The following is a 56,822-nucleotide window of genomic DNA, read 5'->3' on the forward strand; positions in this document are numbered from 1 at the left end:
CTCATGGACCGGCTCGTCGACGACACGAAGGCGAGGATGGCCGCCGACGCGCAGCTCCTCGAGCGCCTGCAACATGTCCGGGCGACGGGTCCCTCGGACTGGTCGTCGGTGCTGGGCGTGATCGGTCTGCTCCGTGCGGTCCAGTCCGAGGATGCGGCCCTTCGTCAGCAGGCCGCACTGCTCGCCGGGGAGGTGGGCGTGTCCGGGGATTCGCTGGCCGACGCGCTGCTGGCCGAGACCGATCCCAACGTCGCCGGCGCGATGCGCTGGGCCCTCGCGCAGCGGCCGGGCGGCATCGAGCGTCTCGCCACCAGCGCGTCGGACCCCGACCCGTCGATCCGACGCCGAGCGGTCACCGCCCTCGCCGCCATCGACGAGACCCCGGAGGTCGCCACGGTGTTGCGCGGCCTGCTCGACGACCCCGACACCGTGGTCCGACGCATCGCCGCCCTGACCCTCGGGCGTCGCGGCGTCGCCGCTGCGGTCGATGCACTGGTCGAGCTCATCGCAGCCGGCGACCGGGACGTCGAGGCCGCCGAGATCCTCGCCGGCCACGAGGCACATCGAGAACGGATCGTCGACCTGCTCGTCGACCGCCTGGGCGCCGACCCGGACGCGGCCGTCCGATCGAGGCTGGTGCAGGCGCTCGCCGAAATCCCCGGTACCGCATCGACTTCGGCGCTACAGGTGTACATCCATGATGCCGACGACATGGTCGCCCGGACAGCGGTCGTGATTCTGGACCAGCGGCCGGTGGACTGAGCGCCAGGTTTCATGAGCCGCAAACCCACTCCATTTCCGTAAACCCACGACCGACCGAATCGGCCGGACCGGAATTGGGTCCGGTCGCGCGCGGTCGGTAGTCTGTTGGGCACTATGGCACCCGATCTGACCAGCCCTGATCCGTCCGGCGCGTCTTACGGCGGCGGACGCCCGTACTACATCACCACCGCGATCGCCTACCCCAACGGCGCTCCGCACATCGGGCACGCCTACGAGTACATCTCCGCCGACGCGCTCGCACGGTTCAAGCGGCTCGACGGGTTCGACGTCCGGTTCCTGACCGGTACCGACGTCCACGGGCAGAAGATGCAGCAGACCGCCGCTGCGGAGGGCATCCCCACCGCGGAACTGGCCAAGCGGAACTCCGACCGATTCCAGGCCCTGCAGGAACGCCTCGGGTCCAGCTTCGAGCGCTTCATCCGCACCTCCGACGAGGACCACAAGCGGGCGTCGGAGGAACTGTGGAAGCGGATGAGCGACCGCGGCGACATCTACCTGGACAAGTACTCGGGCTGGTACGACGTCCGGGACGAGACCTTCTACGCCGAGGCGGACACCCGGGTCGACGAGTCCGGCGACCGCGTCGCGACCGACACCGGACACGTGCTCACCTGGACCGAGGAGGAGACCTACTTCTTCCGGCTCTCGGCATACCAGGACAAACTGTTGGAGCTCTACGAGTCCCAGCCGGACTTCGTCGGCCCCGACGTCCGGCGCAACGAGGTCATCAGTTTCGTCAAGGGCGGTCTCACCGATCTGTCGGTGTCGCGCACGACCTTCGATTGGGGCGTCCCGGTGCCCGGCCATCCCGAACACGTCATGTACGTGTGGGTCGACGCCCTGACCAACTACCTCACGGGCGTCGGATTCGTCGACGACCCGGACGCATTCGCACGCTTCTGGCCGGCCGACCTGCACATCATCGGCAAGGACATCATCCGGTTCCACTGTGTCTACTGGCCCGCGTTCCTGATGAGCGCCGGCGTCGAACTGCCGAAGCGGGTGTTCGCGCACGGATTCCTGTTCAACAAGGGCGAGAAGATGAGCAAGTCGGTCGGCAACGTCGTCGACCCGGAGAACCTCATCGACGAGTTCGGGCTCGACCCGGTGCGGTTCTTCTTCCTCCGCGAGGTGTCCTACGGACAGGATGGTTCGTACTCCGCCGAGGCGATCGTGTCGCGCATCAACGCCGACCTCGCCAACGAGTTCGGCAACCTGACCCAGCGCACCTTGTCGATGATCGGCAAGTACTTCGACGGCACCCTGCCGGCACCGGGCGAACTCACCGACGTCGACACCGCGCTCCTCGCCCGTGCCGACTCCCTGCTCGACGCCGTGCGAGCCCACATCGACAACCAGGCCATCCACCTGGCGCTGGAGACCTTGTGGGCGACGCTGGCCGAGACCAACCGGTACATCTCGGCACAGGAACCGTGGAAGCTGGCCAAGACCGATCTCGAGCGCACCGGCACGGTTCTCTACGTCTGCGGTGAGGTCGTGCGCATCGTCGCACTCCTGAGCCAGCCGGTCATGCCGGAGTCATCCAACAAGATCCTCGATCTGCTCGTCGCCGACGTCGATCGTCAGTTCACCGCGGTCGCGAGCCGGCTGGTACCCGGAACCGTGCTGCCGAAGCCGACTCCGGTGTTCCCGCGATACGAGAATTGACCTCGCACACTCCGTATGGTCGCGTCGAACGGGATGGGATCCGCGTTGCCCGGCCCGGTCGCGGCAGCGCCTGCGCTCGACGTGCTCCGCGCCCTGCACGCCGAGACCGCCGCCCGTCGCCTGCCGCCACCGGCCGCGCTGATCGGTGACTGGTACGACGCCGACGCGGTCATCGCACCGTCGGTCGCACTGACGCCCGGCTGCCTCCCACCCGACGATCCCGACCGGTTCTGGTTCGGCTACCTCGGGTTCCCGGTGCGGCCGGACGAGGCGTCGTTGCCGGCGAACGCCGGCGGGCACACCGACGGCGTGCTCGTGCTCCGCGACGGCCGATGGGAGTCCGTCGGGACCGGCATCCCCGACTGGGCGATGGCGACCGTCCGTGCCGCCGGCGACCGTTCCTCGGCCCGGCCGAGCGCCACCACCCCATCGTCGGCGACGGAATGGCATGCCCCCGAGCGGGTTCCGCACCTCGCCGCCATCGCGAGATGCCTCGACGCGATCCGGGACGGCGAGGTCTACCAGGCCTGTGTGTGCACCCGTTTCACCGGAACGCTCGGCGGCGACCCCGTCGACTTCTTCACCGAACTCGCGGGCGCCACCGCACCGGCGAAAGCCGCTTTCCTACAAGGTGACTGGGGAACAGTGGCGAGCCTGTCGCCGGAGACGTTCCTGCGCCGGACCGGCAACATCATCACGTCGTCGCCGATCAAGGGCACCCTGCCCGCGCACGCCGACCCCGACGCGTTGGCGGCGTCGGCCAAGGACATCGCCGAGAACATCATGATCGTCGACCTGGCCCGCAATGATCTGGGACGGATCGCGGTGACCGGCAGCGTGCGGGTACCCGAGCTCCTGTCGGTCGTGCCCGCCCCGGGCGTCTGGCACCTCGTCTCGCGCGTGGAGGCCATCGTGGCACCGGGCACGGGCAACGAGGCCGTTCTCGCGGCGACGTTCCCGCCGGCGTCGGTCACCGGCACCCCGAAGCTGCGGGCGATGGAGTTGCTCGACGACTGGGAGGCAGATGCTCGCGGCGTGTACTGCGGGGCCATCGGCATGGCCGGACCCGACCGCGCCCTCGATCTCAACGTCGCCATCCGGACCGTGGAGATCGCACCCGACGGGGCCCTCGCGCTCGGTGTCGGCGGTGGGATCACCATCGATTCCGACCCGGCTCGGGAATGGCAGGAGTGCCTCGACAAGGCCGCGAGCATCGTGGGGTCGCGCGGATCGGCATGATCGAGTGCCGCTTTGGGTACGATTCCGCCATGACTGTGCCCATCCGGTCGTCCACCGATCTCGCGGTGCTCGATCGTGATCTGCGCCGTGACCACGATGCCTTCATGTCCGGCGGCACCCCACGTGCCGAGGTCCCGGGGGATGTCGTCGAATCATGGGGCCGTGTCCGGTCGGGTCGACACCGGTCCACCGTCGACACGCACAATCCGGGCCACATCTCCGACGACGAACTCGAGACGCGCCGGGCCACGCACCCGCTGCGGGACGCGGTGCAGCCGCTGCAGCGTCTGTTCGCCCAGTCCGCGGACGACGCGTCGATGACCCTGGGCGTGTTCGACGCGGACGGCGTGCTGCTGTGGCGGGGAGGTTCGGCGTCGGTTCTCCCGGAGGCCGATCGACTCGACCTCGTCGAGGGCAGCCGCTGGGACGAGAACTCCACCGCGACCACGGCCGTGGGCCTCGCGGTCCATCTCCAGCGCCCGACCCGGCTGTTCGGCGCCGAGCACTACTACAGTTCGCTGCACGGACTGTTCTGCACCGCGGTGCCGGTGCACGACCACCGCACCGGGGACATGATCGCCATCGCCGGCCTGGCGGGCCCGGCCATGGAGATGCAGCCGGCAGCATCGGCATTCACCTCCGCGCTGGCCGCACTCGGCGAACACGAGATCACCCTCGCCCACCAGCGAGAGCTCGCCGAACTCCGGTTCACCGGCCAGGCGCAGTTGGCCGGCCTGCACGGACCGGGACTGCTCATCGACGACGACGGGTGGGTGGCCGAAGGACGCGGCTGCACCCCGCCCGTGCGCGTCGCGGTGCCGACGGACGACATGCGTCAGTTCGTGCCGGGACTGGGGATCTGTGTGGTCGAACGTCTGGGCCGCGGATGGCTGGTGCGTCCGGCGGGTCCGTCCGGCCCGGTCCTGGCCGAGCTCTCCCTCGACGGTGAGCCGACGGTCACGGTGACCGGCGACGGTGAACCGTGGCGCACCGTCCTGACCCGTCGCCACGCCCAGATCCTGCTGTTGCTCGCCGACGCCGGCGAGCAGGGCCTCACCTCACAGCGGTTGAGCCAGCTGCTCTTCGGCGACGACGGCCACACGGTGAGCGTGCGCGCCGAACTGTCGCGGCTGCGCCGGGTGGTCGGCGCGCTCGTCTCGAGCCGCCCCTACCGCCTCGCGCCGCGGGTGGAGTTGCGCGTCAGCCCGGATCAGCTCGACGTCTTTCGAGCACCTGCTGGTAGACGTCGCGTCGAGAGGCAGCGGAACCCTGCGTGACCGCGGCGCAGGCGTCTTTGAGGCGCATGCCGCCGGCCACGAGTTCCTCGGCTCGATCGGCGAGGTCGTCGATGTCGGGTTCGGCCGCGACCGCACCCGCGATCACGACGGTGATCTCGCCGCGGACGCCCCCACTCGCCCATTCCGCGAGTTCGGCGAGTCCGCCGCGCCGGACCTCCTCGTAGGTCTTGGTCATCTCACGACACACCGCCGCGCGACGGTCCGGACCGAGGATCTCGACCGCGGCCGCCAGCGTGTCGGCGAGCCGGTGCGGTGATTCGAAGAAGACCGCGGTCCGGGGCTGGGACACCAGTTCACGCAGCCACGCGGCCCGTGCGCCGGGCTTGCGGGGAGCGAACCCCTCGAAACAGAACCGCTCGGAGGGCAGGGCCGACACCGCGAGGGCCGTCGTCACCGCCGACGGCCCGGGCAGTGCCGTGACCGGTAGTCCCGCGTCCGCGCATGCCACGACGACGCGGTACCCGGGATCGCTGACCGACGGCATCCCGGCGTCGGTGATGAGCAGTACGGTCTGCCCCTCGGCGATCGCGCTGACGAGACCCGGCGTCCGAGCGGCCTCGACCTGGTCGTAATAGCTGACCAACCGTCCGCCGATCTCGACATCGAGCGCCGCGGCCAGCGCACGGGCGCGACGGGTGTCCTCGGCGGCGACGATGTCCGCGGTCCGCAGCGCCGCACGCAGACGCGGCGAGGCGTCGTCGACCTGTCCCATCGGGGTGGCCGCCAACACCAGCCGGCCGCGCGCGTCCGATGAGTGACCGGGACCGGGATCGGCGCCCCCGGTGGCGTCAGGAGACACGGTCGTATCGTCGTCGAGCTGGGGCGAGTCGGACTGGGCGGCGTTCATCGACAGCCAGCTTACGAGGGACCACTAGGATCGATCGGGTGCCACCTCGCCTGGGCCCGGACGTGCCCGCACCGCTCTTCGGTGCCCCCGACCGCGGGCGTGGACTCCTGGTCGGCGTGGTCATCGCATTGCTGGCCACCATCACCCGCTTCTGGGCCCTGACCCACCCCACCGACAAGGGCACACCGGTCTTCGACGAGAAGCACTACGTCCCGCAGGGCTGGCAGGTGCTGACCGGCGGCAACTGGATCGAGGACAACCCGGCGTACGGCCTCGTCGTGCATCCGCCGGTCGGCAAGTGGATGCTGGCCGCCTCGGAGGCGGTCTTCGGTTACGGCCCGCTCGGATGGCGCGTCGCACCGGCCATTTCGGGCGTCCTCATCGTCGTGTTGATCTACTGTGCGGTTCGTCGGCTGACGCGTTCGACGCTCGTCGGAGCGATCGCGGGTGTGTTCGCGATCTGCGACGGCGTGCTGTTCGTGCAGTCGCGGATGGGCATGCTCGACATCTTCCAGACGCTGTTCATCGTGGCCGGCTTCGCCGCGCTCGTCGCCGACCGCGACCAGGTCCGGGCGCGTATGGACCGCGTGTACCGCGAGGGCCGCATCGCCGACAGTCCCTTCGGGCCGCGCCTCGGCTTCCGGTGGTACCGGTTCGTCGCCGGCGTGATGCTGGGGCTCAACTGCGGCACCAAGTGGTCGGGCATCTACTACGTCATCTTCTTCACCGCACTGGCGATCGGCTTCGACGTCGCCGCCCGCCGGGCGTACCACGTGCAGCGCCCCTGGGTGGGCACCCTGGTGCGCGACGTCGTGCCGAGCGGCGCGAGCCTCGCGGTGATGCCGGTCGTCATCTACTTCCTGACCTACCTGCCCTGGTTCAACAGCGAGACGGCCGTCTACCGCTATCAGGTGGGCAACACGATCGGCTCCGACGGACCGTTCGCCTGGGTCCCGGGCGCCTGGCGATCGCTGTGGTACTACGAGTCGGGAATCCTCGAATTCCATTCGGGGCTGACCAATTCGGCGGGCAACCAGCATCCGTGGGAGTCCAAGCCGTGGACGTGGCCGATGAGCCTGCGCCCCATGCTCTACGCGCTCGAGAACGGTCCCGACCAGTGCGGCGCGGGCGAGTGCGTGCGCGCGCAGATGCTGATCGGGTCACCGGCTCTCTGGTGGCTGGCCTTGCCGATGCTGCTGTGGGGACTGTGGTCGTGGATCGTGCGGCGTGACTGGCGGTACGCGGCGGTCCTGGTCGGCTACCTCGCCGGGATCCTGCCGTGGTTCCTCGCCCTGGATCGGCAGATGTACTTCTTCTATGCGACCGTGCTGGCGCCGTTCCTGGTGATGGGCCTCGCGCTGTGCTGCGGCGACCTGCTGCGTTCGGCTGCGGCGACTGCCCGCGCTCGGCCCGAGCGTCGGGCCCTCGCGATCATGGTGGTGGCGATCTACGTGGGTCTGGTCGTCACCAACTTCGTGTGGTTGTGGCCGATCCTCACCGCTTCCCCGATCTCGCCCGGCCTGTGGCGGCAGCAGATCTGGCTGCCGAGCTGGGGCTGAGTAACCGTGACGCGGCCTGGTCCCCTACCGGGAGACGGACACCGGCCGGCCGTTCTCGCCGCGGTATTTCCGGTGGTACTCGGCGTACAGGTCGGCGTTCTTCACACGATCGACGGCGTTGACGAGCTCGGGGTCCAGTCCGTGCTGGACCAGTCGGTAGCGACGGTAGACCCGGTTCAGGGCGATGGAGAAGAACAGGTACGACAGCAGGATCGGCATCGTCATGGTGATCCGCACTCCCCACGGGGCGGGGACGAACAACATCGGCAGCAGGAGCAGGATGCACGGTATCGACCACCGGGCGACCATCCGCACGGACGCACCGGGACCGGCAAGGTCGTTGCCGACCCACTCCGTCATCGAGGCGGGCAGTCGCCCGCCGTACCAGTAGGCAACCTGGCGACCCCAGGTCGGACGGGCGGATTCGGGACTTCGGTTCATGGCGCACAACTCCCGATCTCGGTGCCGTGCGACCACCGTAGCATTTGTCCTAGGACAAAAGAACGTGATCTTGATCAGCAGGGAGGTCGTGGTGAGCGTCGTGATCACCGGGCAGACGGTGCAGGCCATCGTCCAGAGCGTGCGAGACGCCATCGTCTCCGGCCGTCTGCGACCGGGCGACTCATTGCCGCCGATCCGTGAACTCGCAGCCGAGTTGGGAGTCAACCGCAACACCGTGGCCGCTGCGTACCGGCAGCTCGTCTCGGTGGGCGCCGCCGACACCCGCGGCCGGGGCGGAACGGTGGTCGCCGACCGGCTCCACCCCGGCAGTGAACTCGCCGCTCCCGCGGACACCATCGACCTCGCCGATGGCAATCCCGATCCCGATCCCGATCTCCTGCCCGACCTGCGCGCCGCGATCGCCGCGGCCCCCTACCGACCGACGATGTACGGAACCGCCGCGGTGGCGCCGGCACTGCGGGAGGCGGCGTCGGTGCTGTTCGGGGAGCACCCGCAACGGGGGGAACTCATCGCGACCCACGGAGCCGTCGACGCGATGGAGCGGCTGCTGAACACCCACCTCGTCCGCGGCGACTGCGTCGCAGTGGAGAATCCGTGCTTCCTCGCCAGCGTCGGCACGATCCGCGTCAACGGGTACCGCGCGCTCCCCATGGAGCTCGACGAGCACGGCATGCGCCCCGATCATCTGGCGCGGGCGCTCGGTGCGGGCGCCCGAGCGGTCATCGTCACCTGCCGCGGTCACAACCCCGGCGGGATCGCCCTCTCCGCGGCTCGTGCCGATGAACTACGCACGGTTCTCGAGCGATACCCGGAGGTGCTCGTCATCGAGGACGACCACTTCTCACTCCTGTCGGTTCGCGACTATCAGCGGGTGATCCCGGACAACAGCCGACACTGGGCGGTCGTCCGGTCCGTCGCGAAATTCCTGGGTCCGGATCTGCGGGTCGCGCTCGTCGATGCCGACCCGACCACGGCCGCCGCGCTCGACGCCCGGCTGCGTTCCGGCCGCCCCTGGGTCAGCCACCTGCTGCAGACCACCGCGGCGCACCTGCTCACCGATCCGGCGACGACCGAGCTCATCGCCACCGCACGCCTCGAATACGCCCGTCGCACACGACTTCTCATCGACGTGCTCGATGCCCGGGGGGTGGCGTCGACCATGGGACCGCCCGACGGGATCAACGTGTGGGTCGATCTTCCGCCCGAGGTGCCCGCGGAGCGGGTCGGCGTCGAACTGGCGCGCCTGGGGTGGGCCGTGCAACCCGGGACGGTATTCGCCGTCGACGGGGCCGAGCAGCGAAATGGTCTGCGCGTCACCACCTCCCGGCTCGACCGGGCGACCGCGAAGACCTTCGGCACAGCACTCGCCGGGGCGGTCGGACAGGGCTGAGGACCCACCGGCCCGACGACGACTCACCCACCGGGATCGGTTGCCGACCCCGGTGGGGGTTGTCACACCGCCGGTCCGGTCAACCGGTCGGTGCCGTGAGTGCCCTTGTCCCGAGGCTCGTCGTCCGGCCCCGGGTCGACCGTCGGCTCGGCGGGCGCCGATCCGTTTGCCTGGTCGACGTAGTCGGGGTCGATCTTCTCGAGGTGTCGTATCGCGTCGGCATCGATCGCCTCGAGCTCCCCGGTCGCGATGGCGTTGGCCTGTTCCCGGACATGCTCGTCGACCTGAGCGGTCAGCACGTGGCGGGAGACGATCAGCGGATCGTGTCGGAGGTCGAGATAGAGCGACAGACACATGCCGATCATCACCACGACGAACGGCAACGCGGCGATGATCGCCATCGTCTTGATGCCGTCGAGGGCGTCGTCGCCGCTGATGGCCAGCAGCAGCGCAGCCACGACACCGGTCAGCACACCCCAGAACACGGTGAGGGGACGCGACGGGTGTTCGACGCCGCGCTGCGAGAGAGTGCCCATCACGAGGGACGCGGAGTCGGCGCCGGAGACGAAGAAGATGCCGACCAGGATCATCACCAGCGCCGAGGCCACCCCGGTCCACGGCAGGTGGGCGAGCACGTCGAACAGCGTGCTCTCACTGGCCGCGGTGGCCGGATCGAACGCCAGGGTGCCCTCGATGTCCTGATGGATCGCGGTACCGCCGAAGACGCAGAACCAGACCAGCGAGACCGTGGTGGGTACCACCATCACACCGATCACGAACTCGCGGATGGTGCGGCCGCGGCTGATCTTCGCGAGGAACAGACCCACGAACGGGGTCCAGGACACCCACCACGCCCAGTAGAAGATCGTCCAGTCCGCCAGCCACTGATGACCCTCCTCGGTCATGATCGTGGCGTCCGAGCGGGCTGCGAAGCTCGTCAGATCGGTGAAGTAGGCGCCGAGGGTCGTCGGCAGCAGGTTCAGGATGAAGATCGTCGGTCCGACGACGAACACGAACAGAGCCAGCACGATGGCGAGCACCATGTTGATGTTGGACAGCCACTGGATGCCGCGCGCGATCCCCGACACGGCCGACGCGACGAACGCGGCGGTGAGTATGGCGATGATCGCGACCAGCAGCATCTTCGTCGGCTCGTTGACCCAACCGAGGGTGTCGAGTCCCGATCCGATCTGCAGCGCGCCGAGGCCGAGTGATGCCACCGTCCCGAACAGCGTCGCGAAGATCGCGAGGATGTCGATGATCTTCCCGCCCGGGCCGTTGGCCACCCGCGGTCCGAGGAGCCGGGTGAACACCGCGCTCATCAACTGGGTCCGGCCCAGCCGGTACGTGCTGTAGGCCAGCGCCAGCCCGACGACCGCGTACATGGCCCACGGGTGGAAGCCCCAGTGGAACATGGTTGTCGCCATGGCCGCGCGGATGTCGTCGGAGCCGATCTCCGGTGGCGGACTGGCGAAGTGGTAGAGCGGCTCGTAGGCACCGAAGAACATGAGGCCGATGCCCATGCCGGCACTGAACATCATCGCGATCCAGCTCACGGTGCGGAACTGCGGCTTCTCCCCGGTGCGGCCGAGCGGAATCCGGCCGTACTTGGACACGGCGAGGAACACCGCGAAGATCACGAAGCCAGTGGCGGAGAGGATGAACAGCCAGCCGAGGTTCTTGGTGATCCAACCCAGCACCTCGGTGGTCGTCGTGTTGAGACTCTCCTTGTCCCCGATCCCCCAGATCACGAACGCGATGACCAGTACCGCGGTGACTGTGAAGACCACCGGGTCCAGTGTCTGCTTCGGACGCCCGGTGATCACATCCTGTTCACTTGTCATTCGTCAAGCCAATCAATCTCGGTTCAGGTATTCAAGTTCGTCCGAGCGCACGGTTGAGTATCTCAACGATCACGGGATCGTCCAGGCCCAGCTCGCGAGCGGTTTCGACGTACTGCTTGGCAGCCGCGAAACCCGCGTCGAGCGCATCGTGGCGACCCGCCTTGATGAACGAGCCCTGCCGCCCGCGGGTCTCGATGACGCCGGCCGCCTCGAGTTCCCGGTAGCTGCGCGCGACGGTGTTGGCGGCCACGCCGAGTCGCGAGGCGAGCGCTCGGACCGTCGGCAGACGTTCGCCGCTGAGCAACTCGCCGGACTCGATGAGGTCGATGATGCCGACTCGTACTTGTTCGAAGGGCGGCCGGTCGGAGGCCGGGTCGATCTGCAGTGCGTCGAGCGCGGCCGGGGTGTCGGGGGTCACCGGATGCTCCTCCTCACCGGGGATCACGGGCCAACGGACACGACATGCACCGCGGCCCACCACGGCCCGATCCCAGTTCCCGGCCCTCGATCTCGATGACCTCGATGCCGGAATCCCGGAGTCGCCGGTTGGTCTCCACGTTCCGGTTGTAGGACACCACAACCCCGGGTGCGAGGGCGAGGGTGTTGTTGCCGTCGTCCCACTGCTCCCGCTCGGCTGTCACCGGGTCGAGCCCGGTGTCGATGACACGCAGTTTGGTGATGCCCATCGCCTCGGCGGCGGCGTCGACGAAGGGCCGCTCCCCGGTGATCCGGACCGCGTCGGTCGCGGCGTCGTGGACGAGGGTGAACGCGGACATGGTGTCGCGGATGTTGGGATACATCACCACGGCGTCGGTGTCGACCATCGTGCAGACGGTGTCGAGGTGCATGAAGGCGCGCGACTGCTCGATCGGCACCGCCAGCACTGTGTGCGCCAGGTGGTCGTCGAACAGACTGCGCGCCAGTGCTTCCGCCCCGGCGGGCGTCGTCCGTTCGCCGACCCCGACGGCCACCACACCGGCGGCGAGCAACAGCACGTCACCGCCTTCGATGGGCGCGACCTGCGACTCGTAGGCCCGCCGCGCCCCGGTGAATCGCGGGTGGTGGGCGTAGATGAGATCGGTCAGTGACGTCTCCCGCGCGCGGGCGGGAAGCGCGAGCGAGGTGATCGCGAACCGGCCGCCGATCCAGAACGAACTGTCGCGGGTGAACAGCAGATTCGGCAGCGGTTCGATCGCGAACTCGGGTCCGTGGTGCATCCGACGCACGAGCGAGGACCGCTCGGCAGAGGGTGTGATCGGCAGCTCGTCGAACGTCATGCCGGCCGTCAGTACGTACGCGAGGTCGGTCGGCGACAACCCCCGCAGATGGGTAGCGAGATCTTCCGCGAGGTGTGTGCCCAGCCGCCGCGCGCTCACCGCCGCGGCGATGCCCTGGATGCGGGCCGCACCGCTGTGCGCGATGGTCTCGGCGAGCAGGTCACCGAGGAGATAGACGTCGGTTCCCCGCTCGCGCAGCACCTCTGCGAAGGCGTCGTGCTCCTCCTGCGCACGCCCGACCCACGGCAGCCCGTCGAACAGGAGCTGGTCGCTGTTGCGCGGGGTGAGCCGACGCAACTCGTCGCCCGGGCGGTGCAGCATGACCGCTCGCAGGGTGCCGACCTCCGAGTCGGCGCCGAGCGCGTAGTCGTAGGCGGGCGCGGTCATCGCTCAACCGTAATTCGTCGTCCGCCCGCGCACATCACTCATCGTCTGCGCGGGCCTTCGTGTCGGTCGGAGTCATCGTCGGGCCGTCGCCCACGATCACCGGCGCGGTCTCCCGCGCGAAGATCCAGAGGACCAGTGCCACCGCGGCCACCACCCCGGTCAGCACGAACGCCGGCCCGAAACCGACCCGATCGGCGACGAATCCCACGATGACCGGACCGGTGACGGCACCGAGGTCCGACGACATGCCGTAGGCGGCGAGCGCCGACCCGCCTTGCTGGCGGTTGCCGAGGACGTCGGCGAGAGCGGCTTGATGGGTGGGTGCGAACAGTCCCGAGCCCACCCCGGCGACCACCGACAACGCCAGTACGACGCCCACATTCGGCGAGAACCCGAGCGCGATGGTGGCGACGACGGTGATGACGAGTCCGGGCAGCATGATGGGCCGCCGTCCGAACCGGTCCGACAGCCGGCCCGCGATCAGGATCGCCAGCACGTTGCCCGCGGCGTAGATCGCCAGCACGATTCCCGCCATTCCCGCTCCGGCACCGAGACTCTCGGTGATGAACAGCGGCACCACCGCGACCCGGACCCCCATCGACGCCCAGCCCTGGGTGAAGTTGGACGCGAGGATCGCCCGGTAGGCGCTGTCGCGCAGGGCGGTCCGGAAACCGATCAGCCCGCCCGTCGGGCCGTCGACCTGATCCGGTGCGATCACCTCCCGCAACTGGGTCGCCACCACTGTCGATGCGACGAGCAGCGCGACCGCGTAGACCACGAACGGGACCCGGAGTCCGAAGCCGACCAGCGCCGCCCCGATGAGCGGACCGGTGATGCTGCCGATGAGGAACCCCGCCGAGAAGAAGCCCGACACGCGACCGCGAATGTCGCTCGGCGCCATACGGATCAGCAAGGCCATCGCCGAGATGCTGAACATCGTCGACCCGATGCCGCCGAGGCCGCGGAAGATCAGCAGCTGCCAGTAGGACTGGGCGAACGCGCACGCCAGAGTGCTGGCCGCGACAATCAGCAGACCGGTCAGGTAGATGCGCCGCTCGCCGAAGACGGTGACCAATCGTCCCGTTGCGGGCGCGAACGCCAGGCGCATCACCGCGAACGCCGAGATGACTGCGGTCGCGGCGGTGAACGAGACGTTGAAGGTGCGGGCGAAGGTCGGCAGCGCGGGCGCGATGAACCCGTATCCGAGTGCGATGACGACGTTCGCCGACAGCAGCACCCAGATGCCGCGGGGGATCTGCCTCATGGCAGCTCGGGGAGGTCGTCGAGGGCCCGCGCGGTGAGGGTCCGGCCGAGCTCGATCATCTCCGAGGCCTTGTGGAAGTCGAGCGTGCGGACCGTCCGGCGGGGTACCCGGATCAGCACGTCGGGCGGATAGCCGGCGACCTGGTAGCGGGTCAGGGCCTCCTGCATGATGTCGAGCGACCGGCTCAGCACCTCCACGCGTCCCATCCGGGCCGGTTCGTCGACGCCGAACGCGGGCGCCACCTGTTCGGCGGACGGGACGGAGCCGGACTCGGCCGCGGCATCGACCGCGACGGCGCCGCCGCCGGTGGCGGCCACCGCCGCATCGGACGCCGCTGCCTCCCCCGAGGGCATCTCGTGGCCGAGCCGGTCACGGACCGCCCGGATGAACTCGTTGTCGAGGATCGGCGCCACGTTGCGTCGCAGCAGTCCCCTGGCCTTCGGTTCACGCGTGGCGCCCGCTTCCGGGCCACCGTCGGAACCGATGATGACGCCGATGGTCACATCGCTGGACACCGTCGAGGTGGGTGCCACCGGCAGTGGGTCGAGGATCCCGCCGTCGGCCAGCAGCCGCCCACCGTGCTCGTGCGGGCTGATGACGCCCGGGATCGCGATCGACGCACGCAGGGCGTCGGCGAGGACACCGCGCTGGAACCAGACCGCGCGGCCGGCGTTCAGATCGGTGGCGACCGCGGTGAACGGGACGGGCAGGTCCTCGATCGCGGTGTCTCCGAGGATCTCCCGCACCCGCAGCAGGATCCGCTCGGCCCCGATGACGCCCGGCTTGGTCAGCGAGACGTCGAGCAACCGGACGACGTCGAGCTGGGACAGACCCGAGATCCAGTCCACGTAGTCGTCGAGTTTCCCCGCGCAATACAACCCGCCGACGAGAGCACCCATCGACGAGCCGGCGACGGTGACGATCTCGAACCCCCGCGCCTCGAGTTCGGCGATCACCCCGATGTGCGCGTAACCGCGGGCGCCGCCACTTCCCAGAGCCAGCGCCACGCGCGACGGTCGAGCCATGGGCCAACAGTACCGCCGCCTGTTCTGCTCCCCGACATCGCAACTGGCGGAGACGGCTACTGCTCGGTGAGGAGTCGCCGCGGCCCCGGGCCGAGTTTGTTCAGTTCGTCGCCGGGGTTGAGGAGATGGCACTCCCCGAGCGACAGGCAACCGCAACCCACGCAGGACCCGATCATGTCCCGCATGTTCTCGAGCAGTGCGATGCGCTGGTTGATGTCGTCCATCCAGCGTTTCGACGCCGCTTCCCACATCGACTTCGGGGGCGACTCGTGGTCGCCCAGTTCGGCGAGCACCTCGCCGATGACCGACAGCGGGATCCCGGCGACCTGCGAGGCGCGGATGAATGCGACGCGCCGCAGCATCGCCCGGTGATAGCGGCGCTGGTTCCCGGAGGTGCGCCGGCTGAAGATCAGGCCCTGGTCCTCGTAGAAGCGGACCGCCGACGGGGCGATCCCGGCTCGCTGGGCCAGCTCGCCGACCGAGAGCTCCAGCTTCTTCAGCGTCATGGGTCGATGGTAAGCGCCACCGACGGCGTCGTCCCCGGTGCGCGACCGGGGACGACGGGCAGCGCTCACCGTGGGGTCAGGTGCGGACGACCATCACCGGGCAGTCGGCGTGGTGCATCACCTTCTGGCTGGTCGAGCCCAGCAGGAGTCCGCGGAAGCCACCCCGGCCGCGACTGCCGACCACGAGCAGCGATGCGTCCGCGCCCGCCTCGTCGAGCAGCGCCTTCGCCGGCTCCTCGGGCAGGACGGACCGTTCGATCGTCACGTCCGGGTAGTCCTGCGCGTATCCGGCGAGGCGCTCGGCGAGCACCTCGACCGCGTCCTGGGTCATCCGTGCCACCTCGTCGGCGCCGATGCCGTACCCGTGGAGCGCGTCCGCGTCGAGCGGGGTCCAGGTGTGTACCGCGCGGAGCGGCACGTTGCGCAGCGAGGCCTGCCGGAACGCCTCGGCGACCGCGGCATCGCTGACCGGTGAACCGTCGACCCCCACGACCACCGGTCCGTCGGGGTTGCCCTCGGCGGCGACGACCGTGACCCGGCCGTGTGCGTGAGCGGCGACACTGGTGCTCACCGAACCCAGGAACAGGCCCTTGACGCTGCCGAGACGGCGCGTGCCGACGACGATCATCGCGGCGTCCTTGCCCAGCTCGAGCAGCACGCGCGCGGCGTCGCCGTCGACGATCGAGGTGGCGACCGTCACGCCAGGTGCCGCTTCTTTCGCGGCGTCGGCGGCCGCATGGACCGCGTCGGAGGCGTCCTGGCGGATGGCGTCGACGACATCCTGCGGGATGATCAGGCCGGGGGCGTAGTCACTCGTGCTGGCGTCATACGCACCGACGACCTTGAGGTCGAGACCTTCGGCAGCGGCCGCCCGCGCCGCCCAGCGCACCGCGCCCGTGGCCGCGTCCGACCCGTCCACGCCGACGAGTATCGCATTCATGTTGTGGCTCATCTCCTCTGATCGCGACGGCCCCTGGCGGGGTCTTCGGTTCGGCCGCGGGTCGGCCCGGGCTCGCCCCGGGCGGCCCGGTGTCGGCCCCGGCCCCCATCCTGCCCCGGCGCCGTTGCCGCGGCAATGAGTACGAGGTCCCGACCACCGTCGCTTTCTCCACGATTCGGGCTCCGTGTAACCTGGCAGACACCATGACGTCACCCCTTCCGCAGAACGGCACCAACGACTTTCGCGCAATCATGATCCACATCGGGATCACCGTCGCACTCGGACTCGGCCTGCTGTTCCTCGCGCATGCGTCGTCGGATCCCCTGCAGACCGTGTTGGTCGTCGCCTCTCCCGTCGTGGTTCTCGTTGGCGCGAGCACCATGCTGTACCGCACGTACCGGGTCTGGAAACGCAACGGTCGCTGGCAGGTGTGGCAGGGGGCGGCGTGGTTCCTGTTGTTCTTCTTCATCGTCATGCTGTTCAACTCCGCGCCAGTCCTCTTCGAATGACCCGGGCGGGGTCGACCGGCGCCTGTTCGCCCCGGTGGACGCCCCCTGACCGGTAGAGTCGGTCCTTTCACGTGAGGTGAGGGAGGCGCCGTGTCCGTCGGTCCGACCCACGACGAACCACTTCCTCCGGGCGCTCTCGTCGGGCGTCACCGCATCGAGCGCCTCCTGCGCCGACGCGTCGCCGGCACCGACTACCTGGCGACGGCCCCATATCCGGGGGCGCCCGCCGAGCGCGTGCTGCTCACCGTCGTGGACCGGGCCGCCTCGATCACTCCCGCGTACGGCAACTGGTTCCGGGATGCGATCCAAAAGACTTCCGCGATGGCGCATCCCGGGATCGCGCGCATCACCGGACACGGCATCGCCGACGGCCGCGCCTGGGTTGCGGTGGCTCCCGTGCCCGCCTCCGACGCCGCCCTGCTGATCCGGCGCCACCCCGACGGCATCGGCATCGATCTGGCGGTGCGCATCGTCACCGTCGTCGGCGAGGCGCTCGACGCGGCCCATCGCCGGCGCCTGGTCCACGGCAACGTCTCCCCCGCCGACATCCTGCTCAACGGCTCCGCAGACCCGACCGTCGCCGCGGCGTCGGTGCCCGGCGCCGTCACGCTCACCGGTTTCGGCCTCACCGCACCGATAGCGGGCGACGAGATGCCGCACCCGGCAGCCGATGTCGCCTCGTTGGGACGTACCCTCGTCGAAATGCTCACCGGCGCCGGGAGCGAAGCGAGCGGGCCGAATGTGACCGGCACAAGCTCGGTCGCTCGGCACCGGGTGTCGGGTGCAGTGTCGCCGGCGTTCTACGCCGTGCTGGCACGGGCGCTCGACGCCGATTCAGAACACCGATACCGCACCTGCGCGGAATTCGTCCGAGCGGCCGAGCTCGCCCTGCACCTCACCCACTCCGACGGCGAACCGCCGACCGAGGCCATCCCCGCCAGCCACCCTGAATCCGAGTATGAGTTCGCCGCAACCGATTCCGACACGACGGAGGTCGTGGACGCGGGGCCGGCCGCCGGCGTCCCGCGCGTGTTCCAGCCCGCCGGTCATCCGGATCGGCCGACCGAGGTCGTCACCGACCGGCCGCGGGGGGCCGGGCCGGTGAACCGGCCGTCGACACCCCCACCGATGGCGCCCCCGCCGACGGCCTCCCCGTCGATGCGTCGACGACGGCTGATCGCGCCGTTCTTCGTCGCCACGGCGATCGTCGCGGTCGTCGTCGGAACGGTGATGCTGCTCGGCGCCCGCACCACACCGCCGCCGTGGCCGGCGGGCGTCGCTCCTATCGCTGCCGCCTTCCCGCAACTCCTGCCGGAGACGCCCGAGGAGTCGGGATGGGGAGATGCCGACTGTGAGCCCGTCGTCCGCGACGGCATCGACGGGATCTCGTGCACCGACGCCGCGAACGTCGAATTCGTGGTGTGGCACACGCCGACATCACCATCACGCGCTGCCGTCACCACCGGCCTCAAGGGCTACCCCGGGGATGAGATCAGCTGGCGCGACGGTCCGGCGTCGGCGAGCCGGGACAGCGTCGTCGACGGTTGGGTCGTCACCAATTTCAGCGGGCCACCGCATGCGCAGTACACGCTGGTGACGACGTGGCCCGGACACACCGGCCGCGACATCCTCGACGACTGGTGGCGCACGGCGCCCCTCGGCTGACGACCGTGACCGGGACGAAGGCCGACCCTTCGTGACGCAGGGAGCAGGGGGCGAGAACCGCCCGATGACGTCTGTCGTCAACGCCCGCGCAGCCCGTCGATCCGGTCGGCGACCTCCATCGCGGTCGACGGACGGGAGCCGGCGAGGGCGAGACAGTTGGCGATGAGGGTGCGCTCGTCGCGGTCTAGGTTCTCCGAGAGGGCCGGCGGCGTCGACAGCGCCGCCCGGATTGCCAGCAGCGGCTGGGTGTCCGGCACCGCCCCGTACACCCCGTCGCCGGTGAGGGCACGGTGCAGACACGCCCCGAGCGACCAGATGTCGGTCGCCCGCGACGGCACATCGCCGGCCAACAATGCGGGGTCCATGTACTGCACCGCCCCGGGCTGGGCGAAGCTCGTGATGGGCTCGTCGGCCGCCAGCACCCGGGCCAGACCGAGATCGGAGATCTTGCCGCCGGTCTCGGTGACCATGATGCTCGACGGCGTGACGTTGGCGTGCGCGATACCGGCTTCGTGCAAGGCGTCCACGCCGCGCGCCGCGTCCGCGATCGCCCCCAGCTTCTCGTCTCGACTGAGCTCGCGCGCCGGACTACCCAGCGAGCCGAGCGGGAAATACTCCATCGCATACATGAACTGGCCCTGCAGCACGGCGTCGTAGAGCCCGGCGAGGTAGGGCGACACGACCGCGGCGAACGCCCGCAATTCGCGTACCCCGCGGCGGTAGGCGTCGTCGCTGCAGACGCCGCCGAAGACCTTCACCACGACGCGGTCGGTGGCCAGGCCCAGTCGCGCGGGGGGTACGGCGAGATAGAACGTGCCGTTGCCCCCCATGCCGAGCTTCTCGAGCACCGTGAAATCCGCCAGCTGCTGCGGGATCTCGACTTCTGGCATGTCAGTGCCTCTCCGATGATGAGCCGATGTTCGGACTGGACGGATCGTCGGCCGCCCTCGTGGGTGCGGATGGTGCGGCCGGAGACGGGTAGAGCATCGCGACGCGGTCGCCCAGCGATTCCTCGCTCGTCTCGGTGTTGTCGACGACGGTGACCGGAACGGGTACGGCCGGATCGCCTTCGTCCGATCCGGCGACGGTGAACGACACGGCGTTGTCGCGGTGTCGGCGGGGATCCTGCACCGACACCGAAACCCCCTGTTCGGCAACAGCGTTGAGGTCGGCCAGCCACCGACGCCGAGAGCCGGATGCGACGACGGTCAGCGACCGCGACCCGAAGAGCGCCAGACCCGCGGCCATCAACGCAGCGGTCCGCCCGCTGCGATCGTCCGCGGCGATACAGGTGATGGTGCTACGACTCGGTGCCACGGTGGCATCGGCGGTCTCGTCGACGACGGCCACCGGAGCCGATCGCAGCGACTCCCCCAGAAGCCGGTCGCCACTGTCCACGAGGACGAGGTCGGCATTGGCGTTCTCCGACATGGCCTCGAGGTCGGCTGCGGGATCGGCGCTGAACCGGCACAGCACCGACACCGCACCCGCGCCGGTCAGCGACGAGCCCAGCTCGTTGAGGCGCTCGACGGCCGATGCGATCGCCGCGAAGTCCGGTACGACCGGAATCCCGACCTCGAGCGGACGCACGGACCGGTCCGGGGCGGTGAGCAACCCGGCCAGGACGACGTCGAATCCCGTGGTGCAGTCCAGCATTCGCCGATGCCGCGCTCGCAGGTCGGCGGTCGTCCCGACGGGATCACGCATCAGCACCAGAACCCGCGGGGCAGTGGCGGTGGCCAGGGCGCGACGTTCGGCGGCGGCGATGTCATTGGCCACCACCTTGTCCGGATACACCACGCGCAGCAGGGGTTCGGTCAAGATCGTGGTCACGAGCGCCATCACCACGAGCATCGCGAACAGTTCGTCACTCAGCACACCGAGTTCGCGCCCCGCGGCCAGGATCACCAGCTCGGTGAGTCCCCGCGTGTTCATGAGCACCGCGATGGCCGCGCTCTGTCTGGTGGGGATGGCGCTCGCCCGCGCGCCCGCATAGGCGCCGAGGAACTTGCCCGCGATCGCGACGAGCAGGACCAGCAGCAGCTGCCCCATGCCCGCGACGCCGATCTGGGTGAGGTCGACGTTGAGGCCGGTGACGACGAAGAACATCGGCAGCAGGAGCAGCACGCTCGCCTGCTCGAGCCGTTCGAGAATCTCCCGGTGCAGCTGTTCGGCTCCCACCTTCGGCATCACCGCGCCGAACACGAAGGCGCCGAAGATCTGATGGATGCCGATGACGTCGGTGGCCGTCGCCGACAGGAAGAGTCCGATCAGGATGACCGCCAGGATGTCCGGCGTGAGCCGGCCGGCGCTGTCGCGCCAGGCGATCAGCTTCGCCAGCAGTGGACGGACGACACCGAACATCACCGCGGCGTAGACGAGCGTGAGTCCGACGATCTTGGCGACCTCGAGGGGACTGCCGCCCTGGATGATGGCGATGATGAACGCCAGCAGTGTCCACGCGAGGATGTCGTCGATGGCGGCCGCGGCCAGGCTGAACACCCCGGGAATCGTTCTCATCATCCCGCGGTCGGTGAGGATCCGCGCCAGCACCGGGAAGGCGGTGATGGACATCGCGACACCCATGAACAGCACCATCCCCAGCCGCTCGATCTCCATTCCCCCGACCATGTTGTGCGAGGGATAGAGCAGCAGGCCGAGGGCCGCGCCGAGGGCGAACGGCAGCGCGATCGAGAATGCCGAGATGCTGGCCGCCGCGCGTTCACGCCCTTTGGTCAGCCGCATGTCCAGTTCGAGGCCCACGATGAACATGAACAGCACGAGGCCGATCTGGGCCAGTGCTCCCAGCAGCGGCCGGACGTCGTCCGGGAAGAGCCACTGGTCGGGATTGCCGGGCAGGAGCCCGAGCAGGCTGGGACCCAACGCGATCCCGGCGGCGATCTCGCCCACCACGGCCGGCTGACGGCAGGCACGCGCGATCATCCCACCCACCCGGGCGGCGGCGATGACGATCGCGACGTCGAGCAGCAGGAAGGCGACCGTGTGTTTGTCCATGACCTCGGATCCGTTCTCAGATACGGGCGTGGTGTGACTCGAAGATGAAGTGGCGCCCCCCGATCCGGACATGCGACCCCGGCACCAGCACGTGGGCACGATGCGGGAGCAGCCGGGTCTCCCGGTTGCCGCTGCTCGGATCGGTGACGAAGGTGCCGTTCGCCGACCCGAGGTCGACCAGCTGCACCGTCCACTCCACCAGCCGGATCTCCACGTGGCGGCGCGAGAGCTGACCTGTCTCGTCCTGCACGCGAATCGGTTTGGGCGAACCCGCCGGTCCACCGCCGGCCGATCCCGGTTCCCGGCCGATCACCAGGTCCTCGTCGAGGAGGAAGGTGAACCCGTTGTCGAGCAGCAACCAGCCCAGCGGGGGCCGTTCGCCCTCGACGAGGAACGTCGTCAACTGGTCCATCCGGATTCCGCAGACCCCGCACAGCCACGACTGCGGATGGTTCAGATGGCCTCGCGAACAACGGATGCCGTGCACCATGGCCCGCGACGCCTCGATCTTGACGACCTCGGTCGCGGGTTTCTGATGCTCCTCCTTGGGCAGCGGCGCGCGCGGTTCGAGCGGTTCGGCGAACGGATTCGGCGCGGGAGCCGGCTCGACGCGAGGCCGGCCGCTCGGCGGGGTGGCGTCCCGCGGCGGCCGCTCAGGTGGGTGGGAAACGTTCGGGGACAACGGTTCCGACCCGAACGGACCGCCCAGCGGAGTCGAGGTGAACGGCAACGGATCGGGTGCCGGCAGGTCGGCACCACCATCGGCGCCGGGCGCCATCCGCTCGGTCGTGCCCATCGGGTCCGGCTCCGGCGGCAGATCGTCGAAGGGTGACCGTTTCCGGATGGGCTCGGGCGCCGGGGGCTCCGGCGCCCCGGGTGCCGGCTTGTCGAGATCGTCCAGGGCCTCGGTCGGTGGACCCGCGTCCGGGTCGGGTCGGGACGGTTCGACGGCCGGTTCCGGCCGCGCCGCCGCCGGTTCCGGCCGCGGCTGCGGCGGGCGCTCGGCCAGGGAGTGGAATTCGGTGCCGCGCAACCCCAGTGGGGTGTGCAGCAGCGCGCCCGCGGCGGGCACCGTGCCCTGGACCAGGTCGAAGCGCTCGTCACCGACCTCCGCGGGCTTCGTGCCGGCGAGGTAGAGCCCGAGACCCTCGAACGGCCACGGCACGGCGCGGTCATAGGAGTCGCCCGCGGGCGGCTCGATCCGCTTGCCGTCGGTCTCCCCGTACACCCGACCCGAGAGGAAGATCGCGATGCCGGCATTGTCGGGAGCCGCGAAGGCGATGTCGACCGGGTCGTCGGCGGTGGCCACCAGCTGAGCCAGCGCCCGTACCAGGTGCCGGCCCCGCCGCGGTGCCGAATCCGGCACGGCCACCGCAGATTCGATGTCGAGCAGATCGGTGAGGAAGGACGCGGGCACCGCGTCGTTCGTCAGGCACAGAAACGCCGGGGTGCGGATCACGATCCCCGCCCCGGGGATCAGCGTCACCGTCGGCGTGACGCTCGGGATGTCGCCCGGACCGGTCACAGGAATCGTCCTCCCTGGAATCGCCAGTGGGGGAAGACGGCGCGTAGTGGACCGTTGACCGCCACCCACACCAGCAACCAGGTGGTGACGAACTGGACGGTGAACACGACGGGCGACGGTTGCAGCGGCTCCGGGATCAGTCCGGTGCCATCGATCACGATCCACACCAGGATGCCCTCGTTGATCGCCGTGAGGAGCCCGAAGAGCGTCGGCCAGTCCTTTTCCCAACGGAACTGCTGCAGGAAGTGGTACAGGAATTCCCAGAGCACCCCGAGGACGATGACGGTGACGAGCACGGTGAAGGCGACCCGGTAGACGTCGAGGATCGACGGGTCCCCCGAGGAGATGAGCCACAGGAACGGGACGAGCACGATGGTCCACAGGCCGCCGAGGATGCCGAGCACCAGCACGCGGGTCTGGATTCGCCCCCACAGGGTGGGCAACATGTCAGTCGACTCCCTTGTTGTTCATCCAGCGCCACCACTGGGCGGTCGATCGCCAGGGCGTCAGTCGTCGACAGAACCCCTGGCGGGCAAGGTCGTCGACGATCTCGAGGGCGGCGATCTGCAGACCGAGGAAGGTGTCGACGCCGGGAAAGTAACCGCCGAGCGTCGCGCTGCCCGAGGCGTACAGCTTGCCGTTCCCGCTGCGTGTCCCCTTCAGCTCGAAGTCGCGTTCGACGTCCATGCGACCGACCGGGTTGATGCCGGCGCCGGTGTGGTCCAGCAGATCACGCAGCAGGCGGTGCTCGCGGACGTCGGCTTCGAGTCCGGTGCAGTCGATCACGTAGTCGGCGTAGATCTCGAAGGTGCCGTCGGGCCGGTGGTCCTGCCGGATCGGTGCGTGCGGGTCGACCCGCACGGTGGTCACCACCCCCTGCCCGCCCGCAGCCGGCAACAGACTCTCCGCCTTGCCGACGGCGACGCGGTACCAGCCCTCGCGCCGCCCGCGGGCCAACTGCTCCTGCCAGTCGTCGCGGACCGGAGTGTTGGTCCCGCCCATCTGCTTGTACGCCTCCGCGCGCTCGTGTCCCTCGAGCTTGCGCATGCGGGCCTTGAGCTGCCCGCCCCAGACCGACTTCGGATAGTTGAAGCCCTGGTAGGCCCAACCGTCTTTGCCCTTGCGCCGCATGAAGATGTGTGGGCCGTGGGGTTTGTCGTAGTACGTGCGGAAGAGGTGCACGATCTGCGTCTGGAGCCCGTACGCGTCGCGATCGTCGATGAGCCGCTGCAGGACCCGCGACGCGACGATCCCCGCTCCGCGGATCACCACGGTGCCGGGTTTGCGTTGGAGCGACTGGTAGATGTGCTCGTGCGACTCGTAGGCGTTGACGACCTTGCTGGCGTCGCGGTAGGTCTCGCGGAACGCCTGGAGATCGGGCAGGAGCTTGATCCCCGGGTATCCGATCGCGACATGGACCCACTGGCTGCGGAAGGCCACCCGCTTGGTGGGCGAAGTCCCCTGCGGCGGTGTGAGAATCGTGAAGTAGCCACCGGCGGCGCGGCGTCGGATCATCCGGACCTGACCACGGTGCAGGCACTTCAGGTAGCCGATCCGTTCGCATTCCTTCTGCATCGACTCGAACGCCTGCCCGGCCCTCGGCGTGTAGAAGTTCGCGAAGACGGGCTCCACCAGCACATTCCACAGCGGCTTGAGCTTCTTGTCCGCCCAGGCCTCCCGCACCGCGTACGACGGGAAACCCCAGATGTTGTCCGGGGTCGACGCCGAATCCGAACGCAGGCGCTCCGTGCGCGGGATCTGCGACACCCGGGTCAGGTACTCGTAGCTGTGCCAGGGCACGTCCTGGGGGCCGAGCACCGCGATCCGGTCCAGCGGCACCCCGCAGATGCGCAGGTAGTCGACGGTCACGAATGACCCGATGCCCGAGCCGACCGTGACGAACGGGACGTCGACGATCGGGATGCCCGCGGCCTCGACCATCGCATCGGTCCAGATGTCGGTGTCGACCAGCCCCGGTGTCAGATCGCCGACGGCGCCCGCGGGCCCGGGAGCGCCTCGTCCGGGCGCCGGAACAGGCCCAGGGCCCGGCCGCGGCGCGGGGGGCGCCTGGCCGGGCATCGGTCCGGGACGAGGCGGAACGGGCGGTGGGGGTCCCGGGCGACGCGGGGCGGGCCCCGGTGGCCGCGGACCCGGCGCGCCCGGCAGGGGCCCGCCGGGGTCGGGGACGACACGCGTCGGACCGTGCGGCGGCTGGGTCACGACCGGACCCGGGTGCGTGGTACCGCCGGCAGGCCGCGTCGACCGACGCGGGCGGCATGCGTCGCGTCCCTAGAACGCCGGGACGCGTGCGGAACACGACGGGACATCGCTCCTCCAGGTGAGCAGACGCGGGCACGGATGGTGCGGTAACTCTAACCCGCGGCGATGCTCGCGACGGGGTTATATAACCCGAACGAATTACACCCGTCGCACCAGGTCAGCCCCTGAACTGCACGGAGTCGGGCAGGCCTGCCGGTGAACGCACCGGTGCATTGTGCCGGTATCGAACGTGACATCGAGTGTTGACAAATAGCGGCCCGTCGAAATACGTTCGAGTCATCCGCTGTGGTCTGTTTCACCGACCGAGCCGCCCACGCCGAAGGGATGCGACGATGACGAAAGCACTGACCCGGACCGACCAGGAGCACGAGGCGCCCGCCCGCTACGTGCCGCAGCACGACAAGACCGGCGGCGACCACGACTTCGCCCAGGTCCTCGACGACCTGTCCGCCGCGTCCGTCCACCGCAACTTCGATCCCTACGTCGACATCGACTGGGACGCGCCGGACATGGCGATCGTCGAGAACGATCCCCGGTGGATCCTGTCCTACGAGGTCGATCCGATCGGCCGCCATCCGTGGTACCAGCAGCTTCCGCAGGAGAAGCAGATCGAGATCGGCATGTGGCGCCAGGCCAATGTCGCGAAGGTCGGCCTGCAGTTCGAGTCGGTCCTGATCCGCGGACTGATGCAGTACAGCTTCAAACTCCCCAACGGTGCGCGCGAGTTCCGCTACACCACGCACGAATCCAAGGAGGAGTGCAACCACACCCTGATGTTCCAGGAGTTCGTCAACCGGACCGGCATGGACGTCCCCGGGGCCAAACTCGGCTACCGGCTCATCTCCCCTCTCGTTCCGCTCTTCTCGACGATCTTCCCCACCGTCTTCTTCTTCGGTGTGCTCGGTGGCGAGGAACCGATCGACCACATCCAGAAGGACTTCCTGCGCACCCGCGCCAGCCTGCACCCGACGATGGCCGCAGTCATGCAGCTCCATGTCGCCGAGGAGGCACGGCACATCTCGTTCGCCCATCACCTGATCCGCGAGCAGGTGCCGCAGCGCGGACGCGTCCAGCGTTTCCTGTTGTCGCTGATGCTCCCGCTGACCATGCGCATCCTCTGTGGCGCCATCGTGGTGCCGCCGCGAAGCTTCGCCAAGCGGTTCGACGTGCCCCACGCGGTCATGAAGGACATCTTCTGGCGGTCGCCGGAGTCGAAGCGGTTCCTGCGCAACGTCTTCGGTGACGTCCGCATGCTCGGCGAGCAGAGCGGACTGATGAACCCGGTCTCGCGCCTGCTGTGGCGCGCGCTCGGCATCAGCGGCCGCCCGTCGCGGTTCCGCAGCGAGCCCACCTACACCGCGGCCTGAACCCGAACCCCGAACGCAGGTAGAACCCGAGACCATGCCCCACGTCGTCACCCAGGCGTGCTGCGGCGACGCGTCGTGCGTGTACGCATGTCCCGTCAACTGCATCCACCCCACGCCTGAAGAGCCCGATTTCGGCATCGCCGAGATGCTGTACATCGATCCCGCGACCTGCGTCGACTGCGGCGCATGTGTCAGTGCGTGCCCGGTCGGCGCCATCGTTCCGGGACATCGCATGCCGGCTGGGCAGGAACGGTTCGTCGAGGTCAACGCGACCCAGTACCACGATCCGGCCGACGGAGCCGCGCGCTTCCCCGTCGACCCGGCCCGTCGGCTGCCCCTCGCGCCCATCGATCGTCCGCGGCAGCTGGCCGTCGACACCTCGATCTCGATCGGCATCGTGGGTTCGGGCCCGTCGGCGATGTACGCGGCCGACGAGCTGCTGCGGCAGCCACAGGTCTCGGTCACCATGTACGAACGTCTCGACCGGCCGTTCGGGCTGGCACGGTTCGGCGTCGCGCCCGATCACCTGCACACCCGCAAGGTGATGGAGCTGTTCGACGACATCGCGCGCAACCCCCGACTGGAGATCCTGCTGAACACCGAGGTCGGGCGGGACCTCACCCTGGCCGACCTGCGCGACCGTCACCAGGGCGTGATCTGGGCGGGCGGGGCACCCACCGACCGGCAACTCGCGCTGCCGGGTTTCGATCTCCCCGGAGTGTCCAGCGCGACATCCTTCGTGGGTTGGTACAACGGCCATCCCGACTTCGCCGACCTTTACGTCGATCTCGACACCGAGCGCGTCGTGGTCGTGGGCAACGGCAACGTCGCCCTCGACGTCGCACGCATCCTCGTCGCCGACCCGCGCACCCTCGCCGCCACCGACATCTCCCGTCCGGCACTGGCGAAGCTGCGGTCCTCGTCGGTCCGCGAGGTGGTGGTGATGGGCCGTCGCGGACCCGCGCACGCGGCCTTCACCCTGCCCGAACTCATCGGACTGGTCGACTCGGGGGTCCCGGTCACCGTCGACGCCGCCGACCTCGAAGCGCTGCCCGCACCCGCCGACCTGGACACCACGACTCGTGCCAAGCTCGATCTCCTGGCCGAGTGCGCCGCCCGCCCCGAACCCAAGGGCCGTCGAATCCGATTGGCGTTCTTCGCCTCTCCGATGAAGGTGACCGCCGGTGCGGACGGCCGCGCGAGCGTGTTGACCGCGGGCCGCAACCGCCCGGTCACCGACGACTCCGGAGCCGCGGTCGGCATCGAACCCACCGGCGAGACGGTGGGGCTCGAGACCGGGCTCGTCCTCACCTCGGTCGGTTACCGCGGTGTCGCGGTCCCGGGTCTCCCGTTCGACGACGCGGCCGGGATCATCCCGCACCTCGACGGCCGCGTGCTCGACGGGACCGAGCCTGTACCCGGGATGTATGTGACCGGCTGGATCAAGCGCGGTCCGTCGGGCTTCATCGGCACCAACAAGACCGACTCGGCGCAGACCGTCGCCTCATTGCTCGACGACCTCGAGTCGAACGCGACCGAGGCCTCGGCACCGCGTCGCCGTCGGTTGCTCGGCCGACGCCTCGGCGTCGCGTCGTCCGTCGCCGGCCTCGATTGACGGACTGCTGCGCTAGATTTCAGCCATGGGGCTCCCCGCGTACCAGCGCACCACCGTGCGCGCCGATCTGTCCGATCTACCCGCCGACGTCGCCGCCACGCTGCGCGACCATGCCGACTCGACACAGCTCACCGTCACCGACGACCTGCCGGCGTGGATCACCCGGAGCATCAACCCGCCGTCGACCACGTTCTTCGGCAAGCTCTTCGGACGACGCAGCAACCCCGTCGACCCCGATTACGAACACCAGACGCTCATCGTGCTGCATCCGACCCACCTGATCGTCGTGGTGTCCGGGGCCGAACGTGGGGTGTCGGCGCTGTCGTGTCCGCTCGCCATCGCGTCGATGTCGTCGACCCCGTATGTCCCGGAGTCGGACGGATTCTCGGTGACCGGGTTCGCCGGTCATGAAGGGCGCCCGGGCAGCTTCTACCTCGGAACGGGTGAGCCGGCGGGCACGGAATGCCGGGAGGCCGTTCGCTCGGCCATCGTCGCCGCCAAGAATCCGTGAGGACCGCGGACCGCACTGCCCCGCTCTCGCGACCCGCGCTGGGTCTCACACTCGCGCTGATCTCGTCGGCCTGTTTCGGCATCTCGGGGGTGCTCGCCCGGGCCATGATCGAGGCGGGATGGACGGCCGGTGCGACCGTCACCGTCCGCATCGCACTAGGCGGTCTGGTCCTGGCCATTCCCGGCTTCCTCGCCTTTCGCGACCGTCGGCAGCCGCTGCCCGAGCAACCGGGCCGACGGTCCTGGACGGTGCTCGTCGCCTACGGACTCCTCGCGGTGGCCGGCTGTCAGCTGGCCTACTTCTATGCCGTGACCTACCTGCAGGTCGGCGTCGCGCTGCTCATCGAATACACCGCCCCGGTCGCCGTGCTGGTGTGGATGTGGCTGCGCCACGGTCAGCGTCCGGGTCGCGTCACCGTGCTCGGCGCGGCACTCGCGATCGGGGGACTCGCGCTCGTCCTCGACCTGACCGGCGACGTCCCGATCAGCGCGATCGGGGTGCTGTGGGCGCTCGCCGCGATGGTCGGGGCCGCCGCCTACTTCGTGATCTCCGCCGACGACCGCACGGGCTGGCCGCCCCTGAGCCTGGCCGCGGGTGGCCTGCTCATCGGCGCACTGGCCCTCGTCGTCGCGGGGCTGACCGGGATCCTGCCGATGACCATGACCACGGACCCGGTCAAGGTCGGTGCGCTCGAGGTGGCCTGGTGGATCCCGCTCGTGCTGCTGGGTGTGGTCTCGGCCGCCATGGCCTACGGCTTCGGCATCGCGGGCGGCCGGCTGCTCGGGGCCCGGGTGATGTCGTTCGTGGCGTTGTCCGAGGTGCTGTTCGCGGTGGTCTTCGCCTGGCTCGTGCTCGACGAACTGCCGGCACCGATTCAACTCGCCGGCGGCCTGCTCATCGTGCTCGGCGTCGTCTGCGTACGGCTCGGCGAAGCCGCCCCGGCGGTGTCGCGTGACTGAGAATCACGGTGCGCGTTTGTGAATAATGTTGCGCACGTTGCACATCTGTCCACAGGTTCGACGTGTCGGCACGGAATGTGTCGCACGTCGCAACGGGCCGGGGTAATCTCGTGCCCCATGTGGGGGGAGGAACCACGCGCGACGGGGATGTTCTCGAGGTTTGACTACATCGACGCCGCGCTCACGACTGCGGATCGGTTCACCGATCTCGTGCTCGGTGTCGGCGACCCCGACACCCGGCTCCCCGACACCCCCGCCTGGACGTTGACCGATTGTGTCGGCCATGTCGCGATGGCGCCGTCGCGCTTCCTCGAACTCGCGCGCGGCGAAGGTGAGTGGTGCTGTTCGGCGGTCGACGTACCCGACTTCAATGCCAAACAGATCGCCAACTTGCCGACGCGCGACGTGACAGTGCTCTGCCGACGATTGACCGACGACCTCCGCGAACTCGTCGACGAGGTGTCGCATTTCCACGCGCAGGTCCCGAAGATGCACTTCGACGGCGACCGCGTCATCCGGGCCGACGCCGCTCTCGGCCTGCTGATCGGCGAGTTCGTGGTGCACGCCCGCGACATCGCACGCGCTGTCGGGGCCCGCTGGTGGGTCGAACCGGACGTGGTGCTGATGATCATCCGGGCACGCCAACACATCCTGCCCAGTTGGGTCGATCCGCTGCACGCCGCCGGGCACTCCGGCACCTACGACATCCGGCTCCGCGGGTGCGGCGAACGGCACGTCTACGAGTTCACCGACGGTGAGCTGCACATCGATCCGCCGGAGCCACGCCGGGCCGACGTCCACATCAGCGTGGACCCCGCGACCGCTCTCCTCGCCGGTTACGGTCGCCTGTCCCCGGGGTGGGTCGGACTCACCGGGAAGGGCATCGCCTGGGGTGCCCGGCCGTGGCTCGCACCGCGACTCGCCCAGCGGTTCCTGCCTGCCTGATCGCCCCGCTGCAGAGCGCGCGACCAACCCCCGCTTGCTGTTCCGAAAGAAGCACATAACCCTTGCTCCCTGAGGTGTGAGGAGCGATAGCGATGAGCCACGAAGGGCTGGCGAGCGTTGCACCTCGCCCTTCGTGGCTCGCTTCGCTCGCACCTCAGGGAGCATGAATCTGGACGCTCACGGGTGTTCTTTCGTAGTCCACAACGGCGCCGCCAGGCCTCAGATACTCCGGGCGCGCAATAACGTCGAGCGCCCCTGCCCCCTGAGGTGCGAGGAGCGAAAGCGACGAGCCTCGAAGGGCGGCAACCGTGGTCACCGGCCCCTCGAGGCTCGACATCGTTCTTCAGTTGTCTTTCGCGGGTGAGCCCCGGTCAGCGACCGGTCGGCGAACCCGCCGGACGGCTCGCCCGGCGTCCCTGCCCGCGGGCGCCCGCCCGCTGCTGGTCGCCGCCGCGCGACTGCCCGGCGCCGCGCGACTGCCCGGCGCCGCGTCCCTGGCCTCCGGTGCGCGCGTCCGACGAGCGCGAACCGCCCGCGCGCGAGTCGCTCCGAGCCGGACGGCCGCGGCCGTCGCCGCGAGTACCGCGCGAGTCACCGCCGGTAGCGTTCCGGCCGCCGCCGGTTCCGGCGCTCCGGCTCTCGCCACGAGCGCCGCCGTTGCCGCCCTGGCCTCGACCACGACCGCCGCGTCGACTCCCCTGCGAACGACCGCCCTGGGAACGACCTCCCTGGGACCGGCCGCCCTGTGCACCACCGCCACGAGCGGCTTCGGCGGCTGCGCGTGCCGCAGCGGACACGCGGTCGGCGCGCTCGCCGACCAGCTCGTCGACGGCTGCCGACGATGCGTCGACAGCGATGGGTGTCACCTTGATCTTGGCCTTGCGCAGTAGTTGTGCGACCTCGCGACGCTGCTCGTGCAGGCAGACGGTCACAACGTCGCCGGCCGAACCGGCGCGGGCGGTACGGCCCGAGCGGTGCAGGTACGCCTTGTGCTCGGCCGGCGGATCGACATGCACGACGAGTTCGATGCCGTCGACGTGCACGCCACGGGCGGCGACGTCGGTGGCGACGAGGACGCGGACGTCACCCTCGCCGAATGCGGCCAGGTTGCGGTCGCGCTGCGCCTGGCTGAGATTCCCGTGCAGGTCGACGGCCGGGATCCCGGCCTCGGTCAGCTTCTTGGCGAGCTTCTTGGCCTGGTGCTTGGTGCGCATGAACAGTATGCGTCGACCGGTGCCGGAGGCGAGCTCGGCGACGAGATCCTGCTTGTCTGCCGAGGAGACCTCGAAGACGTGGTGGGTCATCGCGGCCACCGGCGACTCCGCCGAATCCACCGAGTGGAGCACCGGGTTGTCGAGGAACCGCTTGGCCAGTTTGTCGACGCCGTTGTCCAACGTCGCCGAGAACAGCATCCGCTGACCGTCGGCGGGGGTCGCGGCGAGGATCTTGGTCACGACGGGCAGGAAGCCGAGGTCGGCCATGTGGTCGGCCTCGTCGATCACGGTGATCTCGACCTCGTCGAGCCGGACGATGCCCTGACGCATCAGGTCCTCGAGACGTCCGGGGCACGCGACGACGATGTCGACACCGCGCCGGAACGCCTGCTCCTGGCGGGTCTGCTTGACGCCGCCGAACACGGTGGTGACGGTGAGTCCCACGGAGGCGGCGAGCGGCTCGACGACCGCGGCGATCTGGGTCGCGAGTTCGCGGGTCGGCGCCAGGATCAGCCCCGTGGGTGCCCCCACGTAGCGCTTGACCTGCATCTCGGCCAGGCCGGCGACGAGCGGGATGGAGAAGGCGAGGGTCTTGCCCGAGCCGGTCTTGCCGCGGCCCAGGACATCCTTGCCGTCGAGGGTGTCGGGGAGGGTGTCCTTCTGGATCGGGAAGGCGTCGGTCTTGCCCTGAGAGGCGAGAACCTTGACGAGTTCGGTTGGGACACCGAGGGATTCGAACGACACACCAGGCGCCGACGCAGCAGCATCGGTGGAGGTGGCCGGGTTTTCGAGGACAGCAGTCATGTGGTGTGCAGGTTTCTTCCTGTGCTTGGCACGCGAACAGCACGACTGACGTGCAAGGGCGGTGCCGGTGGCGAACACGCGGGTGCGCGAGCTCGTTCGCCGTATGAAGTCAATGGCAGGTGGCCGACCGGTGTCGGATGTCCGGACCTGCGAGAGAGGCGTTCTACGACGCTAGACGCGGCCTGTACGGGCGCATCACTTCTGGCAACAGTACGCGTCGGTGATCGATACCGCGAATCGCTGTGATGCACGTCGCGTTTCGCCCACACCGGCGGGGTCGTCGGAAACCCGGCCGAGGAGCGCCCAGGACAGCGCTCCCGACGGCAGGCGGTCGACGCCGCGCCTCTCAAGGGCGGTTTCAGCGGCGCTTCTCAGGCCTCTGCGGCCTTCAAAGGCTCTGTCCCGCAACCTCAGAACGCCTCGCTGAGCATCACGGCAACAGTGCCGGGCTCGAGCGCGTCGAAGACGTGCTCGACATCACCGGGATACGAGATGTAGTCACCGGCCGACAGCACCTCGGCGGCATCGGTGGGCCCGAGACGCGCTCGGCCGCAGCTGATCACGACGTGTTCGACGATCCCGCACGCATGTGGTGCCGACACCCTCGGCTTGCCCGGTTCGGCGCGGATGACATACATGTCGCGCCGCGACCCCGGCGACGCGGTGGACAACAGGGTTGCCGAGTAGTCGGCGTCCGCGGCGGGGATCACGGGCCCCTCACCGAACCGGATGACCTCGACGGTCGGCGTGGGCGAGTCCAGCAACGCCGAGAACTGCACACCGAGCGCCGTGGAGAGCGCCCACAGCGTCTCGACACTGGGGTTCCCCTCCCCCGATTCGAGCTGGGACAGCGTCGACTTCCCGATCCCGGCACGACGCGCGAGCTCGGTCAGCGACAGACCCGCCCGTGCGCGTTCCCTCTTCAACGACGCGGCGACCAGCTCTTTGGGGTTCACCGACCGAGCCTCGTTCATCAAACCGTCCGATCGTCCATCTTGACGAACACACTTCTCTTGTTCACTATGATAGTCATGCGTTCGGCGTGGAGAACACTCGACACGGCGACCCTGCGCGCCGTCGTGGTGATGTCCCTGTCCGTTCTGGTCATCGGGACGTCGTACGGGGTGGCCGCGCACGGCGCGGGTCTCGCCCTCTGGCAGATCGTTGTGATCGCCACGGTCGTCCTCGCCGGATCGTCGGAGTTCGTCTTCGTCGGCATCCTGGCCGCCGGCGGGGCGCCGATCCTTGCCGCACTGGCGGGCCTGTTGGTCAACACCCGCAACTTCGGGTACGGCCTGGCCGTCGGCAAGCATCTGCGCGGCACCCCGGAGATCGTCCTCGGCGCCCACCTCATCAACGACGAGACGGCCGCGCTGGCGACCGCCGAATCCGACCCGCGTCGGGCACGGGCCGCTTTCCTCTTGTGCGGACTCGGCGTTCTGGTCTCGTGGCCCGTCGGCGCAGCACTGGGTGCCACGCTCGGCGGTGTGGTCGCCGATCCCGCGAGCCTCGGGCTCGACGCCGCCTTCCCCGCTCTGCTCGCCGCGCTGGCCATCCCGGCCCTGCGCGACGGCGCCACCTGGGCGGCCGTGACCGTCGGCGCGGCGGTGGCCGTGGCCTCGACGCCGTTCCTACCGGCCGGGTTGCCCATCATGGGAGCGCTTGTGGGCTTCGCCGCCGTGGAGTCACTCCGCCGGCTTCGGCGGACCCCACCGAGCGCACCGGCCCTACCCGGCACGAGGACGGACACCGTGAACGAGACCGCATCGTCGCGAGCGGCGCTCCAGCACAACAGCGTTCCGGGCTGTCGATGAGCACCGGCATCTCCCTCGCCATCGGTATCACGGTCCTCGCGGTCGGCACCTATGCGATGCGCGCCGCCGGACCCGTTCTGCGAAATCGCATCTCGGTCTCGGACGGGGTCGAGAAGCTGATGGATCGGGCGACCGTTGTCCTGCTCGTCGCCGTCGCGCTGACCGGCGCGTTCTTCATCGACCACGACTTCGCCGGCTGGGCGCGGCCCGCCGGCGTGACGGTCGGGGTGATCGCGGCGCTGTTGAGGGCACCCCTCGCGGTCGTGGTCATCCTCGCCGCGGCCACCGCCGCCGGCCTGCGGGCCCTCGGCGTCGCGTGAGTGACGGCGAGAAAGTCACCGCACGACAGCCGGATTCGCGCAACTGTCCGGCACCGCCACGAGCGAACACGTCACCGGCATCCGCGTCGGGCGGTACCCCGGGCGAACGCCGTTGTCGCGAGTGATCTCACGGTAGGCGGCGACTGCATCGGTCGGGTGACGGGTCAGAGTCGGGTCACGCTCCGCATCGACGGTGTACAGGCCGAAGCGCGAATCGAAGTCGCCCCATTCGTAGTTGTCGGTGAGACTCCAGTAGTTGTAGGACGCCACGTCGATGCCGTCCTGTCGGGCGCGCTGCAACCAGTAGACGGTGTCGCGAAGGTGATCGGCCCGGCGGTAACCGTCGGGCCGCCGGCCCTGCGGGTCGGTGGCCAGCCCGTTCTCGATCACCCGGATCTGCTTACCCGGGAACTGTTGCGCGACATGACGTAGCACGTAGTAGATGCTCTCCGGTGCCTGCGAACTCTTCCAGAACTCACCGTAGGCACCATTGGCGACGGAGGCGTCGGTGACCGAGAACGAGTAGTAGTGGTCGACACCCACGAAGTCGAGCGTGTCGCGCATGCGCTGCGGGAAGACCGATTCCAGCCATGTCTGCAGGCCGGCGATCGGGTAGTACGCCATGTTCGACGACACCTGGGCGCCCGGCTGCACGCGGTGGATGTATCGGTGGATCGAGCGGTGCGCGGCGACGATCCCGTCGGCCATGAGCCCCACGTTCTGCGGTGCCACTCCCTCGTACATCAGTTCGCGCCGAACGTATTCGGTGGGTTCGTTGAAGGTGATCCACAACGGGTCGGCCCAGGAGTACCGGTCGACCACCCGCTCGGCGAAACGCACGAGGTCCGCGGACATCTGCGGACGGTTCCAACCGCCGAGGTCGACCGCCCAGCCCGGGTGCACCCAGTGGTTGAGGGTGATCATGGGTCGCATCCCGGCGTCGACGACCGCGCGGATCACCCGGTCGTAGAACGCCCACCCTGCCGGATCATCCCGGCCGCGCGACGGTTCCACTCGCGACCACTCGACCGACGTCCGATAGATGCCGACGCCCAGACTCTTCGCGCGGGCGATGTCCTCGGCGTAGCGATGGTAGAAGTCGACGGCGTTGCCGACACGGTGGGCGACCCGGCCCTGGTTTTCGTAACGGACCCAGTTGGAGTCACGGTTGTACCCCTCGGACTGGAAACCGGACTGGGCGACACCGAACTCGAAGGCGGGGCCGAGCGGCGGAACGGATGCCGAGGCGGTTCCGACACCGCCGAGACCGCAGATCGCGAGCAGCATCGCGGCGCACGACATGGCCACGACGCCGGCCCGCACCCGCCGACGGCCACCACCGAGACGTCGCCTGCTCACGTTCAGAACGGACTCCCGGTGATGGGTGCGGCGCGATCGCACGGAACCGGTCGTGGATTCGCCGGATCGAGCGCGTTGAGCACGAAGAACGCCGCGCGACGCGACCCGGCGATCCCGGCATGTTCGGTGTAGTCGACCGAACACCCGTCCTGCACAACGATGTTGCGCACGTTCGATCCGCCCGGCGGCAATCCCAGCGTGTACGGCACCACGAGCTCGTCGTAGCGGGTGGCGATGTTGGTATACCGGATCGACGGCAGGTAGTAGCCCCCGGCGGCGATCTTGCGCAGCACCGCCGCGCCGGGATCGAGCTGGGCACAGGCCTGACAGAACGGCACCTGCTCGGGCCGCAACCCGAGAGACCGGACGATCGGCATGATCACGTCGTTCCCGCCGACCCCGGAGCCCCGCCACGCAGGAGCCAGCGACACATAGTTGTCGATGGCGTCCCGTCCGCCGAGGTACTTCGCGTAGTACGCGGGCACCACCGTCCCCTGGGAGTGGCCCACGATGTCGACCTTGGACGCGCCGGTCGTCCGGCGGACCTTGTCCACGAATGCACCGAACTGGGCGGCGCTGGCGGACATCTCACCCATGCCGCCGATCGCGCTGATCGGCCACGGGGTTCCCTTCACCGCGCCATAGGTCAGCGCGAACACGCAGTACCCCTCGTTCTTCAGCAGGGGGACGTAGGTGCCCCAGTTGGTCTGCTGCGATCCGCCGGTCCCGTGCACGAGGATGACCGGGTTGGGATGACGCGCCGAAGGCTTGCAGTTCCAGTCGTTCGACCCGGGCAGCGAGCCCCCGGGTTTCGCGAGCTCGTTCGGTATCCCGGCCAGGAAGTTGTAGGTGACGGGCAGCGGGTCGGCGCGCGCCGGTGCCACGGTCACGACCAGCACCCCGATCACGGCGACGACCAGGCCCCACACGATCCTCGGCGATCTCATGGACGGAAACTAACAAACCGTCTCAGGGCACGATGTGTGTTTCACAGGACCCACTGTGAAATGGCAGATCCCAGCGCGACAGACCTCGGCTTCCGGGAGCGGAACGTCGTCAGTTGGACGCGGCTTCCTCGTCGTGACGGTGCCGGATGTCGCGGATGGTGGCCACCACCGAGGCGAAGACTAGGACGAATCCCAGCACGAGAAGCGTGACCGCGACGTAGTGCATGATCTGCTCGTAGTGCCCGACGTCGAATTGCTCGGCCGCGATGCGCAGGCCGACCACCACGAGCCAGGCCAGTAACGCCATGGTGAGTGCCCGCCGCTGGAAGACCGCGCTCCGCCGCCGGTGTTCGTACTCCGCGAGTTCGTCGATGGCGTCGAGGACGATTCCGCTCATCCGCGCATGTGCCGCCGAGTCGTGCGGCAGCTTCGCCAGGATGTCGACCTTCTGCGACAGCTTCTGGTGCCGGTCGTTGGCGTCGAGCCGCGCGATGACCGCGCCGATCATCGCGACGAGCAGCGTTCCGGCGAACGTCAGCATCGCGGCGGTCATGCGCGAAATCTACACCGCAGGGCCCGGCACAATCCTGGAAGCGACCTCGTGAGTGGCACTGGAGGTTTGAGCGTCAATGCGACAACTGGTGGCCGCCAGACCGGCACGCACCAGGATTCGTTCGGCGCGACGGAACTCCAACGAATGACACCGCCCATCCGCAACGACAGTGCCACTCGCTTGTCGCAGCAGTATCGCCGCGAGCGAGGACACCGTCCGAGGCGGGATGACCAACAGGGTCACCGACCGCGCGGGCGTGGTGAGTGTCATCAAGGGAGGCGTCTCCGGCGAGTCCGGCGAGTCCAGGCCGGGAAGACGGCGAAAGCTGCTCCAGTTCACGTCGATTCCGCTGACGTCACCGACCATCGCCCGCACAGTCGTGAGCATCCCGGGTAGTTCGTCGGCGAGTTGAAGTGTGTACGGATACCACGCACCGGCCACCGCGGCTGCGGGATCGACGCCGAATCGCACTCGGACCGGGCCGAGCAGCGGCTTCACCGTGTTCGCCTGGTGGTTGACGAGACTCGTGGGCGAACACACATGACGCGCGGAACAACCATCACCATTGCCACCTGTCTTGATCACCCGCGGGCGATCATCTGACCCCGGCGACGCCGACAGGGGTCTGTCAGATGTTCGATCCAGTTGCTCGAAGTGTACGCCCGGCGCGAAACCTGTGAACACCGCCGCGGCTGTCGGTGGGGACCGTCAGGCCTTCTCAACCGTGACCAGGTCGACGTCGCACCCCACGGTCTGTTCGACCGGGATCGCTACGATCAGCTGACCGGTCTCTCGGATTCTGGGCCGTGGCTGGATCACCAGCACATCAGACGACGAGAACCCCGTACGCCTGCTGCTTGGGCGTACGGGGTTCTCGTGTGGTGTAGCTATGGGGAATCGAACCCCAGACCTACTCGATGCGACCGTGTCGCGCTACCGCCTGCGGGCGAGAGTGCGGACCCTACGCGTGGCTCTCACCTGGCCGCATAGACATCTTCGGCATTGTCGAGTATCGACTTCGCCACGAACGGATTCTTCACCGCGTTGGCCATCACCAGGTCGACGTCACGCCCCACGATCTGTTCGAGCGCCGCCTCAAGGTCGAAGTAGTCATGGAAGACGTTGTCACGATCCCCCCTGAACTCCACGAGAAAGTCGACGTCGCTGCTGGGATCGAAACTCTCGGTGAGTACCGAACCAAAGACTCGTAACCTGGCAACGCCGAAACGCGCACACACCGCACCGATCGCATCGACGTCGAGCGGGATCGCGGTGATCATGTTCACCAGTCTCTCAGATTGTTGGCCTTGGCTCGACGACCAGCGCGTCAGAACGAGAGGCCCCGTACACCTACTCGGGCGTACGGGGCCTCTCGTGCGGTGGAGCTATGGGGAATCGAACCCCAGACCTACTCGATGCGAACGAGTCGCGCTACCAACTGCGCCATAGCCCCGGGAGGCCTTGCGACCAACCGCGAGCCACTTTATCAGCCCGGGGCCGCCGACTCCCAAACGGCTAGGCTGGTCGGGTGCCTCAGATGTCTGATCAGCAGTTGGCCGGTGTTCTCGACAATGTCGTGGGGGTGATCAACCCGGTGCTCGATGCACTCGCCGAGCGCGATCCGCTCGGCTTGAAGGGCCACACCTTCCACGATGACGACCATTCCGACTCGCGCCTGCAGCAGGCTCAGCACGCTGCGTCGAAGCTGCTCGACGTCGCGGAGTGGCCCGGCACGAAGGGCTGGTCCGAGCGGTCGATGCACAAGCGCGCGAGCTGGTGGGTGACCCGGATCGGCACCCTGAACACCGGCGCCGTGGCGTTCCCGGGCGTCTTCGGGGTGTGGGCGAAGCGTCTGCCGATCACGCCCTATCTCGGGTTCGCCAACCAGGCCATGGTGCTGGTCGCGATCGCCCGGGAGTACGACGTCACCGATCGCAAGCGACAGGTGCAGTTGCTGGCGTCGGTGCTGTGCAAACGGGACCTCACGAACCCCGATGTCACCGCCGAGTCCGGCAAATCCCTACCGTCCGAACCCAAGGAGCGGGAGAAGTCGCTGTTCGCCGCGATCTGGGATGCGGCGAAGTTGCTTCGCGCCGTCGACGACGAGTTCGAGAAGCGTCCGCAACCGATGGCCTTTTTCCGCATGCTGGCCTACATCCCCGTGATCGGGGCCCCGGCGACGTACCTCGGCGAACGTTTCGCACTGTCGCGGGCCGCGAAAGCCGGTCAGGCGTGGCTCGATGCGCATGGCAAGCCGGCACTCACCAAGTAGGCCCCCAACGCGTCAGCAGTGGGTGTCGCCGGGCGACACCCACTGCTGAACGGATCTGCCGCCGAAGTGCTCTCGACGAGTCAGCCGACGCGGCGGTACTGCAGGTCCTCGCGGTCCATCCGTCGACGCTGGAACGGCGGGATGTGATCGAACACGGGATCTTCGTCGTCGATCTCGAGAACCGTTGCGCCACCTGGTCGCCGAAGTCGCGGAGGGGGCGGGGCGGCGGCGAACTCCGGAACCGCGGCGGCGCGTCGACGACGCTCCTCCTCGGCGCGCGCCGACCGCTTGGCACGGGCGAGTCGCTGTGCCCGGATCTGCTGCTCCGTCTTCACCGCGCGCCGCAGGTACGCGAGGTAGCCGACCAGTAGCAGGCCGAGGACGCCGGTGGCCACCCAGCCGGGCGTCCCGACGACGACGCCGGCCACGACCGACAACAGCACCAGCACGAACAGACCCACCGTGACCCGTTGGCGTTCGCGGTATTTGAGCTCGCGTTCCTTCTCCGACGAGTAGACACTGCGCCCCGTCCGCCGGCTGCTCGCCGTCCGCGCCGCCGGGCGGCTGTCGGCCACCTCGTCGAGGTCGGTGTCGGCGGCGTCGTCGGCGTCATCCTCCTCGGACTCCGCGACTGGAGCCGACGACGATTCGGTGTGACGCGACCCGCGGGCGTAGTCGTCGTACTCGTCCTCGTCGAGTTGGTCTGTCGCGTCCTCGTATTCGGAGTCGTCCCCGTATTCGGCGTCGTCGTCGTATTCGGCGTCTTCGAACTCGGCGTCCTCGAGCTCGCCGTTCTCGACTTCTCCGTCGACGTCGGCGAAGTCGTCCTCGTACTCGTCGTCGAGTTCGTCGGTGTCATCGACCTCGGCGGCAGGGGTGCTGTCCGCGTCCGCGGTCGCCTCGTCGTCGGACTCCGCATCGAAGTCCCGATCGGTGTCCGCGTCGGCGTCGGCGGAGATGTCACCGTTCACCGAGTCGTCATCGGAAGCCGCGTCCACCGTCTCGGAGTCGATCTCGCCATCCACGGATTCGGCCGTCGGCTTCTCGACCTTCGCACTGCCGGCACGTCGGGTCGAGGGCTTGGCCTTCTCGGCGTCGACATCGTTCTCGGCGCCGGCCTCGAGCGTCGCGGTGGCGCTGCGGCGCGAGGACTTCCAGGACGGATCGTGCGGGTGGCGCGCGGACGACCGGCGTCGATTCTTCGTCGCGGTCGTGGTACGCGATCCCCCGCGATGCAGCAGTCGCGTCTTCCGTGCCGCGTCGGTGGATTTCAGGATCTGCGGGCGTCCCTTGATGACCATCGGGACCAGCACGAAGAGCCAGACCGCGACGAGACAGACCCACAGTACGGAGTTGGGCATGCGACTCTCCCTTCATTCACTCTGGTCACACGAGGCCACTCCACAATCTAGAGCTGCGAGCAGTCACGCCCGGGTAGACGCGCCGTGGGACAACCGAATCGGCGTGGTTTCACACACGCCTCTCAGCAACGCCGGCAGGAGAAGCGGGTCAGGCCGTGCGGAAGCGCGCGTCGACCGCGACGGCGATCTCGATGTCGTCGGTCCGCAGTTCCAGTGACGGCGGGGGCGGGCCGGCCGCGACCGCCATCGGCATGGCCCGACGAGATGCCTGCGGCACCCGTGGCGCCATGTCCGGATCGGACAGGAGGACGGGCGTCACCGGCCCCCGACCCACCGCGTCGGAGTAGGCCTGCGCCTTCACGATCGCGTCATCGACCGCGGCACGACGCAGCTCCCGTTCGCGGTCCCGCCGGGTCTCCGCGCGGAGGTCCCAGTCGACGTCACCGATCTCGACGGCGTCGACCGACGCCCAGACGTCGATGAACTCCGACAACCGCTCGAAGTCGACGAACTCCGCTTCGACGCGAATACGGGTGTTGTAGACCGGGTCTCGTAGATCACCGGTCTCCGAGTACGGGCGGTACGAGTACACCCGGACCGAATCGGCGGACCAGCGGGCCACCGCGCCGGCCGTCTCGTGGTCGGTCAGCGCACGCGTCAGGTCGGCGTGGACCTCGACCGCCCGCGTGTAGACGGCCGACTTGTCCGCACCCTCCACTCGCACGGAGAGGTGGATGATCCCGCGTTCGGGCCGGTAGCGCCCGCGGGCGGAGCCACGGACGACGATCTCGAGATGGTCGGTGTGCTCGGTCATGCGAAGAGCCTATGCGTCGGCGAGCCGGCGCGGACTATCGTACAAATCGGACATCGTTCAAGTGCCGTGAAGGGACGATCGTGGTGCGGATGAGAAGACTGGTTGCGTTGTTCGCGACAGCGATGTCGGCGTGCGCGGTCGCCGGGTGCGGGTGGATCGCCGAGGTCGTCTCGACGCGCGTGGACGCGGCCGACTACTTCACCACCCCCACCGTTCGATTACTCGACGCCGCCCGGCGAGACGACCGGGCGCAGATCGAATCCCTTCTCGCACAGGGCGCTGACCTCGACGAACACGGCGGCGATCCGGACACCGACCCGCGGCGCGTGGACATCACGCCGCTGCAGTGGGCAGTGGAGTTCGAACCACCGGGCGCGGTGGCGGCACTGCTGCAGGCAGGCGCCGACCCGCATCTCCCCGGCGCCGGCCGATACAACGCAGTTGCCTACAGCGTGCTGCTCGACCGTTTCGCCGCCTTTCGCACCCTGATCGAGTTCGACGCGGGACTGGTCGAGGCATCCGACCGGATCGGCGGCAACGTGGTCCACACCGCGGTGCGCCACCGTCGCGACGATGCGTTGCGCCTGCTGATCGACCGCGGCGCCGACCTCGACTCCGTGCAGCCCCTGGCCGGCCGGACACCACTGTTCACCGCGGCCGACGTACTCAACATCGACCACTGCCTCGCCCTGCTACAGGCGGGAGCCGATGGTGCACATCGTGATCAGCGAGGTGCGACCTTCATGCCGTCGCTGTACACCGCCGACGACTCGATACGGACGAGTTCGTACCTCCGGACGCGTGACGCGATCGAAACCGAAATGCGCGCACGGGATTTCCCGGTCGAAACCGGTCGGTGACGCCGCCGCGAACTCAGGGCGACCGCCGGACCGTCAGCAGAGGGTCAGTGGAACGACGCACGACCCGCCCGGACGAGCGCCTCGGCGGCACTGCCGACGACCTCCTCGGCCGTGAGCGCGAACAGCATGTGGTCACGCCAGCGTTTGTTGACGTCCATGTACCGCTGCAGCAGACCTTCTTGCCGGAATCCGATGTTGATCAACACCTTCTGCGATGCCTCGTTGGCGGGCTGGACCGTCGCGTCGAGCCGGTGCAGGCCGACGGCCCCGAAGCAGTGGTCGACCCCGAGTGCCACCGCGGCGGTCGCGATGCCGTTGCCGGCGACGGCCGAGTCGACCCAGTAGCCGATCCACGCGGTCCGCACCGCGCCGCGTTGGATGTTGCCGACCGTCAGCTGCCCGACGTAGCGGCCGTCGAGTTCGATCACAAACGGGAGCAGCGCACCTCGTTTGGCCTCCGACTTCAGCACCGCGAACAGCGGCGGCCACGACCCGGGCTGATGGCGTTCAGCCCAGCTTCCGACACCCGTCGGTTCCCAGGGCAACAGGGCGTTCTGGTTGCGGATCCGCAACTCGCTCCACGTCCTGGCATCCCGCACCTTCACGGGCCGCAGGGTGACCGTGCCGGTCCGGGTGCGCAGCGGCCCGAGGGTGGCCGGCCATCCCGGACTTCCCTGACTGCCGCTCAACCACCTGAACACGAGAAGAAGTTTATGCGCTGTCACACCCGAGTCGGCATGAGACCTGTATCTCGAACGAGGGTGGCTTCGACTCGGCTCCTCGCTACGCTCGGTGCCGGCTCAACCAGCGGAGGTGGGCGCCTCGACCTCGACGCGCTCGTTCGTTGCTTGCTCAGCAGGGGTCACCCGCGCTGCGCGAGGAAGGCCACTTCGACCTCGTCGCCCGTGCCCATCTCCTCGACATCGGGGTCGACCATGATCAGGCAGTTCGCCTCGGCGAGTTCGGCGAGCAGGTGCGACGACCCAGTCGGTGAGGCGCCGAGCACCTGCACCAGGTAGTCCCCCGACCGTTCGTCCCGCATCAGCTGCCCACGCAGGTAACCCTTGCGGCCGCGCACCGACGCGATCGGTCCGATGGTGCGCGCCTTGATGATCCGCCGCATCGGTTGCCGTTTGCCCAGCGCGATCCGGATGAGCGGCCGGACCATCACCTCGAAGGTCACCAGAGCGCTCACCGGGTTGGCGGGGAGCAGGAACGTCGGCACCTCGTCGCGTCCGAGGCGCCCGAAGCCCTGGACCGACCCGGGGTGCATCGCCACCCGCACGATCTCCAGGTCGCCGAGGTCGGCGAGGGCGTCGGCGACGGCGGTCGACGCACTTCCCCCGACGGCACCGCAGATCACCACGATCTCGGAGCGGATGAGCTGCGCCTCGACGACCTCCCGCATCCGCGACGCCTCGCGCTCGGCGATGCCGACGCGGTTCACGTCGGCGCCGGCGTCGCGGGCGGCCGCGGCCAGCGCATAGCTGTTGACGTCGTAGATCTGACCGGGACCGGGTGTGCGGTCGATGTCGACGAGCTCACTGCCCACCGAGATGACCGACAGACGCGGACGCGGGTGCACCATCACGCGTGCCTGACCGACCGCGGCAAGCAGCCCCACCTGGGCCGGGCCGATGATCGAGCCCGCGCGGACGGCGACATCGCCCGGTTGGACGTCGTCGCCGACCCGCCGGACGTAGTTGCCGCTCTCGACGCCGTGTCCGATCTTGACCTTCTGGTCGCCACCGTCGGTCCAGCGCAACGGGACCACGGCGTCGGCGAGCGTCGGCATCGGGGCCCCGGTCTCGACGCGCACCGCCTGACGCGGTTGCAGCCGCGTCGGTGTCCGCGAGCCCGGCCCGACCTCGCCGACCACCGGCAGGGACACGATCATCGGTTCGCCCGGTTCGAGGTCGACGAGCTCGGCGCCGTTGGCGTCGAAGTCCTCCAGGTCTTCGGGTGCGAGCACCCCGGCCAGACCGACGTCGACCGCACGCACCGCGTAGCCGTCGATGGCCGCCTGGTCGAAGCCGGGCATCGGGTGCTCGGTGACGACCTCCTCGGCGCACATCAGGCCCTGCGCCTCGGAGATCGCGACGCGCACCGGACGCGGCGCCACTGCCGCCGCGGTCACCAGCGTCAGATGATCTTCGACAGACCGCATCTCACCGCTCTTCCCGTCTCAACCGGTCAGTGCACCGGGACGTGCGGCCGACAGCGCTCGGCACGTCCTGCACTCGATACAACACAGGAGAACGTTATCGAGCGCGCCCGCGGCAGCGTGCGAGGCGCGCGGATACGACCGGTGATCGCCCGTGCGGAATCAGCTGTCGGCGAGACGCTTCTCGAGCCATTCGCGCAGATCGGGACCGTAGTCGTCGCGGTCGAGCGCGAAGTCGACGGCGGCCTTGAGATAGCCGCCGGGGTTGCCGAGATCGTGTCGGGTGCCGTGGTGGACGACGACGTGGACCGGCTCGCCCTCCTCGATGAGAAGCGCGATGGCGTCGGTGAGCTGCAGTTCGCCACCGGCCCCGGGTTCGATACGGCGCAGCGCGTCGAAGATCTTGCGGTCGAGGATGTAGCGACCCGCGGCGGCCAGATTCGACGGCGCATCCTGCGGTTCGGGCTTCTCGACCATGCCCTTGAGGCGCATGACATTCGGGTTGTTGGCATCGGGCAGCGGCTCGACGTCGAAGACGCCGTAGGCGCTGATGCGCTCCTCGGGGACCTCGATGGCACACAGCACCGAGCCGCCCCGGCGCTGACGGGTGCGCGCCATGACCTCCAGGACACCGCCGGGCAGCACCAGATCGTCGGGCAGCAGAACTGCCACGGCGTCCTCGTCGTCGTCGAGGTAGCTCTCGACGCAACCGACCGCGTGACCCAGGCCGAGCGGCTTCTCCTGCACGACCGACGCGACCTCGAGCAGGTTGGGCGCCTTGCGCACCTTGGCCAGCATCGACTCCTTGCCACGCGTGGCGAGGGTGTTCTCGAGCACGAGATCCTCGACGAAGTGGGCGACCACGCCGTCCTTGCCCGGAGAGGTGACGATCAGGAGGCGATCAGCGCCGGCCGCCTTGGCCTCTTCGGCGACGAGCTCGATGCCGGGGGTGTCGACCACCGGCAGCAACTCCTTGGGCACCGTCTTGGTCGCCGGCAGGAACCTCGTGCCCAACCCGGCTGCCGGGACGACCGCGGTACGCGGGATCGGCGGAGTGTTGGGTACACCTTCGTACTCACTGAAACCAGCTTTATCCGTCGCACTCATGAATCCACCCTAGGACAGGTGCCGGTTCTCGGCCGGACAGACGGCGGTGACCGGGACCTCACCACGCTCGTTCCGACGGTCGGATACAGTGCGGGCGTCCCGGCTGTCCCGGCCGGGACGCACATGCCACCGGTCTCGAGACGACGCGAAGGACGGTCGGGTCTTGACAACGCTGAAACAGCAACTGCGACAAGAGATCGAGGATCGACGATCGCGTCGGTCCGCCGACGAGCGGGACCGGTCTGCCGCGGCCCTCGCCGAATGGATGTATTCCTGCCCCTTCCGGCTCGAATACGACGTCACGGTCGCCGCGCATGTCCCCGTCGGCAACGAACCCGGCTCGAATTCGATGCTCGACGCGCTCGTCGACCGAGGCGTGTCGGTTCTGGTCCCGGTGGTCCCCGACGGCGACCCCGCACCGATGGACTGGGCGCCGTACACGGGGCCGGACTCGCTGGCTCCCGGACGCTGGGGACTTCTCGAACCGACCACCGACCGCGTCGGGGTGACCGCGATCCGCGCGGCGTCGGTGATCCTGGTCCCGGCGCTCGCGATCGACAAGAGCGGTGTGCGGCTCGGACGCGGCGCCGGATACTACGACCGGACCCTGCACGGTCTGTCGGCCGACCTCGTCGGCGTGGTCTATGACGACGAGGTCGTCGACTCACTGCCGTCCGGTGACCACGATGTCCCGGTCGGTTGGACTCTCACTCCCGGAGACGGGTTCCGCCGACTCGGCTGACCCGGGGTACAGCGAAACCCGGGCGGTGTCGGGGGACACCGGCCCGGGTTCGGCCTATGACGTCGTCGTGGCGGGACGCCGGTCAGGCGGGAGTCGCGGCCTTGGCCTCGCTCTTGGTCGACGACGACGACGAGCTCGCGGAGTCCGACTTGGAGCTGCTCGACGAGCTGTCCGACGACGAGGAGCTCGACGACGACGACGAGCTGTCCGACGAGGGCGTCGAGGTGTCCGAGGACGAGCCGGGACGCGAGTCCGTGCGGTAGAAACCGCTGCCCTTGAACACGATGCCGACCGAGTTGAACAGCTTGCGCAGGCGGCCTGCGCACTGCGGGCACTCGGTCAGCGAGTCGTCGGAGAAGGACTGGACGATGTCGAACTTGTTGTCGCACTCCGTGCAGGCATACGAGTAGGTGGGCACCGCGAAACCTCCGAATGTCAGTAAACGATGACCAGTGTAACCGACTTTGGCACTCCCTCATTCCGAGTGCTAAGCGCGAGTTCCGACCGGCGGATTTCGCACCTTGTCGCGCACCGCCGCGTGGCGTCGTGCAAAGTGTTCCCCTAGCCGAAGCCAACGGTTCACCGCATGCCGACCGATAGCGACGCCCTGAGCGGCCGCCCGCACGACGCTGGAGTCCCATGACCGACTTCCTGAACAACCTCAACAGCATCATCTGGAGCAATCCGCTGGTGTACCTGTGCCTCGGTGTCGGGGTCTACTTCTCCATCCGTTCGAGATTCCTCCAGATCCGGCACGTACCGGAGATGATCCGGGTCATGCGGCACGGCGAGAGCTCCCCCGACGGCGTGTCGTCGTTCCAGGCGCTGATGATCTCGCTGGCCGGCCGGGTCGGCACCGGCAACATCGCCGGTGTGGCCACGGCGATCGCCTTCGGCGGTCCCGGCGCCCTGTTCTGGATGTGGGCGATGGCCTTCCTCGGGGCGTCGACGTCGTTCGTCGAGTGCACGCTGGGCCAGATCTACAAGACCCGCGATCCGCTGACCAACGAGTACCGCGGCGGCCCGGCGTACTACTTCAGCAAGGCGCTGGCCCACACCAAGGCGGCACCGTTCTTCAAGGTCTACGGGCTGATCTTCGCCGCCGTGACCGTCCTCGCCTGCGGCCTGCTGCTCCCGAGCGTGCAGTCCAACTCCATGGCCATCGCGATGAACCAGGCGTGGGGTATCGCGGACTGGGCCGTCGCGATCGGCGTCGTCATCGTGCTGGCGTTCGTCATCATCGGCGGCGTCAAGCGCATCGCCACCTTCGCGACCATCGTCGTCCCGTTCATGGCCGTCCTGTACATCCTGTTCGCGCTCGTCGTCGTCTTCACCAACGCCTCGCAGATCCCGGATGTCCTCCGGCTCATCTTCGCCAGTGCATTCGGCATCGATTCCGTGTTCGGTTCGATCGTCGGCGCGGCCGTGATGTGGGGCGTCAAGCGCGGCATCTACTCCAACGAGGCCGGGCAGGGCACCGGACCGCACGCCGCCGCTGCCGCGGAGGTCTCGCACCCCGCCAAGCAGGGCTTCGTGCAGGCCTTCGCCGTCTACGTGGACACCCTGTTCGTCTGTTCGGCGACCGGCTTCCTCATCATCTCGACGGGCGCCTACCGCGTCTTCGAGGGCGAGAGTGCCGACGGCGCAGTGCTTTCCGACGGCGGCATGCTGAACGGCCCCGTCGAGGTCGGTCCGGCCTTCGTCCAGGTCGGCTTCGACAGCATGTGGAGCGGCGCCGGTTCGACGTTCGTGGCGATCTCGCTGGCGTTCTTCTGCCTCACGACGATCATCGCGTACTACTACATGGCCGAGACCAACCTGCGGTTCCTGATGGGCAAGGCCGCCACCCTCTACATCCGCCCCCTGCGCAGCACGCTGGGCGTCAACCTCACGCTGGTCCTGCAGGCGCTGATCCTGGTGTCGGTGGCGATCGGCTGCGTCTCCACCGCGAGCGAGGCATGGACTCTCGGCGACATCGGCGTCGGGCTGATGGCGTGGCTGAACATCGTGGGAATCCTGATCCTGCAACAACCCGCCTTCAAGGCGCTGCGCGACTACGAGAAGCAGAAGAAGCAGGGCAAGGACCCGATCTTCGATCCCGTCGCCCTCGGCATCGTCGGGGCGACGTTCTGGGAGTCCTATGGCCGCGCCGATGAACGCACCGACGAGGTCACGGTCGCGAAGTAGGTCCGTCCCTCACGAACCGCGGGCCTCGGACCGAGGCCCGCGTGTTCATCCCCCGATGACGTCCTTGTCGATGTCGGGGATGTTGTCTCGGTTCATGTCGGGGTCGCGCGCCTGGCGGGCGTCCCACCGCAGCAGTATCGCGGCCAGGATCGCCGACGCGACGGACCCGGCGAGGATGGCCGCCTTCGCCGCGGCGGCATGGTCGTCGGAGCCGGCCTCGAAGCTCAGTTCGGCGATGAGCAGCGCCACGGTGAACCCGACACCGGTGAGCAGCCCTACCGGGAGCAGGTCGCGGAGGCCCACCGCGTCGGGGAGACGTAGCGGTGTGAACCTGGTCATCAGCCACGTCGAACCCATCACGCCGACGACCTTGCCGAGGACGAGGCCGACGACGATCCCGATGGACACCGGCTGGACGATCGATCCTTCGCCGCCGACGACGCTCACCCCGGCCGCGGCGAACGCGAACACGGGCAGCGCGATCGCGGCGGAATACGGGCGGACCGCGTCGTCGAGCCTCTCGGTGCGCGGCTGCTTCTCACCGCGGATCGCGACGGCGGGCACCGTGAAGCCCAGCAGGACGCCGGCAACGGTCGCGTGCACACCGGACGCGTGCATCAGCCCCCAGGCCGCGATGGCGACCGGGATGAGCAGCGGCCACCACCTCCACGCCCGTCGCACCAGCACGGCGAAGACGGCCACCGCGACGAGCGCGGCCGCCAGCATCACGAAATCGATCTGTTCGGTGTAGAAGGTCGCGATCACGATGATGCCGAGCAGATCGTCGACGACGGCGAGCGTGAGCAGAAACGTCCGGAGGGCGAGCGGCAGCCCGCGCCCGAAGATCGCGAGAACCGCAAGGGCGAACGCGATGTCGGTGGCCGTCGGGATCGCCCAGCCGCGCAGACCCTCGGGGTCGCCGATCGCCACGATCACGACGTAGCAGAGGGCCGGGGTGACCATGCCACCCACTGCGGCCGCGATCGGCACACCGGCGAGTTTGAGATCTCGGAGGCTCCCGGCGACGAACTCGTGTTTGAGTTCGACACCGACGACGAAGAAGAAGATCGCCAGCAGTCCGTCGGAGGCCCAGTGCGCGAGCGACAGATGGAGATGGAGGGCCTCGGGCCCCACCTCGATGTGGAGCAGCGAGTCGTAGGCCTCCCGCCAGGGCGAGTTGGCCCAGAGCACCGCGACCGCCGCAGCCACGAGCAGCAACGCTCCACTCGTCGTGTCGAGGGCGGCCCATTTCCGCAGGCGGTCTGTCCGTCCGCTCGCCGGTGCCGGGTCGGTGACATCGCCTGGTGTCTGGTCGGTCATCGCGCTCCTCTGGATCGAGTGGACAAGTCATCGTCGCGCCACCCGCACAGGCGACGGCCGACCAGACTTCCCGGCACACCGGGGAACGATTCTCCCCCACCGCGTCGCGGCACACCACCGCACCCCGTGCGCGGCACCGCTGTCCACAGGGCCGGCCGTGCGGCCCGGCTCTGTCCACAGGCGGCGCGGATGGCCGGCGGCCGTCGACCACCGACCTACCGTTCGCCACATGTCTCCGGCGTCGACGCACCGCTACCGCGACTCCCTCGCTCCCCGGCTCCGCGACCGGCTGGGCACCGCACTACGGCCGGGATGGACCCGCAGCCTCCTGGTCCGACGCGTCGTCGCGGCGGCGCTCGTCCTCGCGGCTGTCGTCGTCGGGGTGACCGGGACACGCGCCGACGGCGATGTCGAGGTCGTGGTGGCCGCACATGAACTGCGGCCGGGTCAGGTGGTCGACGTCGGTGATCTGCAGTCGCGGCGGATTGTGGCAGGCACAGTTCCCGGCGGCGCCCTGGCCGATGCCGGTCCGGCCATCGGAAAGACCGTGACCGGGCGTGTTCGCCGGGGCGAGATCATGACGGACACGCGCCTGCTGTCGTCACGTCTTCCCGCCGACCTGACCGGGGACGACGATGCCCGGCTCGTACCGATACGACTGTCGGACGATGCCGTGACCGCGCTGCTGCGACCCGGCGACGTTGTCGACGTGTTGACCGAAGAGGCGGAAGTGCTGGCCCGCCGCGCCGTTGTCGCACTCCACGCCGCCGAATCACAGTCGGGTGGTATCGCTCCCGGCGGGACCGCGGCCGCCCCGGTGCTGCTCGCGATGGACGCCGCATCCGCCCATCGGGTCGCGGCGGCAGGGCTCGATACGGCGCTCGCGGTGGTCCTGCACTGAACAACGGCCGGGTCACGGCATCACGACACAGGCGGACGAATCAAGTCAAATGGATCGGTTCGTTCACGATCGTGGATAGGGTGGTACGAGCTCGCGCACCGCATGTCGGATTTGCTCCGATCATGCGCAGAATCACCGGACAAGAGCAGGACATCATCGAAAAGAGGCCGTACACCGTGCTCAAGGGATTCAGGGATTTCATACTCAAGGGCAATGTCGTCGAGTTGGCGACAGCGGTCATCATCGGCGCCGCGTTCACCGCGATCGTCACCGCGTTCACCGACGGCATCGTCCAGCCGATCATCAATTCGATTCCCGTCGGCTCCGACGCGGCGCAGGGACTCGGCTTCCAGATCACCGACAACCCATCGACATTCGTCGACCTCGGCAGTGTCATCACCGCGGTGATCAACTTCCTGATCATCGCCGCAGTGGTGTACTTCATCATCATCCTGCCGTACAACAAGTTGGCCGAGCTGGGCGGTTTCGGCAAGAAGGCGGAGGTCACCGAGATCGCGCTGCTGTCCGAGATCCGCGATCTGCTGGACCCCGACGGCACCTCGAAGGCCAAGGCGGAGGCCGAGAGTGATCTGCCGGCGCATCTCTCCGATCCGTCCGGTCCGGTCGGCGACTCCTACGGTCCGCCGTCGGGCTCCTTCGCCCCGTACGAAGCACCCGCCGGAGCCGGTACGACGCAACGCATCTCGACTCCGCCGACACCACAGGGCCCGCCGTCGCACCCCACTCCCCCGCAATCGGTTCCCCCGCAGAACGTTCCGTCCCAGTCCGTCCCGCAGAATCGTCCTCCGCAGGGCCCGCCGCCGGGAAGCCCGTCGGGCCAGCCGTATCCGACGCCGCAGCCGGCACCCGGTAGCTACCCGCCGCCCGGGAACTACCCGGGCCCCGGCAACTACCCGCCTCCCGGCCCCGGAAGCGGTTATCCCGGTGAGCAATACCCGGGCGACTTCCCGGGTGAGGGCCCGGACGCGCCGGGGCGTCACTCGCGCTGACACGCGGGCCCCGTCTCCCAGGAAGCTGACAGCGGGAGCCATCCGAACCCGAAGGTCGGCCCCCTACTTTGGGATTCGTCGCCGGAACGTGCGACCGCACCGGACCTGAAAGACCGGTGCGACCGAACGAGAACAGGATGAACGAATGCCGAACAAGCCCGCACCGAACCGTCAGTCGCAGACCCAGAACCGGCGTCCGGCGCGTCCGCAGCAGCGCACCCAACCGCGTGCGCAGGCCCGCCCCAGGACGTTCCCGTGGTTCTTCGGTAGCTGAGTAACCCCGCTCCCAATCCGAAAGTCTGCACAATTCCTGCTCCCTGAGGTGCGAGGAGCGCAGGCCACTGCCCTCTGCTCCCTGAGGTGCGAGGAGCGCAAGCGACGAGCCACGAAGGGTTTGGCGACTTACCTCGTCAGCCCTTCGTGGCTCGCTTCGCTCGCACCTCAGGGAGCTGGGGAGGGCGCTTCGCTCACACCTCAGGGAGCATGGGGAAGGGCGCTTCGCTCACACCTCAGGGAGCATGGGGAAGGGCGCTTCGCTCGCACCTCAGGGAGCATGGGGAGGGCACCTCCGGGGCAGTGCCAGTTCACGCCGGCGGATCGACGCGCTGCACCCAGACGGTCGGCCCGTCGGTCAGGGTGAACTGAGCCCGGACCTGCGCGTCCCACCGGCGCGCGTAGAGGGCCGACAGTCGTTCGTCACTCGTGCTGCACGTGACCGGCAGGCCTTCGCGACGGCCACACTCGATGACCGGATCGACCAGCCCGGCGAGGGTCCCGCCTCGCCGATGATCGGGGTGGACGAGCGCGAAGATCACCTTGATCGGATTCTTCGCGACCTGCGCTTCCTCCGACTTCCGCTGCAACTCTGTGAAGCGGTGGATGAAGCCGTCTAGCTCCTGCACGATCTGCTTGGTCCGTTCCTTGAGGTCATCGTCAATTCGCCCGGCCTCGTCGGTGGGGGCCGAGACCGCGATCAGAGCGATCAGCTCTCCCCTCTCGTCGAATGCACCCCGCAGACCAGGTAGGTACTCGATGAACAGGATCTCGCCGTACCAGCGGTACGCGTCTGCGGGGGCGTCCTCCCCGATGAGCCAGCGGTACACGGGAACCTCGCGCAGGCCGTACTGCAGCAGATCTAGCGCGGCATCGCGATCCGAGGCCAGCAACTGCCGGGTTGTCGTCGGGGCACTCGACTCCACGCGTTGCGTCACCGATCCATACCAGCACATGGCGGCCGTTCTCGGCGAGCTGCGACACCGACACCTACACGGACGACTCGGCGGACACAATCCTCGGCCGCATTAGATTTAACCCCGAATTCAACTTTCTCTGGTCAGGACAGTCGGTGGGGTGTGGGGTATCGTCGGGCGCGTTGCTGTCCACGGGACGGAACGACCGCGCTCAACACAAGGATCGTCGACAACCCATTAGGAGATTGACATGTCCGACGCCATCAGCATTTCCTGGATTCGCCTGTACCTCGAGGAAATCGTCACCGATTCCGATGGCGACGACGGCTTCGGTTCGTACGCCGCGGAGTGATTCCGGCACCATCGCGATTTTTCCGCAGACAGGATAATTCGTGATCCACACACCCACATGCCGAATCGGCAGGGCCTGTTTCGCATCGGTAGGCCGATCGGCACCGATCATCTGAGATAGACCAGCGTTGGTTTCAGTACCGTCTGCGACGCCACCGTTTCAGGGCCCCCGCAGCGGTATATCTGCACACCCAAGCGATGAAGGAGACAATCATGGGCGAGATCTACGGCGGAAGCATCGAAGAAGCAATCGCGGCGCTGTTCAGCGGCTCCGACGACAACTACGGCGAGCCCGTCGACTGACCTGACAGCTTTCCCGGACCCACGTCCGGGTGCACGCGGTTGGCGTCGCCGCCCGCGGCAAACAGGCCGAAAGCACCTCACCATCGGGACTTTCGGTCTTCAACGACGAACCTGAGGAGACCGACATGGCCACTGGCATCGAGATCAACCTGAACGAACTCTTCAAGGAACTGCAGAGCGGTTCGGCAGACGCCGAGACCACCGACTGACCAGTTCCAACTGGCGAAGACCGCCCTCGGCCACGGCCCGGGGCGGTTTTTGTTTGCGCGCGATCGGGCGCCGAACCCAGCGTGAGAAGAACTCGGCGCTGGTAGGCACCCGGGAGTTGTTACGTTGTTCGCGCGTCGGCCACTCACCGTTGACGACCACATTGTCGAATATCGTATTCTCTGCGTCGTGACGCTCGTTCGAATGCGTTCGGCGCTCACGTTCCGCAGTTCATCTACGACGAAGGAGCTTTCATGGCCGACATCATCCAGGGCGCAATCACCGACGCTATCGTCGAACTGGTGACCGGTTCGATCGAATCGGGCTCCGAAGAAGCTCCCGTGTAGATTTCGATCGAAACAACCGCCCCGGACTTCGGTCCGGGGCGGTTGTGTGTGATGAGCTGGCCGTGGATAACCACGTGTCGAAGCATTCTTTATTGGTATTTCGATATAGCGCAGGCGCAATTCCCGCCGAGGCGTCCGGCAAGGCTCCGCGAAGAGCCGCCACATGTAGACTTCGGAACACTTCACGGCACGCACACGAGACCGATATCGGTGGGAGTTCCGCACCCACGGTAGGCCAGCGTCACGACGACCCGGAGTAGCCTCACCAGATGCCCGTCACCCGCTCGATGAGCAAGGATGAGGTACGCGCGCTGCTCGCGCTTCTGTTCGACGCGCTCCGGACAACCCGTTGGGCCTGCGCCGGTTTCGTCGTCTTCCAGCTCGCGTCGGTGTTCACCACGCTCGCCCAGCCCGCTCTCAACGCCGCGATCATCGACGACGGAATCCTGCGCGGTGACGTGGCGACCATCAAGCGCGTCGGGGTGCTCATGGTCGTGGTGGCCGTGGTCAACCTGGTGGTGTCGATCGGTGCCACATTCCTGGCCTCCCATATCTCGGCGACCGCGGCTCGCGACCTCCGCACGCGTGTGCACGGTCGGATCAGCGCCTTCAGCGATCCGCAGGTCCACTCCATCGGCCTCTCGAGCCTGCTGACGCGCTCCACCGGAGATGTGGGCCAGATCCAGGGATTCCTCTTCATCAGCCTGACCGTCGTGGTGACCGCGCCGTTGATGCTGTTCGGCGCGCTGGTGTTGTCGCTGGCGCAGGGCTGGCGGATGGCGCCCGTGCTGGTGGTCGCCGGGGCGGTGCTGGTCGTCCTCGTCGCCGTCCTCGTCCGGCGTCTGGTGCCGTGGGCTGCGCAGTTGCAGCGTCGCCTCGACGTCGTGAACCGGGTGCTGCGCGAGCAGCTGCGTGGGATCGCGATCATCCGCACCTTTCGGCGAGAGGACCGGGAACGCGCCCGGTTCGCGGTGGAGAACGACGAACTCACCCACGTGGCCCTGCGCCTCGGCCGACTGCAGGTCCTGATGCTGCCGTTGGTCACCGTGGTCTCGAACCTCGCCGTGGTCGCGGTGACCGCACTGGGTGCGATCTTCGTCGACCGCGGTGAGATGCAGATCGGCCAGATCACCGCGACGGTCGGCTATCTCGCCCAGATCCTGCTGGCGGTGTCGCTGCTGACCATGATCGCCGGGGTCATCCCGCGTGCGGTGACCAGCGCCGGACGAATCACCGAGGTACTCGACACCGACCCGCTCGACCCCGGCGACCCCGGTGACGGCCGGGCGCCCTCACCGCCCGCGATCGTCTTCGACGCGGTGTCGGTCGCCTATCCGGGCGCCGAGTCCCCCACAGTCGACCAGGTCTCCCTGTTCTGCGCACCCGGCACGGTGACCGGCGTCCTCGGCGGAACCGGAAGCGGCAAGTCGACGCTGCTGTCCCTACCCCTGCGGTTCGCCGACCCCACGTCGGGCGTGCTCCGATGGGATGCCGCCGACGTGACCTCCCTGGCGCCCGCCTGGGTTCGCGCACGCAGCGCCTTCGTGGGTCAGGGTGCGGAGCTCATCACCGGGACGGTCGCCGACAATCTCCGGATCGCCCGACCGACCGCCACCGACGACGAGCTGTGGGACGCCCTTGAGGTCGCCGCCGCTGCCGACTTCGTCTCGGCTCGCCCCGGCGCTCTCGACGCCACGGTGGCGCAGGAGGGACGCAACTTCTCCGGTGGTCAGCGCCAACGGCTCGCACTCGCGCGTGCCGTGCTCCGCCGGCCCGCGCTGTACGTCCTCGATGA

At 68.6% G+C, this 56,822-nt stretch carries 53 protein-coding genes and 1 tRNA gene (2 of these 54 only partly in view); 24 read left to right on the top strand and 30 right to left on the bottom strand.

Going from position 1 to position 56,822, the window contains the following annotated elements:
- The 4 genes from FFS52_RS03715 to FFS52_RS03730 form a co-directional block, all read left to right on the top strand.
- Positions 1-762, top strand: the 3' portion of a protein-coding gene (locus FFS52_RS03715) for a HEAT repeat domain-containing protein (protein ID WP_137808871.1). It extends 228 nt beyond the left edge of the window; 762 of the gene's 990 nt are visible here — the last part of the coding sequence; the start codon falls outside the window, past its left edge; it ends in the stop codon at positions 760-762.
- Positions 763-876: 114 nt separating this feature from the next.
- A complete protein-coding gene (gene metG / locus FFS52_RS03720) occupies positions 877-2,451 on the top strand; it encodes a methionine--tRNA ligase (protein WP_137808872.1) in 1,575 nt (524 codons plus the stop codon).
- Positions 2,452-2,484: 33 nt separating this feature from the next.
- Positions 2,485-3,690: an aminodeoxychorismate synthase component I gene (locus FFS52_RS03725; protein ID WP_137808873.1), complete on the top strand. Its 1,206-nt coding sequence runs from the start codon at positions 2,485-2,487 to the stop codon at positions 3,688-3,690.
- Positions 3,691-3,719: 29 nt separating this feature from the next.
- On the top strand, positions 3,720-4,967 hold the full coding sequence (locus tag FFS52_RS03730) for a helix-turn-helix domain-containing protein (RefSeq protein ID WP_137808874.1): 1,248 nt from the start codon (positions 3,720-3,722) through the stop codon (positions 4,965-4,967).
- On the opposite strand, the gene rsmI is transcribed toward FFS52_RS03730, so the two are convergent.
- A complete protein-coding gene (rsmI, locus tag FFS52_RS03735; RefSeq protein WP_137808875.1) occupies positions 4,891-5,835 on the bottom strand; it encodes a 16S rRNA (cytidine(1402)-2'-O)-methyltransferase in 945 nt (314 codons plus the stop codon). The genes FFS52_RS03730 and rsmI overlap by 77 nt on opposite strands.
- 38 nt (positions 5,836-5,873) lie before the next feature.
- Between rsmI and FFS52_RS03740 the strand changes: the two genes are divergently transcribed.
- Positions 5,874-7,394, top strand: coding sequence for a phospholipid carrier-dependent glycosyltransferase (locus FFS52_RS03740; RefSeq protein WP_226512789.1), 1,521 nt, complete (start codon positions 5,874-5,876; stop codon positions 7,392-7,394).
- A gap of 24 nt (positions 7,395-7,418) precedes the next feature.
- On the opposite strand, the gene FFS52_RS03745 is transcribed toward FFS52_RS03740, so the two are convergent.
- Positions 7,419-7,835, bottom strand: a complete 417-nt coding sequence (locus FFS52_RS03745) for a DUF5313 domain-containing protein (protein ID WP_068972385.1) — start codon at positions 7,833-7,835, stop codon at positions 7,419-7,421.
- Positions 7,836-7,926: 91 nt separating this feature from the next.
- Here FFS52_RS03745 and FFS52_RS03750 point away from each other — a divergent pair, with 91 nt between their 5' ends.
- Entirely contained in the window at positions 7,927-9,246 is a 1,320-nt protein-coding gene (locus tag FFS52_RS03750) for an aminotransferase class I/II-fold pyridoxal phosphate-dependent enzyme (protein WP_137808876.1), read from the top strand.
- 62 nt (positions 9,247-9,308) lie between these two features.
- On the opposite strand, the gene FFS52_RS03755 is transcribed toward FFS52_RS03750, so the two are convergent.
- From FFS52_RS03755 to FFS52_RS03785, 7 genes are all read right to left on the bottom strand, one after another.
- On the bottom strand, positions 9,309-11,090 hold the full coding sequence (locus tag FFS52_RS03755) for a BCCT family transporter (protein WP_171011541.1): 1,782 nt from the start codon (positions 11,088-11,090) through the stop codon (positions 9,309-9,311).
- Between the two features lie 31 nt (positions 11,091-11,121).
- The gene (locus FFS52_RS03760; RefSeq protein WP_205333081.1) at positions 11,122-11,508 is read right to left on the bottom strand and encodes a GntR family transcriptional regulator; all 387 of its coding nucleotides are present in this window, start codon (positions 11,506-11,508) and stop codon (positions 11,122-11,124) included.
- Between the two features lie 13 nt (positions 11,509-11,521).
- Entirely contained in the window at positions 11,522-12,754 is a 1,233-nt protein-coding gene (locus FFS52_RS03765) for an arginine deiminase (RefSeq protein WP_065630176.1), read from the bottom strand.
- Between the two features lie 34 nt (positions 12,755-12,788).
- A complete protein-coding gene (locus FFS52_RS03770; RefSeq protein ID WP_137808878.1) occupies positions 12,789-14,018 on the bottom strand; it encodes an MFS transporter in 1,230 nt (409 codons plus the stop codon).
- A complete protein-coding gene (locus FFS52_RS03775; RefSeq protein WP_137808879.1) occupies positions 14,015-15,043 on the bottom strand; it encodes a patatin-like phospholipase family protein in 1,029 nt (342 codons plus the stop codon). The genes FFS52_RS03770 and FFS52_RS03775 overlap by 4 nt, the downstream gene beginning before the upstream one ends.
- Positions 15,044-15,099: 56 nt before the next feature.
- Entirely contained in the window at positions 15,100-15,549 is a 450-nt protein-coding gene (gene soxR, locus FFS52_RS03780; RefSeq protein WP_065630178.1) for a redox-sensitive transcriptional activator SoxR, read from the bottom strand.
- A 76-nt stretch (positions 15,550-15,625) separates the two neighbouring features.
- Positions 15,626-16,489 carry a universal stress protein gene (locus FFS52_RS03785; RefSeq protein ID WP_058251664.1) on the bottom strand — a complete coding sequence of 288 codons (864 nt, stop codon included), beginning with the start codon at positions 16,487-16,489 and terminating at the stop codon, positions 15,626-15,628.
- Positions 16,490-16,692: 203 nt separating this feature from the next.
- On the opposite strand from FFS52_RS03785, the gene FFS52_RS03790 reads away from it, so the two are divergent.
- Positions 16,693-16,998, top strand: a complete 306-nt coding sequence (locus FFS52_RS03790; RefSeq protein WP_137808880.1) for a hypothetical protein — start codon at positions 16,693-16,695, stop codon at positions 16,996-16,998.
- A 90-nt stretch (positions 16,999-17,088) separates the two neighbouring features.
- A complete protein-coding gene (locus tag FFS52_RS03795; RefSeq protein WP_137808881.1) occupies positions 17,089-18,663 on the top strand; it encodes a serine/threonine protein kinase in 1,575 nt (524 codons plus the stop codon).
- Positions 18,664-18,740: 77 nt separating this feature from the next.
- Here the strand turns inward: FFS52_RS03795 and FFS52_RS03800 are convergent, their stop codons facing one another.
- The 5 genes from FFS52_RS03800 to FFS52_RS03820 are packed head-to-tail and all read right to left on the bottom strand — an operon-like array spanning position 18,741 to position 25,144.
- Positions 18,741-19,553, bottom strand: a complete 813-nt coding sequence (locus FFS52_RS03800; protein WP_137808882.1) for a protein kinase — start codon at positions 19,551-19,553, stop codon at positions 18,741-18,743.
- Between the two features lies 1 nt (position 19,554).
- Positions 19,555-21,678 carry a cation:proton antiporter gene (locus FFS52_RS03805; protein ID WP_137808883.1) on the bottom strand — a complete coding sequence of 708 codons (2,124 nt, stop codon included), beginning with the start codon at positions 21,676-21,678 and terminating at the stop codon, positions 19,555-19,557.
- Positions 21,679-21,694: 16 nt separating this feature from the next.
- The gene (locus FFS52_RS03810; protein ID WP_137808884.1) at positions 21,695-23,203 is read right to left on the bottom strand and encodes an FHA domain-containing protein; all 1,509 of its coding nucleotides are present in this window, start codon (positions 23,201-23,203) and stop codon (positions 21,695-21,697) included.
- Positions 23,200-23,649, bottom strand: coding sequence for a hypothetical protein (locus FFS52_RS03815; protein ID WP_065630183.1), 450 nt, complete (start codon positions 23,647-23,649; stop codon positions 23,200-23,202). Before FFS52_RS03815 ends, FFS52_RS03810 begins: the two co-directional genes overlap by 4 nt.
- A gap of 1 nt (position 23,650) precedes the next feature.
- Positions 23,651-25,144 carry a hypothetical protein gene (locus tag FFS52_RS03820; RefSeq protein WP_231742359.1) on the bottom strand — a complete coding sequence of 498 codons (1,494 nt, stop codon included), beginning with the start codon at positions 25,142-25,144 and terminating at the stop codon, positions 23,651-23,653.
- A 671-nt stretch (positions 25,145-25,815) separates the two neighbouring features.
- Here FFS52_RS03820 and FFS52_RS03825 point away from each other — a divergent pair.
- The 5 genes from FFS52_RS03825 to FFS52_RS03845 all read left to right on the top strand — a co-directional run bounded on the left by FFS52_RS03825 (position 25,816) and on the right by FFS52_RS03845 (position 30,880).
- On the top strand, positions 25,816-26,850 hold the full coding sequence (locus tag FFS52_RS03825) for a diiron oxygenase (RefSeq protein ID WP_137808885.1): 1,035 nt from the start codon (positions 25,816-25,818) through the stop codon (positions 26,848-26,850).
- A gap of 34 nt (positions 26,851-26,884) precedes the next feature.
- Positions 26,885-28,465, top strand: coding sequence for a 4Fe-4S binding protein (locus tag FFS52_RS03830; protein WP_137808886.1), 1,581 nt, complete (start codon positions 26,885-26,887; stop codon positions 28,463-28,465).
- Positions 28,466-28,490: 25 nt separating this feature from the next.
- Positions 28,491-28,976, top strand: coding sequence for a hypothetical protein (locus FFS52_RS03835; RefSeq protein ID WP_137808887.1), 486 nt, complete (start codon positions 28,491-28,493; stop codon positions 28,974-28,976).
- On the top strand, positions 28,973-29,935 hold the full coding sequence (locus tag FFS52_RS03840; RefSeq protein WP_137808888.1) for an EamA family transporter: 963 nt from the start codon (positions 28,973-28,975) through the stop codon (positions 29,933-29,935). The genes FFS52_RS03835 and FFS52_RS03840 overlap by 4 nt, the downstream gene beginning before the upstream one ends.
- A gap of 117 nt (positions 29,936-30,052) precedes the next feature.
- The gene (locus FFS52_RS03845; RefSeq protein ID WP_137808889.1) at positions 30,053-30,880 is read left to right on the top strand and encodes a maleylpyruvate isomerase N-terminal domain-containing protein; all 828 of its coding nucleotides are present in this window, start codon (positions 30,053-30,055) and stop codon (positions 30,878-30,880) included.
- A gap of 371 nt (positions 30,881-31,251) precedes the next feature.
- Here FFS52_RS03845 and FFS52_RS03850 read toward each other — a convergent pair whose 3' ends face one another.
- Complete coding sequence (locus FFS52_RS03850; RefSeq protein ID WP_137808890.1) at positions 31,252-32,898, bottom strand: DEAD/DEAH box helicase; 1,647 nt, start codon at positions 32,896-32,898, stop codon at positions 31,252-31,254.
- Positions 32,899-33,308: 410 nt separating this feature from the next.
- Positions 33,309-33,872, bottom strand: a complete 564-nt coding sequence (locus FFS52_RS03855; RefSeq protein WP_137808891.1) for a helix-turn-helix domain-containing protein — start codon at positions 33,870-33,872, stop codon at positions 33,309-33,311.
- 57 nt (positions 33,873-33,929) lie between these two features.
- On the opposite strand from FFS52_RS03855, the gene FFS52_RS03860 reads away from it, so the two are divergent.
- Both FFS52_RS03860 and FFS52_RS03865 read left to right on the top strand, forming a co-directional pair.
- Positions 33,930-34,712: an AzlC family ABC transporter permease gene (locus FFS52_RS03860; RefSeq protein ID WP_137808892.1), complete on the top strand. Its 783-nt coding sequence runs from the start codon at positions 33,930-33,932 to the stop codon at positions 34,710-34,712.
- On the top strand, positions 34,709-35,032 hold the full coding sequence (locus FFS52_RS03865) for an AzlD domain-containing protein (RefSeq protein WP_137808893.1): 324 nt from the start codon (positions 34,709-34,711) through the stop codon (positions 35,030-35,032). The genes FFS52_RS03860 and FFS52_RS03865 overlap by 4 nt, the downstream gene beginning before the upstream one ends.
- Positions 35,033-35,047: 15 nt before the next feature.
- Here FFS52_RS03865 and FFS52_RS03870 read toward each other — a convergent pair whose 3' ends face one another.
- The 6 genes from FFS52_RS03870 to FFS52_RS03900 form a co-directional block, all read right to left on the bottom strand.
- Positions 35,048-36,334: a family 1 glycosylhydrolase gene (locus FFS52_RS03870; RefSeq protein ID WP_137808970.1), complete on the bottom strand. Its 1,287-nt coding sequence runs from the start codon at positions 36,332-36,334 to the stop codon at positions 35,048-35,050.
- A gap of 59 nt (positions 36,335-36,393) precedes the next feature.
- Entirely contained in the window at positions 36,394-37,338 is a 945-nt protein-coding gene (locus FFS52_RS03875; protein ID WP_137808894.1) for an alpha/beta fold hydrolase, read from the bottom strand.
- Between the two features lie 109 nt (positions 37,339-37,447).
- On the bottom strand, positions 37,448-37,891 hold the full coding sequence (locus FFS52_RS03880) for a hypothetical protein (protein ID WP_065630194.1): 444 nt from the start codon (positions 37,889-37,891) through the stop codon (positions 37,448-37,450).
- Positions 37,892-37,900: 9 nt separating this feature from the next.
- Entirely contained in the window at positions 37,901-38,389 is a 489-nt protein-coding gene (locus FFS52_RS23835; RefSeq protein WP_242696991.1) for a DUF5994 family protein, read from the bottom strand.
- Positions 38,390-38,865: 476 nt separating this feature from the next.
- Positions 38,866-39,171, bottom strand: coding sequence for a nucleotidyltransferase domain-containing protein (locus FFS52_RS03895; protein WP_137808895.1), 306 nt, complete (start codon positions 39,169-39,171; stop codon positions 38,866-38,868).
- A 100-nt stretch (positions 39,172-39,271) separates the two neighbouring features.
- Positions 39,272-39,344 (bottom strand) — tRNA-Ala (locus FFS52_RS03900).
- Positions 39,345-39,419: 75 nt separating this feature from the next.
- On the opposite strand from FFS52_RS03900, the gene FFS52_RS03905 reads away from it, so the two are divergent.
- Positions 39,420-40,163: a hypothetical protein gene (locus FFS52_RS03905; RefSeq protein WP_065630195.1), complete on the top strand. Its 744-nt coding sequence runs from the start codon at positions 39,420-39,422 to the stop codon at positions 40,161-40,163.
- Between the two features lie 80 nt (positions 40,164-40,243).
- Here FFS52_RS03905 and glpR read toward each other — a convergent pair whose 3' ends face one another.
- Both glpR and FFS52_RS03915 read right to left on the bottom strand, forming a co-directional pair.
- Positions 40,244-41,524 carry a gephyrin-like molybdotransferase receptor GlpR gene (gene glpR, locus FFS52_RS03910; RefSeq protein ID WP_137808896.1) on the bottom strand — a complete coding sequence of 427 codons (1,281 nt, stop codon included), beginning with the start codon at positions 41,522-41,524 and terminating at the stop codon, positions 40,244-40,246.
- Between the two features lie 148 nt (positions 41,525-41,672).
- Entirely contained in the window at positions 41,673-42,338 is a 666-nt protein-coding gene (locus FFS52_RS03915) for an SIMPL domain-containing protein (RefSeq protein WP_137808897.1), read from the bottom strand.
- Positions 42,339-42,427: 89 nt separating this feature from the next.
- Between FFS52_RS03915 and FFS52_RS03920 the strand changes: the two genes are divergently transcribed.
- Entirely contained in the window at positions 42,428-43,198 is a 771-nt protein-coding gene (locus tag FFS52_RS03920; RefSeq protein WP_171011543.1) for an ankyrin repeat domain-containing protein, read from the top strand.
- Positions 43,199-43,242: 44 nt separating this feature from the next.
- Here FFS52_RS03920 and FFS52_RS03925 read toward each other — a convergent pair whose 3' ends face one another.
- The 3 genes from FFS52_RS03925 to FFS52_RS03935 form a co-directional block, all read right to left on the bottom strand.
- Positions 43,243-43,899 carry a GNAT family protein gene (locus FFS52_RS03925; RefSeq protein WP_137808899.1) on the bottom strand — a complete coding sequence of 219 codons (657 nt, stop codon included), beginning with the start codon at positions 43,897-43,899 and terminating at the stop codon, positions 43,243-43,245.
- Positions 43,900-44,060: 161 nt separating this feature from the next.
- The gene (gene glp, locus FFS52_RS03930; protein ID WP_058251484.1) at positions 44,061-45,365 is read right to left on the bottom strand and encodes a gephyrin-like molybdotransferase Glp; all 1,305 of its coding nucleotides are present in this window, start codon (positions 45,363-45,365) and stop codon (positions 44,061-44,063) included.
- 159 nt (positions 45,366-45,524) lie between these two features.
- Entirely contained in the window at positions 45,525-46,469 is a 945-nt protein-coding gene (locus tag FFS52_RS03935; RefSeq protein WP_065630200.1) for a UTP--glucose-1-phosphate uridylyltransferase, read from the bottom strand.
- A 163-nt stretch (positions 46,470-46,632) separates the two neighbouring features.
- On the opposite strand from FFS52_RS03935, the gene FFS52_RS03940 reads away from it, so the two are divergent.
- Positions 46,633-47,211: a 5-formyltetrahydrofolate cyclo-ligase gene (locus tag FFS52_RS03940; RefSeq protein WP_058251486.1), complete on the top strand. Its 579-nt coding sequence runs from the start codon at positions 46,633-46,635 to the stop codon at positions 47,209-47,211.
- Between the two features lie 82 nt (positions 47,212-47,293).
- Here FFS52_RS03940 and FFS52_RS03945 read toward each other — a convergent pair whose 3' ends face one another.
- On the bottom strand, positions 47,294-47,629 hold the full coding sequence (locus FFS52_RS03945; protein WP_137808900.1) for an FmdB family zinc ribbon protein: 336 nt from the start codon (positions 47,627-47,629) through the stop codon (positions 47,294-47,296).
- A 221-nt stretch (positions 47,630-47,850) separates the two neighbouring features.
- Here FFS52_RS03945 and FFS52_RS03950 point away from each other — a divergent pair, with 221 nt between their 5' ends.
- Positions 47,851-49,398: an alanine/glycine:cation symporter family protein gene (locus FFS52_RS03950; protein ID WP_137808901.1), complete on the top strand. Its 1,548-nt coding sequence runs from the start codon at positions 47,851-47,853 to the stop codon at positions 49,396-49,398.
- Between the two features lie 45 nt (positions 49,399-49,443).
- On the opposite strand, the gene nhaA is transcribed toward FFS52_RS03950, so the two are convergent.
- Positions 49,444-50,718, bottom strand: a complete 1,275-nt coding sequence (gene nhaA / locus FFS52_RS03955) for a Na+/H+ antiporter NhaA (protein WP_137808902.1) — start codon at positions 50,716-50,718, stop codon at positions 49,444-49,446.
- 229 nt (positions 50,719-50,947) lie between these two features.
- Between nhaA and FFS52_RS03960 the strand changes: the two genes are divergently transcribed.
- From FFS52_RS03960 to FFS52_RS24025, 3 genes are all read left to right on the top strand, one after another.
- Complete coding sequence (locus FFS52_RS03960; RefSeq protein ID WP_137808903.1) at positions 50,948-51,619, top strand: SAF domain-containing protein; 672 nt, start codon at positions 50,948-50,950, stop codon at positions 51,617-51,619.
- 176 nt (positions 51,620-51,795) lie between these two features.
- On the top strand, positions 51,796-52,629 hold the full coding sequence (mscL, locus tag FFS52_RS03965) for a large conductance mechanosensitive channel protein MscL (RefSeq protein ID WP_137808971.1): 834 nt from the start codon (positions 51,796-51,798) through the stop codon (positions 52,627-52,629).
- 145 nt (positions 52,630-52,774) lie between these two features.
- Positions 52,775-52,903, top strand: a complete 129-nt coding sequence (locus FFS52_RS24025; protein WP_259937705.1) for a hypothetical protein — start codon at positions 52,775-52,777, stop codon at positions 52,901-52,903.
- 310 nt (positions 52,904-53,213) lie between these two features.
- On the opposite strand, the gene FFS52_RS03970 is transcribed toward FFS52_RS24025, so the two are convergent.
- Positions 53,214-53,840 carry a hypothetical protein gene (locus FFS52_RS03970; RefSeq protein WP_249356270.1) on the bottom strand — a complete coding sequence of 209 codons (627 nt, stop codon included), beginning with the start codon at positions 53,838-53,840 and terminating at the stop codon, positions 53,214-53,216.
- A 662-nt stretch (positions 53,841-54,502) separates the two neighbouring features.
- On the opposite strand from FFS52_RS03970, the gene FFS52_RS03975 reads away from it, so the two are divergent.
- Both FFS52_RS03975 and FFS52_RS03980 read left to right on the top strand, forming a co-directional pair.
- Entirely contained in the window at positions 54,503-54,682 is a 180-nt protein-coding gene (locus FFS52_RS03975) for a hypothetical protein (protein ID WP_137808905.1), read from the top strand.
- Between the two features lie 614 nt (positions 54,683-55,296).
- On the top strand, positions 55,297-56,822 hold the 5' portion of the coding sequence (locus tag FFS52_RS03980) for an ABC transporter ATP-binding protein (RefSeq protein ID WP_137808906.1). Its footprint extends 238 nt past the window's final position; the window shows 1,526 of its 1,764 coding nt (coding positions 1-1,526); the start codon lies at positions 55,297-55,299; the stop codon falls past the right edge of the window.

This window comes from Gordonia sp. ALPHA1B1 (genome assembly GCF_005502615.1).
Classification (GTDB): domain Bacteria; phylum Actinomycetota; class Actinomycetes; order Mycobacteriales; family Mycobacteriaceae; genus Gordonia; species Gordonia hongkongensis.

What these genes read in the sequence shown, in the direction of transcription:
- metG (WP_137808872.1), top strand. Translation starts at nt 877, where the DNA reads ATGGCACCCGATCTGACCAGCCCTGATCCGTCCGGCGCGTCTTACGGC.
- FFS52_RS03725 (WP_137808873.1), top strand. Translation starts at nt 2,485, where the DNA reads ATGGGATCCGCGTTGCCCGGCCCGGTCGCGGCAGCGCCTGCGCTCGAC.
- FFS52_RS03730 (WP_137808874.1), top strand. Translation starts at nt 3,720, where the DNA reads ATGACTGTGCCCATCCGGTCGTCCACCGATCTCGCGGTGCTCGATCGT.
- rsmI (WP_137808875.1), bottom strand. Translation starts at nt 5,835, where the DNA reads ATGAACGCCGCCCAGTCCGACTCGCCCCAGCTCGACGACGATACGACC.
- FFS52_RS03745 (WP_068972385.1), bottom strand. Translation starts at nt 7,835, where the DNA reads ATGAACCGAAGTCCCGAATCCGCCCGTCCGACCTGGGGTCGCCAGGTT.
- FFS52_RS03755 (WP_171011541.1), bottom strand. Translation starts at nt 11,090, where the DNA reads ATGACAAGTGAACAGGATGTGATCACCGGGCGTCCGAAGCAGACACTG.
- FFS52_RS03765 (WP_065630176.1), bottom strand. Translation starts at nt 12,754, where the DNA reads ATGACCGCGCCCGCCTACGACTACGCGCTCGGCGCCGACTCGGAGGTC.
- FFS52_RS03770 (WP_137808878.1), bottom strand. Translation starts at nt 14,018, where the DNA reads ATGAGGCAGATCCCCCGCGGCATCTGGGTGCTGCTGTCGGCGAACGTC.
- FFS52_RS03775 (WP_137808879.1), bottom strand. Translation starts at nt 15,043, where the DNA reads ATGGCTCGACCGTCGCGCGTGGCGCTGGCTCTGGGAAGTGGCGGCGCC.
- soxR (WP_065630178.1), bottom strand. Translation starts at nt 15,549, where the DNA reads ATGACGCTGAAGAAGCTGGAGCTCTCGGTCGGCGAGCTGGCCCAGCGA.
- FFS52_RS03785 (WP_058251664.1), bottom strand. Translation starts at nt 16,489, where the DNA reads ATGAATGCGATACTCGTCGGCGTGGACGGGTCGGACGCGGCCACGGGC.
- FFS52_RS03790 (WP_137808880.1), top strand. Translation starts at nt 16,693, where the DNA reads ATGACGTCACCCCTTCCGCAGAACGGCACCAACGACTTTCGCGCAATC.
- FFS52_RS03800 (WP_137808882.1), bottom strand. Translation starts at nt 19,553, where the DNA reads ATGCCAGAAGTCGAGATCCCGCAGCAGCTGGCGGATTTCACGGTGCTC.
- FFS52_RS03805 (WP_137808883.1), bottom strand. Translation starts at nt 21,678, where the DNA reads ATGGACAAACACACGGTCGCCTTCCTGCTGCTCGACGTCGCGATCGTC.
- FFS52_RS03815 (WP_065630183.1), bottom strand. Translation starts at nt 23,649, where the DNA reads ATGTTGCCCACCCTGTGGGGGCGAATCCAGACCCGCGTGCTGGTGCTC.
- FFS52_RS03820 (WP_231742359.1), bottom strand. Translation starts at nt 25,144, where the DNA reads ATGGTCGAGGCCGCGGGCATCCCGATCGTCGACGTCCCGTTCGTCACG.
- FFS52_RS03825 (WP_137808885.1), top strand. Translation starts at nt 25,816, where the DNA reads ATGACGAAAGCACTGACCCGGACCGACCAGGAGCACGAGGCGCCCGCC.
- FFS52_RS03830 (WP_137808886.1), top strand. Translation starts at nt 26,885, where the DNA reads ATGCCCCACGTCGTCACCCAGGCGTGCTGCGGCGACGCGTCGTGCGTG.
- FFS52_RS03835 (WP_137808887.1), top strand. Translation starts at nt 28,491, where the DNA reads ATGGGGCTCCCCGCGTACCAGCGCACCACCGTGCGCGCCGATCTGTCC.
- FFS52_RS03845 (WP_137808889.1), top strand. Translation starts at nt 30,053, where the DNA reads ATGTGGGGGGAGGAACCACGCGCGACGGGGATGTTCTCGAGGTTTGAC.
- FFS52_RS03850 (WP_137808890.1), bottom strand. Translation starts at nt 32,898, where the DNA reads ATGACTGCTGTCCTCGAAAACCCGGCCACCTCCACCGATGCTGCTGCG.
- FFS52_RS03855 (WP_137808891.1), bottom strand. Translation starts at nt 33,872, where the DNA reads ATGAACGAGGCTCGGTCGGTGAACCCCAAAGAGCTGGTCGCCGCGTCG.
- FFS52_RS03860 (WP_137808892.1), top strand. Translation starts at nt 33,930, where the DNA reads ATGCGTTCGGCGTGGAGAACACTCGACACGGCGACCCTGCGCGCCGTC.
- FFS52_RS03865 (WP_137808893.1), top strand. Translation starts at nt 34,709, where the DNA reads ATGAGCACCGGCATCTCCCTCGCCATCGGTATCACGGTCCTCGCGGTC.
- FFS52_RS03870 (WP_137808970.1), bottom strand. Translation starts at nt 36,334, where the DNA reads ATGTCGTGCGCCGCGATGCTGCTCGCGATCTGCGGTCTCGGCGGTGTC.
- FFS52_RS03875 (WP_137808894.1), bottom strand. Translation starts at nt 37,338, where the DNA reads ATGAGATCGCCGAGGATCGTGTGGGGCCTGGTCGTCGCCGTGATCGGG.
- FFS52_RS03880 (WP_065630194.1), bottom strand. Translation starts at nt 37,891, where the DNA reads ATGACCGCCGCGATGCTGACGTTCGCCGGAACGCTGCTCGTCGCGATG.
- FFS52_RS03895 (WP_137808895.1), bottom strand. Translation starts at nt 39,171, where the DNA reads ATGATCACCGCGATCCCGCTCGACGTCGATGCGATCGGTGCGGTGTGT.
- glpR (WP_137808896.1), bottom strand. Translation starts at nt 41,524, where the DNA reads ATGCCCAACTCCGTACTGTGGGTCTGTCTCGTCGCGGTCTGGCTCTTC.
- FFS52_RS03915 (WP_137808897.1), bottom strand. Translation starts at nt 42,338, where the DNA reads ATGACCGAGCACACCGACCATCTCGAGATCGTCGTCCGTGGCTCCGCC.
- FFS52_RS03920 (WP_171011543.1), top strand. Translation starts at nt 42,428, where the DNA reads ATGAGAAGACTGGTTGCGTTGTTCGCGACAGCGATGTCGGCGTGCGCG.
- glp (WP_058251484.1), bottom strand. Translation starts at nt 45,365, where the DNA reads ATGCGGTCTGTCGAAGATCATCTGACGCTGGTGACCGCGGCGGCAGTG.
- FFS52_RS03935 (WP_065630200.1), bottom strand. Translation starts at nt 46,469, where the DNA reads ATGAGTGCGACGGATAAAGCTGGTTTCAGTGAGTACGAAGGTGTACCC.
- FFS52_RS03950 (WP_137808901.1), top strand. Translation starts at nt 47,851, where the DNA reads ATGACCGACTTCCTGAACAACCTCAACAGCATCATCTGGAGCAATCCG.
- nhaA (WP_137808902.1), bottom strand. Translation starts at nt 50,718, where the DNA reads ATGACCGACCAGACACCAGGCGATGTCACCGACCCGGCACCGGCGAGC.
- FFS52_RS03960 (WP_137808903.1), top strand. Translation starts at nt 50,948, where the DNA reads ATGTCTCCGGCGTCGACGCACCGCTACCGCGACTCCCTCGCTCCCCGG.
- FFS52_RS24025 (WP_259937705.1), top strand. Translation starts at nt 52,775, where the DNA reads ATGCCGAACAAGCCCGCACCGAACCGTCAGTCGCAGACCCAGAACCGG.